Genomic DNA, 57671 nt, shown 5'->3' with positions numbered 1-57671 from the left:
CAGTGTGTTCGGCTGCTGCAACAGCTCCGGCTTGATGGTGCGGTGCAGCGTGGTGAGCTTCATCAGCGACCACGCCATCGCGGTGAATTGCTCGGCCAGTTCGTCATCGGACAGCGCGGTCACCGGATCGGGGTTGAGCGCCTCGATCCGGATGGTCGCCAGCCGTTCGGAGTTGCGATCACCGATGTACTCCCGGACGACCACCGACGACGCGTCATCCGGGATCTGTATCCACTGCGCGTCACCGAGGTCGGCGGGCTCGTCGGCCGAGAGCAGCAGCGCGAACTCACCGGAATTCAGGTCCAGGTTCGTGTCGCCGAGGTAGTTGGACATCCGCCGCGGAGTCAAGCTGGTGCCGGCCAGGATCTGGAACCCCAGGTAAGCGGTCGTGCCGCGGGTACCGGTGATCCGGTAGCGCCGGTCGCCGCGGATCATCGCCAGGAAGTAGTTGCCGTCGGGATTGGGTCCGCCGATCATCCGGGTGTCCGAACACATATCGAAGAAGGCCGGGCGGGCAGTGTCGGCCTCGACTGCCATCTGTGAGCACAGCGACGACACCCGGGCGATGACCCGCAGTCCTTCGAGCAGCTCGCGTTCGGATTCGGCGTCCTCGGTCACGATCTTGGTGACGTCGGTGATCATTTGCTGGAAGAACTGCCACCCGGCTCGCGCTTGCGGGGCTACCTGATCGGCCGACTCCGACACCAATGCATGAGACATAGTCTCATGTTAAGCCAATGGGCGGCGTTCTGAACAGTGATTCGCCGGAATAGCACCCCCGTAGGCGGATCACTTGAAGTGCGACTTGTCGATCTGCGCGTGCACCCTGACAGTGCGGTCGACCACCTGAGAGACCGAGAAGTCGGCGGCGGCGGACAGGTATGCATAGGCCGTCGCCCGATCCATGCCCCTGTCGATCTCGAGGAAGTCCAAGGCGTTGACCACCGCCCGGCGCATGGCCACATTCAGGTCATTGATCTGTCCGTTGACACTGCCATCGGGATCCGACAGCCCGATCGGCACCCAGAGATCGGCAGTCTCGGCGAACGGGTAGCGGAAGGCCACCGACGGCGCATCACCCGATTTCGGTTTGCACACCGTTAGCCGAAAAGTTCCCCGCAACGACCCTTCCATCGCGGTTAGCGCGACTTCGCCACTTCCCATCGCATGGTGCGGGTCACCGGCATAAAAGAGCGCGCCTTCGGCGAACACCGGTAGATAGAAAGCGGAACCCACGCCCAGCAACCGAATATCGATGTTGCCCCCGCCCAGCGTGGGCGGAATCGAATTGGCACTCGCCGCCGTGAGATCGGAATCCTGGGAGAAGGCGACCCCCATCATGCCCATGAATGGGTTGAGTCCGAATCGCACCGACGCCTTGCGGTAGCGCATCACGCCATAGCCGTCCTCGATAGTGGTGAACGTGAAGGAGGCGCCGAATTTCGTCGGGTCGGGATTGGGTCGGTGGTCTTGGCTTACTGGCGGCATGACCTCCTCGAGATTGATTCCCGCGGGCGCCTTCCCGTCCGGGGTCCTCGCCAATGCGCCCTTGCCATGCCGGCTCGAGACGACTCCGTAGGGGACCCGCGGCGTCGCATCCAGCGTCTCGATCTTGAGCACATCTCCTGGCTGCGCACCCTCAACGAACACCGGCCCGGTAACCACGTGGGGTCCATCCTTGTCGAAATCGCGTGGTGTGCGCTGATACTCCGCTGCGATCGCGATGGCGTCGGTGAGTACGTCGGAGTGGGGTACGCCGTTGGACCCGAAGTACGCGACGGGATCACGTCCCTGATCCTCGAGGATGCCCTCGTGTGAGACGGTGTCAATGGTGATTGTTTCGCCCGACTTCATTTGCAGCAGCGGTTTGGCGTGCACGTTGGGGACATAACCCCAGAGCACCTGATCGGGGGTGGACTGTAGGTAGTGGTTGGCCGCGATATTGCCCTCGCCGGGCTGCAGAATCCTGCCAGTACCCAAAACTGAAGCGGCCGAACCGGTTCTGCTGCAACCGGCCGCGATGCCGACTACGCCCACACCGGCACCGATTGCCGCGACAGCCCTGACGAAATCGCGTCGGCCAACACCTTCGACAAGGGTGTCGCGTGCGCTTTGCCCAAAACTTTGATCCATTGGTCGTCTCCAGGAATGTCGAGTTGGTCGACGTGTTCAACGGATCTTCGCAGCCACGAATAATCGCGGTCCAATAGGAATTCGTGATGAGCGCGATTCGTGTTGATGATAATGCTGCACAACGACTTTCGATTTCACCGCGCATGTCATGATCATGTTCTGGACGAATTAATTCGGGATAACGATAGCTTGGATCGATTAGGATGCGGCGTGTGATCTCGGCCCGGTCGGCGGGCTGGGCCGGATATGGTGGGCAAATGTCTGTGACATCTACATCGATGTCCCTCGCGGAGCAAAAGCGCACGGCGACACGTCAGCGTATCGCCAGGGCTGCCGCGCAGCTGGTGATCAGCCGCGGCCTGGCCGGGGCGACGGTCGACCACATAGCCGACACGGCCGAGATCGGCCGGGCAACGTTCTTCCGCTATTTCAACTCCAAGGAAGACGCCGTCGCAGAGGGTATGAACACCCACTGGCTGGATCGGATCACCACCGCGCTGGCTGCGCAGCCCGCGGGACTGAACGCCATCGAGGCCGTCGCCGGCGCGTTTGGCGACCTCGGGCGGGGGTTCGACGAGATCGAGGACCAGGTGCGCGAGCTGGCCACCCTCACCCGTTCGTCGGAAACCCTCGACGCGTGGACGTTGCGTATCTATGTGCGGTACGAAGCGGCGATCGCCGCACTCGTCGCGCCCCGGTTGCCCCAGTTGGCGTCCCAGGACCCCAGGCCCCGACTGATCGGCGCGCTGGCGATGGCGGCGGTCCGTATCGCCCTGGACGACTGGCTCATCCACGGAGGATCACTGCCCGACCGGGTGCGTCAGGGCCTGGCCGCGATCACGATCGCCTGAGGCGACGAATTCTTATTGCGGTGCCGGCCATTTCAGAATTTGGCGGGCCGTTACGCCCAGGATCCAGGTCTTCTCGTCCTCCGAGAGCGACGGGGAGTCGCGGATGCTGAACAGCGACTCGGCCCAGGTGGCGCGATGCCGAGTCATCGTGTAGTCGCTGGCCCACATGACGCGCTGCGGCCCGAAGGCGTCAACGGCGCGGCGCAGCGTCGGCTCGATGTCGGGGAACGGGTAAGGATCGGTCGACAGAAACGACGTGGCGTGTGCCCATTTCAAGGCGACGTTGGGAAAGCGGGCCATCGCAATGGTGTCGTCGACGCTGGCTTTTCCGGGCGGTGCGTCGAACGCGACGCCGCAATGATCGATGATGAACTGCACGTCGGGAAAGCGCTCCGCGTACTGTGCCAGGTGCGACACCCTGCCAGGACAGCTGACGAAAACCGGGAAGCCCTGGGCCCGTGCGGCTTTCAACATCCGATCGTGGCCGCCCTGCTCGAATACCGCGCCTTCGGCGGGGGTGAAGGCAAGGGTGCGCAGCGCTTTGCAACCGGGTGCGGCGCTCAGCGTTTCAACCCAGCATTCGATGCCGGGATCCGTCGGATCGACCCGCATCAAAAAGGCGAAGCGCTCCGGATGGCGTATCGACGCCGCCTCGGCGTTTGGCCCGACGGTGCGAAAGGCGCCGCCTGGCAGGCGATAACCGGGCAGCAACCTCCCGTCGTCGGCCATCCCGTCGAACTCGTCGAACAGCACGGCCGCAATACCCAGCGCATCCATGATCGCCAGCGTCACCTCGGTGCCGAGCATGTTGGCGTGAACCTGGGCGTCGACGATGTCCATCGAATTGCTCCTCTGTGGCGATGCGCTCAGACCGGAGTATGCCAGTGCGGTTGCCGCTAGGTCGACGAGCGCACGATCAGATGGGCGATGTCGGATGGCTCGCTCGAGGGTGGGGCGGGGTACCCCAACCGTTCTAGGAGCGCAGCCAGGGCGATGTCGGCGACTGCGCGGGAGACGAATTGCACGGTGGTCAGCGGCGGGCTGCTCACCACACCCATTGGGGTGGCGTCGACACCCATGACGGCAAGGTCGCTCGGGCAGCGCAGCCCGGCTTCGTGAATGCCGTGCAAGACGAGGCAGGCGATCTCGTCGCTTTGCGCACACACGGCCGTCACGCCGTCGTGCACCCACCCGCGCACCACCTCCGCGGCATTGTCGCCGGTCACCTCGGCGACGGCCAGCTGTGGCAGGTCACGTGACCTCGTGGCGCGCACGACGCCCTCATACCAGTAGTCGCCCAGCGTGCGCCATCGCTGAATTCCTGTGTAAGCGAATGCAATCTGTCGGTGACCACGCGAGACGAGGTGTTCGACCCGCATCTCGCCAATGGACAGGTGCGGGTCTCCGAGTGCGGGGAGCGTCCCGATCTCGATGTTCGGTATGCCCGCCGCCCGCACCGAGCTCGCGGCGGCCGCGCTGAGCGGGAACAGGCTGGTGACCGCGATCGGGTCGAGGTTTTCGATCGCATCGACGACGTGCTGATCGTCGTCGGTCTCGAAGATCTGTACCTGGAGCAGACCCAGGCGGGTCAGTTCGGTGGTCATTCGGCTGCCGGCGATCATCGGCATCTCGCCCACCGCCACATGCGGCACCACGTACAGGACCACGCCACTGCCGCCCCGGGCGAGGTTTCGGGCGGCGAGGTTGGGCCGATAGCCCAGTAGATCCGCGGCGCGGCGCACCGCCTCGCGGGTTTTCGCGGAGATTCTGCGGCCCTCGGCGTTGTTCAGGACATAACTGACCGTCGCGGTCGACACGCTGGCCAAACGGGCCACGTCAGCATTGGTCGGCCGCGCCGTCCTCGGCGCATTCAACTCGTGCCCAACCATGACCAATGGTCGCATGAGACGACGACCGGCAGCCAAAGATCCGCAATCCGGTGGGGAAGGCTCGCGGTCAATATGGACTAATAGTCACTAGATGCGAAGGTGGCGTGCCAATGGCTACCTGCACCCGAAGGAACGATCTACTTTGTCTATAACGGCACTTCGACTGCCCAGAAGCGCCGCTGCCAGGCGTTGACTATGTGACTGAAATCATTGTCTACTAGTCGCTGTGGGCGAGGAGTGCGGCATGAATAAAGACGACCTAATTCTGATCAGCGTGGACGATCACATCGCCGAGCCGGAGGACATGTTCGACGCGCATGTTCCGGCGAAGTACAAAGAGCTCGCCCCACGGGTGGTGCTAGAGCCCGACGGCGTCCAGCAGTGGTACTACGGCGAGGTTCGCGGGCGGAACATGGGTCTGAACGCCGTCGCGGGCAAGCCCCGCGAGATGTACAACATCGATGCCTCGCGCTACGACGAGATGCGGCCGGGCTGCTTCAACGTCGACGAGCGGGTCCGCGACATGAACGCCGGCGGCCAGCTGGCGGGTTTGAACTTCCCGAACTTCACCGGCTTCTCCGGCCAGGTTCTCAACCAGGGTCCAGACCGCGACGTCAACTTGGTGATGATCAAGGCCTACAACGACTGGCACGTGGACGAGTGGTGCGCGGCCTACCCGGGCCGGTTCATCCCGTGCGGAATTTTGCCACTCTACGACGTGAATGAAGCCGCCAAGGAAGTCAAGCGCTTGGCGGACAAGGGATGTCACGCGGTGACGTTCTCGGAGAATCCAGAGGCGTTGCAAATGCCCAGCATTCACACCAAGTACTGGTATCCGCTGTTCGAGGCGGTCTGCGAGAACACAACGGTGCTGTGCACGCATGTCGGGTCCGCGTCGCGATCTCCGCAGGTCTCGACGGACGCCCCGCCCAGTGTTCAGATGACCGCGTCGTCGATGATGAGCATGTTCACCTTCACCGAACTGATCTGGGCCGAATTCTGGGCAGATTTCCCGCAACTGAAGTTCTCCCTCACCGAGGGCGACGTCGGCTGGATACCGTATTTCCTGTGGCGGGCCGAGCACGTCTACAACCGCCACTCGGGCTGGACCCTTGCGGAATTCCCACCCGGCTACCACGGGCCCAGCGATGTGTTCAAGCGGCACTTCTACACCTGTTTCATCAGTGACAAAGTCGGCGTGCACAACATGGACTGGTTCAACGAGGACATGCTGTGCTGGGAATCCGACTTCCCGCACTCCGACAGCAATTGGCCGTTCGCACCCGAGGACATCGTCGCGACGATGGGCCACCTCGATGATGCGGTCATCAACAAAATCACTCACGAAAATGCAATGGCCGCATACTCTTTCGATCCTTTCCGGTACATACCGAAGGAGCACTCCCGGGCCGGCCAGCTGCGCGCACAGGCCACCGACGTCGACGTGGTCACTCATGTCGGTCGCCACGCCAGCCAGCGCGACCGTGACGCGTGGACCCGGATGACGCAGTTCGCCCTGCAGGCACAGGCCTGCGCGCAGGTACCGGTGACGGCCGAGGTCACCAGCATCGCCGGCCGCGCTACCACGCTGGGCAACTGAGCGTGGCGCCTCAGGCACCGTTCGCGGACTGGCGTGTGCTGGAGTTGTCCAACGGGATCGCGGTGTCGTACTGCGCGAAGATGTTCGCCGATGCCGGCGCCGAGGTGGTGAAGATCGAATCCCCGCAAGGCGATTCGCTGCGCGGTTGTTCAGCCGGAGGCCCGCCCGGGGCATTGTTCGGCTACCTCGCGGCGGGCAAGAGATCGGTGCTGCGTCGCGACGAAGCCGAGATCACCGCGCTGCTGGCCGGCACCGACATCGTGCTCACCGATCTGACCGACGGCTGGACGCTCGACGACATTACCGCGCACACCGGCCCATCGGCGGTGGTCGTCACCGTGACGCCGTTCGGCACGACGGGGCCCTACGTCGACGACCAGGTGGTCGCCAACGAGTTCATCCTGCAAGCATTGTGCGGCTCGATCTCCGGCCGGGGCTGGCCGGGCGACGAGCCGGTGCAGGCCGGTGGGCGGCTGGGGGAGTGGCTGGCGGCGTCGTTCGCCGCCCCGGTCGCCGCCGCCGCGGCCCGGCACGCCGCCCGGGGTGGTCGCGGCGAAATCATCGACGTCTCGACGTATGAGGCGATGGCGATTGCGATGGGTGGGCTTTCCGCCATGTCCGCCAGCGTTCTCGGCGCGGATTCCCTGCTCTACCAACGCAGTCTGGAGCTGCCGTCGATCGTCCCCACGGCCGACGGCCTGGTCGGCTTCTGCACCATCACCGCACAGCAGTTCCAGGATTTCCTGATCATGATCGATCGCGCCGACATGGTCGACGATGCCGAGCTGGCATCGTTCGTCGGTCGAGTCGAACGCCGCGACGAATTCCTCGGCATGGTCACGCAGTGGACCCAAACCCGGACCACGCAAGAGATCCTCGAACTTGCAGTGGCATTCCGTATTCCGGTGGCCCCCATCGGCGCACCCGCCACGCTGCCGACCGTCGACCACTTTGTGCAACGGGGCGTGTTCGTTGAGTCCGAGTCCGGGGTGCTGCAGCCGCGGGTGCCGTATCGCAGCGATGCCATCACGACGCGGCCGCCCGGCCGTGCCCCGGTGTTGGGCGCCGACAACCGCGGAGTGCACTGGCCACCACGGCTCGAACGACCGAGACTTGCCGACGTCGGCGCACTTCCGCTGTCCGACATCCGGATAACCGACTTCACCGCGTTTTGGGCGGGGCCGGTAGCCACCCAATTCCTCGGTGCGCTGGGCGCCGACGTGATCAAGCTCGAGGGCGTTCGCCGTCCCGATGGTATGCGGTTTTCCGCGGGTCGCCCGACTGACTGGGACCAGTGGTGGGAGTGGGGACCAGTCTTCCTGTGCAGCAACAACAACAAGCGCGGCGTCAGTATTGAACTCAGTTCCGAAGCCGGCCGGGAGCTCGCGCTGCAGCTCATCGCCGCGAGTGACCTGGTCATCGAGAACTTCTCCCCCCGGGTGATGGAGAACTTCGGTCTGCAGTGGGATGCCGTGCGCGCGGCCAATCCCCGTGCCGTCATGGTCCGGATGCCGGCATTCGGTCTCGACGGTCCGTGGCGCGACCGCGTCGGCTTCGCGCAGACGATGGAGCAGGCGACCGGAATGGCATGGATGACCGGACATGCCGACGGGCCGCCGGTGATCCCGCGCGGTGTGTGCGATCCGATCGCAGGGTTGCATTCCGCGTTCGCGGCCATTGCGGCGCTGGTCATCCGCGACCGGGATCAGACTGGCATACACGTCGAATCCACGATGGTGGAGTCGGCGCTGAACGTGGCCGCGGAAATGCTGCTCGATTACTCGCGCAACGGAATTCAGATGCGGCGTGTTGGAAACCGGGGTCCTGGCGCGACTCCGCAGGGTATCTATCGTTGCCAGGGCGATGACGAATGGGTCGCACTGGCTGCGCTGACCGACGCCGCTCGCGAAAACTTGGTGGGCCTCCTCGACAGGCCGGAACTCGGCGACGACGAGGCCGGCTGGCGTGAACGAGCCGACGAAATCGACAAGCTGATCGCGGATTGGACCGCGCGGCGACCGGTGGCCGATGTGGTCCGTATGTTGCGCGCCGCGCAGGTATCCGCCGCTCGCGTGACGGAGGCGGCCGCGCTGCTGACCGATCCGCAGTTGCTCGCGCGGGGATTCTGGGAAACCGTCGACCATCCCGTCGCCGGCTCCTTCCTTTGCACCGGAATGCCGTTTACCTTTGTCGGAAAGCCGAGGCGCTGGATTCGCCGCATATCTCCGCTGTACGGACAGCACACCAGCGAGGTGTTGACCGGTGTACTGGGGTACGGCGAAGAAGATCTAGCGGAGCTGCGTGGGGCGGGCGTAACCAGCGTCCGGCCGGCGGGCTTGTGACATGGCCGTCACGCTGTGTGTGCCACCGCGAGCCGGGGAACTTTGCGCGCCGGTGCGGTTCCTGGTGCGCCAGGACTCAGTCGTGATGGAACTGACGGCGCGACACCGAATTACCAGCGTGGAGTGGGACGAGCGAGAGCATGCGGTGGCGATGGTCGTGGAGATCACCGACCCACAAACCGCACGTCCCGTCGACGTACGCATCGATGTCGTCGAAGCGGGCACGCCGGCAGTCGATGCACGCAGCAGAACAATCGGTACCGTTGCGCGCGACGGACGCCAATTCGAGGTCCTGGGAACCTATCTCGGGGTGGTAGCAGATGAGAATTGAAGGGCCGCAGCGGATGAAAATGACGCAAGGGTGAGCGCCTCGCGGCGCACCGCGGCGATCGTCGGGGTGCACAACACCCGGCAGGGACGGCGCCTGGACGGCGAAACGTCACGCGGCCTGGCGATCAAGGCGATTCTGGGCGCGCTAGACGATGCCGGCCTGACCCTCGACGATGTCGATGGCATCAGTGCGAGCCCGAACTCGACCTCGTTGATCTACGACCTGCGGCCCGGCCCGGCCCGGCCTGGCAGGGCTTGGCCTTCGGGGTCGGCATGATCACCGAGGCTGTCGCCGCCATCGAGCACGGCATGGCCGACGTGGTCGTGCTGGTTGCCGCCCAGGCCGGCGAATACCGCGACCACGAGGCCACGGCGCCTTGGACCAGGCCCGAGAACGAGTTCGTCGCGCCGTGGGGAATGTTCACCACCGCTGAGTTCGCGCTGATTGCCCGGCGGCACATGCACGTCTACGGCACCACGCGCGAGCAGCTCTCGATTGTGGCCGCGACCATCCGCAACAACGGGTCGCGGAATCCGGAAGCTGTTTACTACCAACGCGGTCCGTTCACCGCGGACGACATCACCGCGTCCCGGCCGATCGCCGACCCGTTTCACCTGCTTGACTGCGCCACTACCTCCGAAGGTGGTTGCGCACTGGTCGTGGCGAACGTCGACAAAATCGACGCGGCATGCCGGCCGATCTATGTGCTCGGCAGCGGCGCGGACTTTCACGGCCCGTCATATCAGCACCCACCGGCCTGGGATCTTGCCGGCCGCCGCGGCGATCACGTGAACGGCGTTGTCGGACGACGCGCGGCGCAATGCGCGTTCCGCCAGGCTGGAATTCGGCCCGACGACGTCGACGTGCTGGAACTCTACGACCCGTTCTCGTTCGAAATCATCCGTCAGCTCGAGGCTTTCGGCTTCTGTGGCGACGGTCAAGGCGGTCCGTTCGTCGCCGACGGCCACATCGCCATCGAAGGCAGTCATCCGATCACCACCGATGGGGGAACCATGTCCTTCAGCCACGCCGGTGCCAATCCGCAAATGATGCAGCGTGCCGTGCGCGCCGTCCAGCAATTGCGTGGTGAGGCGGGCGCGCTCCAGGTACCGGGCGCGCACATCGCGTTCTGCAGCAACGGAGGAGCGGGCGCATTGTTCACCACGGTGCTGATCGTCGGAGATGAGCCACGATGACTTCCCAAGCGTTGCAGCCACAGCCCGGTCCGTTGCCGCACGCGAGCAGTCCCCTCAGCGTGCCGTTCTGGCAGGGATGCCAATCCGACGAGCTGCGCTATCAGCGCTGCGATACCTGCGGGCTGGCCAACTTTCCGCCGACCGAGCACTGTCGGCAATGTCTTTCGGCTGAATTGCAGTGGGAGAATAGCGGCGGTGTCGGCGAGATCTACAGCTGGACAGTGGTTTACCGCCCTGTCACACCGGAGTTCGAACCGCCCTATGCGCCGGCGATCATCACGCTGGATGAGGGTTACCAGATGCTCACCAACATCGTGGGTGTGGCGCCGCAAGATCTGGCGATCGGCATGCGGGTGCGTGTGCACTTCCATGTCGTTGGTCCTGACCTGACGCTGCCCTACTTCACCGGCCAGAAATAGCCCGGTTGTGAGTCCGCGGCGTACCACCAACGGTCTACCGGTAACGGCCTACCTGGTGCTGGGTGTGCTGGCAGCCAATGACGAGCAACTGACCGCCGGCGAGATCAAGATGCGCGCCGAGCTAACGGTGGGCCACTTCTACTGGTCGCCGTCGGTCAGTCACGTGCGACGCGAACTGAACAGGCTGCTGGCCCGCGGGATGGTCGGTGAGATCGGCGCTCAATCCGGCAAGCGCGCGATCACGCTGTACGAAACCACCGATTCTGGGCTCGATGCACTTCGCCGTTGGGTGCAACACTTTCCCGGCGACGATCAGGTCGTCATCAAGCACCCCGTCATCCTGCGAACCTGGCTCGCGCGGGGCGAGGATCCCGAACGCATCGCCGAATCGTTGGACCGCCATCTCGAGGCGACGCGGGCCCGGCTGGACGAGGCGCTATGGTCGCGGCAGCGCTCCCGTGAGCTTGGCATCACCGATGATCCCGACCAGCGTTTCTCGTTCGCCGTCCTGGACTACTCCATCCGCGGGTTGTACGCGGAGATCTCGAACATCGCCCAGCTGCGCGACGAGATCGCCAGCGGCACAAGCCGAGATCCCGCCAAGCGGGTGCCCCGGGCGAAGGGACAGATCCGCCGTCGGACGCCGAAGAACTAGCCGCACGCCAGCGTCGTGACGCCGAAATTCGACGCGGCCGCGACCTAGGCCAGCGGATCTACCGGAGATAATATTGCGCCTGACTAGACTGACACGAGTTGGTCGAACTAACCCAATAGATCCGTCCCTGCGCTGCTCGTCAGCGAATCGGGTTCGGGGCGGATGTCGGTCAACAAGCTCGGCTTCTCAAGGGGGCGCTTACTTAATGTCAGCGGACTTGACGAATCCTCACGAAAAGCCGCTGTCTTGGTGGGTCGGTAGCGACATACCCACCGAGGCGCTGCCTGGGCTGCCGCCGCTGCCTCCGGAGCTGCACGCACGGCTGCAGCGAGCGCTGGCACTGCCGGCGGCACAACAGCCCGAATGGCCAAACGAGGCCCATGTCAGGAAAATTCGGGCACTGCTGGAAAGCGTGCCGCCGGTGACTTTGCCCACCGAGATCGTCATCTTGCAACAGCGACTTGCCCAAGTAGCGCGCGGCGAGGCATTTCTGCTGCAGGGGGGTGACTCGGTGGAGACTTTCGCGGCCAATTTCGAACCGCACATCCGCAGCAACATTCGCACCCTGCTGCAGATGGCGGTCGTGTTGACTTACGCCGCCGCCACGCCGGTGGTCAAGGTCGCGACCATCGCCGGGCAATATGCGCGGTCATCAAAACCGGCCGGGGCGCTCGAAATGCCGCCCCTTCTTGGTGATTTGGTGCATTCAGCGGATTCCGGCGAGGCGGCGCGACGACCCGATCCCTCGAGACTTGTCCGGGCCTATGCCAATTCGACGGCGACGATGAACCTGGTGCGTGCGCTAACCATCGACGGGACAGCCGATTTACATCGAGTCCACGACTGGAACAAAGACTTCCTGCGCAGCTCCGCTGCGAGTGCACGCTATGAATCGGTGGCCACTGAAATCGATCGCGCCCTACGATTCATGTCCGCATGCGACGTCAACGACCCATCATTGCAGAGCACGGAGATCTTCGTCAGCCACGAGGCGCTGCTGCTGGAATACGAGCGGGGGCTGCTGCGCATGGACACCTCTGAAACCGGCGAGATCAAACTCTACGATCTTTCCTCGCACTTTCTCTTTATCGGCGAACACACCGGCGACCTTGCTGGCGCTCACATCGCGTTGGCGGAGATTCTGGCCAACCCCGTCGCAGTAAAAATCGGCCCGACGATCACGCCAGCCAAAGTCGTCGAATACGCGGATCGACTTGACCCCGATCGTGTCCCGGGCCGGTTGACATTCGTCACGCACATGGGCAACACCGCGATCCGCTCCGTGTTGCCGCCGCTGGTCGACGCCGTTCGGGCCTCCGGCCACCCGATTATCTGGCAGTGCGACCCGATGCAGGAAAACACGGTCACGCTGTCCAGCGGCTATCAGACGCGCGATTTCGATCGCATCCTCGACGAAGTGGAAGGATTCTTCGAGGTTCACCGATCGCTGGGCACCCACCCTGGTGGGATCCACATCGAATGCACCGGTGAGGAGATCACCGAGTGTCTCGGTGGTGCCCAGGATATTTCGGAAGCCGACCTTGAACTGGGACGCTACGAAACCGCGATGGGACCACGCCTGAATACCCAGCAATCGCTAGAGCTTGCGTTCCTCATCGCGGAAATGCTGCGTCCCTGAAATGAGCCGCCCGTTGGCGCGCTAGCGGGACGGCGGACCTGCAGGATTGTCGGGAGAGCTAGCCGCATTCCGGTAGGCGGTGCCACGTGGTTCGCGTACCCACAGGGTTTCGTTCTCGCCGATTGCCGTTGCCTGGGCGATCAACTGACGTTTGAGCACCTTGTGTGTCGCGGTGCTGGGCAGGTCGGTAGCGATACGTAGATAGCGCGGTCGGGCCTTGGGGGACAGGTCGGGCTGCGTTGCGAGGAAGGCTTCGAACTCATCGGGGTCGAGGGTCTTCCCCTCATTCAGCACGACAGCGGCCATTACCTGGTCGCCGACCTGGCCATCCGGGACGGCGTACACCGCGACCCGATTGATCACGCTGTGGCGCAGCAGGATTCGCTTGATGGGTGCGGCGGCCATGTTCTCGCCGTCCACCCGCATCCAGTCCGCGGTGCGGCCCGCGAGGTAGATCCATCCGTCGGCGTCGCGGTAGGCGAGGTCACCGGACCAGTACATGCCGTGACGCATGCGTTCGGCGTTGGCCGCCGGGTCGTTGTAGTAGCCGGTGAAGAAGCCGGATCCGGCGGTGTTGACCAGCTCGCCCACGGCCTCGTCGGCGTTGGCGAGCGCGCCGGTGGCGTCGAAACGCGCCTCGGCGCACTCGGTGATGGTGTCGCTGTTGTAAATCGCGATCCCGTCGATGCCCCTGCCGATCGAACCCTTCGGGGTGCCTTCTTCGCGGATCACGATAACCGCGTTCTCCGTTGAGCCGAAGCCGTCCTCGACCTGGACGCCGAAACGGCGCCCGAACTCTTCGATGTCCTTGTCGTTGGCCTCGTTGCCGAATGCCACCCGCAGCGGGTTGTCGGCGTCGTCGCCACGTTCGGGGGTGGCCAGGATGTAGGCAAGCGGCTTGCCGACGTAGTTCATGTAGGTCGCGCCGTAGCGGCGGACATCATCGAGGAATTTGGTCGCCGAGAATTTGGCCGGGACGATCGCCGCGCCGGACACCACCGCGGGCGCCCACCCGGCGACGACGGCGTTGGAATGAAATAGCGGCATGGACACGTAGCAGGTGTCCTGTTCGGAGAGGACGAAGCGCTGGACCAGGTTGGTGCCGGCGAACATCGCCATCAGGTGCGAGACCTGAACGGCCTTGGGATTTCCACTCGTCCCCGAGGTGAAGATCATCATGAACGCGTCGGTCGCGCTGACTTCCCGGTGCGGAACCAATTCGCCGGCAGCACCAATGAATTCGGCCCATTGCGGTGTCGAGGTATCGAAGATCTGTGTTCCCTCGACATCCAACCCGTCCAACAACGGCCGGTGTTCGGCATCGGTCACCACGAACTGGCAGTCGGCTCGCCGGACGTCGGCGGCCAGCGCATCACCACGCCGGGTGTTGTTCAGGCCGCACAGCACATAGCCGCCCAGGCCGGCCGCCGCCATCTGGTTGAGCATCTCGGGGGTGTTGCCCAGCAGAGCGCCGACGTGCAGCGGTCGTTGCGGATCGGCAGCGCCGATCAGCGCCGCGGCTCGCGCGGTTGCCTGCGCCAGGTGCTGGCTCCAACTCCATTGCAGGTCAGGGTGTTTCACGGCGATATTCGGATCCGACACGCGCCGCCGCAGGAACGCCTGCATCGTGTCGTCAGTCATCGACATTCACCTTCACTGTGTCCAACCCTACGAGACGAGACGCTCCGTCTTATCCTAGCGGGTCGGATGGTGCGGCAATTCAGCTGATGCATGCGCCCCAGGGCGCATGCATCAGAACGTCCGGGGCCGGCTACCCGCCCACCATCATCAGTCCGCCGTCCACGGCCAGCAGCTGCCCGGTAATGAAGCCCGACCCCGGGCCGGCCAGGAAAACCAACATCGGGCCGACATCGCGCACCGGATCGCCCAGTGTCCCGCCGAGCGGAATCATCATCTGCATCTACTGGTCGATGAGCGCGGCGGCGTCCGGCCCGAGGAAATCCCGCAGCCGGTCGGCCCCCGGCGTCTGCACCGCGGGTGCCAGGGCGTTGACGGTGACATTGTCGGAGGCCCAGGCTTTGGCGGCCGATCGCGTCCAGGCCTGCACCGCTCCTTTGGTCGCGGCGTAGACAGCCGAAATCGGGCTTCCCATAACGGCTTCGGAGGATCCGAAGTTGATGATCCTGCCGCCCTTAGGATCTTGACCCTTCATGACGGCGTACACGGCCTGATTGGTCAGGATGGTCGCCTTGATGTTGGTGTCCAACAGGAACGAGATGTCGTCGGCGCCGATATACCCTGGTATCCCGGCCTGCCACAGCCCCGCGGCGTTCACCAGGACATCGAGCCCGCCAAGATGCTCGGCGGATTGTCCGACCATCGCCGAAACGGCGTCGGCGTCACGCACATCGCACTGGATCCAGGTGGCCGCGAGGCCATCCGGCGGCGGAGTCCGGTGATAGGTCGCGGCGATGTCGGCTCCCGCCGCGGTGAGCACTCCGACCGCGGCGGCACCGATACCGGTTGCTCCGCCGGTCACCAGGATTCGTCGATCTTTGAGTGCCGGCGCTACGTCTGACATGGCCGAAACGCTATACGGCCACTACACCGCGTTGTCAGGGGAGCCTGCTATGCGCGCACCGCGATCGTCGACATCAGTTCGGCGAGCCGGTCAGGCTGGTCCACCATCGAGTACGTCCGCGCGTCATCGATGACTTCGAGGCGTGCGTTGGGAATGGTCGCGGCCATACGCCGGCCGTCCTCCTGCGGAAAGAACACGTCGTCGGCCGACCAGGCGACGAGGGTGGGCATGTCGATCTCGTGCAGCCGGGCCGCGACGCCGCTGGCGACTTCCGAGCGCAGCGACAGGGTGAACTGGCGCAAGTCTTCTGCGATCGCCGCGTCATTCTGCGCCGGCCGGACCCAGAGCTTGGTCAGGTGGTCAATGTTGCTGTGCGCCAGTCCATCGAAGGCACGCTTGCGCACCAGCGATGACCGCATCGCCTGGGTCACGGCGCGGAACGTCGTCGTCGTTTTCGCGGCGAGGATGACCGGCTTAAGGATGGGGGGCGGAAAGTGTTCGAACGCATCGCAACTCGTGAACACAAGCCCGCCGAGCCGTTCGGGATAGTGCACGGCGACCAGTTGGGTGACCAAACCGCCGGTGTCGTTGCCGACCAGCACCACGTCCTCGAGATCCAGCGCGGCAATCACGTCCGCCACGATGCGCGCCACACCGTAGATGGTCTGATCGGCACCGGGGCGCAGCGGTTGGGCGTGTGCGCCGAAGGGAAAGGTGGGGGCGATGCACCGCAGGCCCAGACCAGCAAGCCGTTCGCTGACCTGGCGCCAGAGTTCTCTGCCCATCATGTATCCGTGCACAAACACGACTGGCCTGCCGTTTTCTGGTCCGGTTGCTTCGTAATGAATGGTTCCGGCACTAATGTCGATCGTCGACATGGATAACTCCTACTCACGAATGTGCATTTACAAACAGGCTGTCTGTTCGTAAGTTACCAACAGGTTGTATGGAAAGCAAGAGACGGACTCAAGAGGAGCGCTCCGCGGCCACTCGCGACGCGCTGATCTCGGCTGCCCGCCGGCTCTGGGGCGAACGGAGCTACGCGGAGGTGGGCACGCCGGAGATCGCCGCTACCGCGGGTGTCACCCGAGGGGCGATGTATCACCAATTCGCTGACAAGGCAGCACTATTCAGCGAGGTAGTCGAGGTGGTGGAGCGGGATCTGATGGCCCGGATCGCCACTCTGGTGGCCACCTCGGGAGGAACTACACCGGCGGACATCCTTCGCGCCGCCGTCGATGCTTGGCTCGAGATTTCCGGTGATCCTGAGGTCCGTCAACTGATCCTGCTGGACGCACCCAGCGTGCTGGGCTGGGCGGGATTCCGCGATGTCGCCCAGCGGTACAGCCTGGGTATGACCGAGCAAATGCTGACCGAGGCGATCAAGGCGGGTCAGTTGGCTCGTCAACCCACTCGACCGCTTGCCCATGTGCTGATCGGCGCGCTCGATGAGGCGGCAATGCTGATCGCCACCTCCGAAGATCCGAAACGCGTCCGCCGGGATACCCGCCAAGTTCTGCATCGGCTGATCGACGGGATGCTGCACGACCCGACACGCTGACGGCCACCAGCCGCGTCAGGCTCGTCATGACCCCGCGTCGCCCCAATACCTTTGCACCAGAACGACTGCGGCCAGCGCGACTTTCGAGCCATGTGGCAGCCGGGGCAGTCACCGAGAAAGTTCCCTTTTCGTCAGTGCAACTCCGGTGATGACGCCCTGGATGAGTCGGTCGAGGTGGTCGGCGCTCTCGACGACCGGTTGGCCGGCGACGAACGTCATCATCACCCCGTTGATGAATGTCAGAGCGGCGAGTGCCTGATCTTCGATCAACGCCGAATCGGGCGGGTTTTCCGCCGGATGCCATTGCGTGACAACCTCGCGGGCCAGCGCATAGAGCCGGTCCGACGATTCGCTGAGCTTCGCGGCCAATTCGGGATCGCGGCTGGCGAGCAACATGAGCTCGCAGCGTGCCCTGGCGCGGGTCAACCAGGGCTCGGTGTTGACGTACATGACAATCCGGGCCAGGCCCGCGGTGCCGGTGAACTGCGTCGACTGCGAGCCGGCGAGTTCGGTCATCAGCGCGAAGTCGGCGACATCGAGGGAGGTCAGCCGGGTGGCGACCGCATGCAGCAACGCTTTGCGGGTCCGGAAGTAGAACGACGTGCTGCCCGCGGGCACCTGGGCGCGTTCGTCGACCTTCGGATGGCTCACGCCGTGGACACCGTCGCTGCCCAGCAGTTCGATCGCGGCGTCGGTGAGCTGTCGACGCCGCTCGGGTGCGTTGTGCTTCCTGCGGGCACCGGTCGGCATGGCGACTTCAATTTTATGAGCGAGTTAGAACTGACCACAGTTTGGTGTGCTTGGCTCGCCGTTGAAGCGGGCAGCGATCCACTGCATGGCCGGTTCACCGTCAACGAGCATCGGCAGGGCGTGGTTGATGATCAGCTTGTTGAGGAACGGTGGTTCCTCGTTGGTCCGGAATTCCACATCGGCGCCCTGGGCACACCAGTCGCGACCAAGCTGATTGGCTGCGGTCCACGGCACCAGCGAGTCGTAGCGATTGCTGTCGATCAGCACCGGCGTCGTGGGTTTGTAGCGACCGAGCTTCTGTTCTTCGAACATGGTGTTGAACGGTTCTTCGTTGATCAATTGATAGATGTCTTCAGTGAAGTAGGGCTGCAGATGTCGAAACATGAAATCCAGCAGGGTCTGTCCTACGCACTGACGCGACGCTGATTCGAGCATCGCCAGCCCGCGGGGTGTCATCTTGGAGCGGATGAAGTCGGCAAACTCCGGGTACTCGGCCATCACACCGTTGAGGGCGTAGCCGACGACGCCGACCAAGACGCTGCCGTCCGCGTAGGGCAACAGTTCCTTGAGGTTGGCCGGAGGTGCGCCCGCGTAGGTTCCCACGATGTGCAGCTCCGGGGCATACGACGGGGCGAGCTCGGCTGCCGACGCTGTCGCTCCACCTCCTTGTGAATAGCCCCAAAATGCCACGGGCCCTTGTGGATCCAGTGATGTTCCGGGCAGGCGCATTGCCGCGCGAGCCGCATCGAGCACGGCTTGCCCCTCCGCTACCCGGCCCACGTAGGTGTGCATCGATGCGGTGCCCAAGCCCTCGTAGTCGGTCATCACGATGGCGAAGCCGCGAGCAACCATGGTGGCGACGAACAGCGCCGTACCGAACACAAACAGGACTGCGAAGATTCCCCCACATCGGCGCATCACGAAAAGGTAACAATGGATATACCGGCAGCGGAAGACTAATCTCTAAAATTTTAGAGATTGCGCGTTGACGCGCGGCCTGAGTTGCCGGTCACGAGCCGCTGAAGGCGATATTCATTCGTCGTTTGAATACATCGTCGAAACGGCGGTAGGTGCTGCGCAGTGTGCGGCCCGGCCAGCCTTTGGGAGTGAGCTCTACCGGGAGTTGCGGGTCGAGCTGGAGGTGTCGGACAACGGCGATCGACAAGGCGAAGTCATGGGTGAAGCCTTCGGTCGAGTCATCGCGCTGGCTCGTCTTGAGCGCGACATCCATCGCTTCGATGAGCACCCTTGCATCGTCTGTCCACTCGTCAAGAGAAAACAGCGGCCGAAGCCTGTCCGGGGTTATGTCTGTGGCGGCGCCATGAAAGTGGGTGCACTGCTGATCCAGCACCTCGCGCGATGGCGGAAGCCGTTGCGGGTCAAGGTTGTCCGGGCGGATCCAAACGCCGTCCCGGAGCTCGGCAAGGTGCAGTGCTATTGCTGCCTTCCGCAGCTCAAGCCGGTCGGCCGCCGACCGGCGATCCAGCGAGACGATCGCCAATTCCCAGGTGCCGTCCCAGCCAGGAGCGGCCGCGTCATCGCTGCGGGACGCTTCGTCTACGCGCTGGCGCCGCTCGAGCAGGTGCCCGGCCAGCGCGTAACTGCCGTCATCCCCGGTAAGTTCGCCGTTGGACACCATCCGCCACAGGCAGGTGCGGGCCGCCCCGGCGCTGATGCCAAACAGGGCAGCCATGGCAACCAACTCCGCGACCGTGAGACGAGCATGGGTGGACCCCAATAGCGCCGACGCGAGCACTGAGCGCGCGCTGAGCGGCCGGTTGTCGAGCAGATCGCTGATGCGGGACTGGAACGCGGCGGGCACGCGGGCAACGCTATCACCAATTCATTGACGCGTGACATGCAGAGTGTGATACTGACACGCATGAGCTCCGCCACCAAGTTGCTGGTCGCAGATGATGTGGAAATCGCCCGCCGCATCCTGGCACATATCGATGCCGGCACCACCGACGAGGGCGCGAGTTGGCGTGAGCCCGTCGAAAACTACCTGATTCCAAGGAGATTCACGGCCGAACTCCGGATGCTGCGCGCGATGCCGAGTGTGTTGGTGCCCTCCGTGACGATCCCGCACCCGGGCGACTACGTCGAACGAACGGTCTTCGGGGTGCCCTTATTCGCGGTCCGGGAGCGCGATCAACGCGCCCGGGTGTTCCGCAATGCATGCCGGCATCGCGGGTTTGCCCTTGTCGAAGGGGCCGGCTGCACCCGCGCGCTGGTGTGTCGCTATCACGGCTGGACGTATCGATTGGATGGCTCGCTGTCGCACGTGCCGCACGCCAACGCATTCACTGATCTGGACATGTCCAACCGCGGACTGGTCGAGGTCGCCAGCCATGAGTCCGACGGCCTCATCGTCATCGGTCCGCTCGACTCCGGAGATGCGCAGCGGCAAGAGTGCGCTGACGAGGCGATGGCGTGGCTGACCGAGGGGAGTCCGTGGCGCGACAAACTGGTGCCAGCCGAGCAACTCCTGCTGGTGGAATCGATACTGCGGGCGATGAACTGGAAGGTGCTGGCAGAGCAGTTCCTGGAGGGCTATCACATCCGTTCGACGCACAAGGACACTTTTTTCCCGGTGCAGTACGACGATCTCAATGTGGTTGAGAAGTTCGGTCCGAACAGCCGAATCACGTTTCCATACCAAAACATCGAGCGGCTTCGCGGCCGCGCGGAGAGCACCTGGACGACAGATGCCCGGGTCACCTATCTGTACCAGCTGTTCCCCAATGTCATGCTGGCTACCTTTCCGGACGTGATAGCCGTGGTCGTGATCGACCCGGTGGACGTCGGCCACAGCACAGTCACCACCTACTCGATGGCCCGGCCCGACATCGCCGCGCGTGCCTCGCTGCGCCCGCAGGACAAGCTGGTAGGTGTGGGTAGCGTCATCGAACGGGGTCTGGTGGAAGACAACGAGATGTCGATGGGTGTGCAACGCGGGTTGAATTCCGGCGCAAACGAATTCGTGGAGTTCGGGCGCCATGAGAGCGCAATCGGACATTTCCACGCAACCCTCGACGACCGCCTGGCTCGATTAGCCACCTAGCGGACAGGAGTGAGTAATCACGTTGACGTTCAATAGATGTGGACAAGCAGCGTTGGCGTCAGGCGTCGAATGGGCCCAATCGCACGGCCAACGGCATTCCGCAGCGCACGAGCAGGCTCATGCGTCCCCCCGGTACCGCTGCCGCCTCCGCGCGAATCATGCTGACCAGTTCGCGTTTGAAATCGCCTCGCGGGTAACGGCGCACGGCCTCGGCGACGTTTCCGGGAGCGACGTCCCAGATGCGTAGTCCGGCAGCGTCGACCATTGCGCCCCACTGTAAATAGCAGCCCATCGCGCCGTCGGACTCGACGGTGATCCCGGGTGTCGTGTGCACACAGATGCCGTCTGCGAGCAGATTCGCACGCTGGTCATCGGCAGCCGCGGCCTGCGCGCAGGCGAACACCCGCTCGGCACTGCCAAGCGTGAAATCCCGATTGGCCGTGGGCTTGATGATGCCGTAGTCGTGCAGCAGCGCCCCACAATAGAACAGCTCGCCGTCCAGCTCGCACCCGTCGACCGCCGCGAGCGCATGTCCGAACAGCCAGGTGCGGTAGGAGTGGCCCAGCAGGGTTGGCGGCAATTCCGCGCACGCCTCTTCGGCCTCCCGCGCGAACTTCGAATCAGGTACCCGCAGGGTGCTCAGATCCACCTTTGCGGCGTCGGCCGGAATCCGGCCCAGTGCGAGCTTGATCCGTCCCACGGCGTTCGTCCATTGCCCGACCGCTGTCGCGAGTACGAGACGGCGCCGCTGTGCGCGCGAGAGCCGGCCACCGGTGTGACGTGCCCAACCGAGGCCGCCAAGCCGCTGCGGGTCCGGTGTGGTCGCGGCCAATGAGGTTGTCGCTAAGGCGCTCTCAGGAACACATCGTTGAGCGTGACGGTGCGAAGATTGCGCTCGCGGATAGTGTCGATGAGTTGCGGATAGACGTGCGTGACGGGCAGGTGATTGAGGTGCCCGATCACGATGTTTTGTGGCGTGAAGTACTCGTCGATCATCTTGAGGATGTATTCCTCGGTGATCAGCGTCGAGTCCGACAACGAACCCGACCACAGGGTCGGGACGGTGTAGCCGAGCTCGTCGGCCACTGCGTCGACGGCGCCGTTGTGCTTGCCATAGGGCGGGCGGTAGTAGGGCTTCGCGCCGACGCCGTAGGTCTTCTTCAGGAAGTCGTCGTTGCGCTTGAGCTCTTCTTCGACCTTGCCCTGCGGCACCGACGTCAAATCCGGGTGCGACCAGGTGTGGTTGCCAAGCTGGATCTGCCCGGACTCCACCAGCGGCCGCAGCAAGTCCAGATTCTCGGTCCACGAGTTGTAGATGCCGTTGACGAAGAATGTCATCCGCGCGCCGGTGTCCTTGGCGAGCTGTGTGTAGGCGCGCACCACGTCGCTGTTGACCCCGTCGTCGAGGGTCAATGCGAGCAGGTCACCATCGCCGGGGATCTTCATCAGTGCCCCACCACCCGGTAGCGGGATGCGAGCGCTCAGCGGTGGGGGCGGCAACAAACCGGCCGGCGAAGGCGCGGCCGGGCCCGGCGTCGCGGGCGAATCCAGGGGCGCCTGGGCAAATGTTCGCGGTTGCGGGTCGACGATCAGCCGTGCTGCGCCCACGGCGGCAACAGTGGCCGCGGCAAGCGAGCCGAGGAATCGCCGGCGCTTCATCTCCTCCACGGCACGGCCTCGTTTGCGGTGTGGTGGCCGGCAGGCGGGCCCGCGTACGGGTTGCCTACCTCGCCAAACTTCGCATCCACAGCAGCGAACCGTACCACTGCCAACCCCAATATGTCGGTTTCGTTACAGGAGGGTCAGCTGTGAATTCTCGACGAAAACGGGCTTGGAGCTGCGCAGGTCACGACGCGGTCACGACGCGCTATCGGATCAGTGCGGTTCCCCGCTGTCCCGCTTCGGTAACTGCACCCGCTCGACTTCTGGGGTGCCCAGCGTCGAAGCGAGCCACGGTAATGCTGCGTCGAACGCCTGGGCGCCGAACGGCCAGTCGTGTTTGCCGGGCTGGGTCACCACCGTGCAGCCGATCCCGTTCGCGCCGGCGATGGCACACAGGGCGTTGGCGGCGGCGTCCTGTCCCTCCGGGTTGGCCGCGGTGGTGCTGTCGAGGGTGGGATTGGCCGCTTGTGCGACGTTGTGTGCACCGGGCGGCCCGGGGACGTCGAACCATCCCGACAAGCCGGTGTAACGGCCGTGCCGAGTTATCACGGTAAGCGGGTCGAACTCCGCCCACGCCGCGGTATTGCCGCCGAACAACTGGGCGATCGTCTGATCCTTGCCGCCGATGTTGGGCCGGAAATCGCCGGCGATGTCCACGAACGCACTGAACAGCTCCGGATGCATGACGCTCAGGGTGACGGCGCAGGTGCCGCCCATCGACCACCCGGCGACACCCCAATTCGCGCGGTCGGCGCTGACCCCGAAGTTCGAGACCATGAACGGCACCACGTCTTTGGTCAGGTGATCGGCGGCGTTGCCGCGGCTCCCGTTGACGCACTCCGTGTCGTTGTCGAACGCGCCGGTCGGATCGACGAACACGAAGACCGGGGCGAAACCGTGATGGCGGGCGGCGAAGCCGTCGATGGCGGTGAAGGCGCCGCCGGGTCCTAGCCAATCCGATGGGAGGTTGAACGCCGAGCCGATCATCATGACCGTCGGCAGCCGGGGCGGCGGGTTGGTATTGAACCACGCGGGGGGCAGGTAGACGAGTTCCTGGCGGTGCGGAAAGTGGGATGCGCCGGAGTCGATGTTCACCGGCACGACGACACCTTTGTCCGGCTTGGTCCCGGCGATCTGCATTGCGGTGACCTGCAGGCGGTCGATCTGATCGGGCAGCGGCGCGGAGGTCAGCTGATTCCATGCGGCGAGCACGGTAGGGAAATAGCCGACCCACAGGTTCAGCGACATGCTCGCGCACAGCGCACACAGCGGGACCGAAACAAGCGCCAGCACGCGACGCCACCAGCGGGCGCCTCTCCAACCCAGCACCAGCACCGCGGCGGTCAATCCGCTCATCGCGATCCACAGCCACAACGACGTCGGCGCCGGGTCCCCGGCAACTCCGAGCGAGGCAATGTACCAATACGCCAGCGTCGCCAGTGCGGCCGCGGCGACCAGCGCTACCGGCAGCGCGCGCTTGAACCAGCTCGGCCTGCGCCAGTCGATCACGATCAGCGCGACGAGCAGTGCTAGTGCCTGCGTCGCGAGTGGCAACCAGCCATGCAGCAGGGACAGTTGTCCGAGGAATTGGGGCAAACGTTAAGACCTTAAGCGCTATGGAACCCGGTGGGCCAGACCAACTATCCCATACCGCCCGAACCGGTCGTGCTCGTGAAGGAGCGCAGTCGCAGGCTGTTGCCTACGACAAAGACGCTGGAAAAGGCCATTGCGGCGCCCGCGAGCATCGGGTTGAGCAGGCCCAGCGCGGCGAGCGGGATTGCGGCCACGTTGTAGCCGAAGGCCCAGAAAAGGTTCATCTTGATCGTGGCCAGCGTTGCGCGGGAGAGCCGGATCGCGTCGACGGCGGCGCGCAGGTCGCCGCGGACCAGCGTCAGGTCGGCGGCTTCGATCGCCACGTCCGTGCCGGTGCCCATCGCGAGGCCCAGATCGGCGGTGGCCAGAGCGGCGGCATCGTTAACCCCGTCGCCGACCATCGCGACGACCTTGCCGTCGGACTGCAGGCGCTGCACGACCGCGACCTTGTCGGCGGGCATGACCTCGGCGATGACGTGCGCGATTCTCAGCTCGCCGGCGATGCGGTCCGCCACGGTCTCGTTATCGCCCGTCAGCAGGACCGGTGTCAGCCCAAGCCGCTTGAGCTGCCCGATGGCCTCGGCGCTGGTGGGCTTCACGGTGTCGGCGACCACCAGGATGCCGCGGGCGCTGCCGTCCCAGCCCACGGCGACGGCCGTTTTGCCTTCGCTTTCGGCGCGGAGTTTGGCCGCAGAAAGCGCGGGGTCCAGGTACTGGGACCAATCGGCCAGCAGGCTCTCGCGGCCGACGACAACGGCATGGCCGTCGACAACGCCCTGCACGCCTTTGCCTTCCACTCCCCTGAAGTCCTCGGGCGCGGGCAAGGCGCCGAGTTCCGTGCTGGCGGCCTTGGCGATCGCCTGGGCGACGGGGTGTTCGGAGGCACCCTCCAGCGCCCCGGCGTAGCGCAGCAGCGTTGCGCGGTCCGCATGGGGCGCAGTGATGACGTCGGCGAGTGCCATCTTGCCGGTGGTTACGGTGCCGGTCTTGTCGAGCACGATCGTGTCGACCTTGCGGGTGGACTCCAGCACCTCGGGCCCTTTGATCAGCACACCGAGCTGGGCCGCCCGGCCCGTGCCGACCAACAATGCGGTCGGAGTGGCCAGCCCGAGTGCGCACGGGCAGGCGATGATCAGCACCGCGACCGCGGCCGTGAACGCCGCAGCGACCGGGAAGCCGGCGGCCAGCCATGCCACCAGAGTGGCTACGGCGATGACGATCACGACCGGAACGAAGACTCCGGAGACGCGGTCCGCGAGTCGCTGCACGTTTGCCTTGCCCGATTGGGCCGCCGCCACCAGCTTGGCCATCTGCGCCAGCGCAGTGTCGCCGCCGACCCGGGTGGCACGCACCACGAGACGACCGCCGGCGTTGACCGTGGCACCGGTGACGTTCTCGCCCTCGCCGACCTCGATCGGGACGGACTCGCCGGTCAGCATCGAGGCGTCCACGGCCGACGAGCCAGAGATGACGATCCCGTCGGCCGCGATCTTCTCGCCGGGGCGTACGACGAACTCGTCGCCGACTCTGAGCCGCTCGATCGGGATGCGGGTCTCGGTGCCTTCGCGCAGCACCGCGACGTCTTTGGCGCCCAGCTCCAGCAGGGCGCGCAGCGCGGCGCCGGCACGTCGCTTGGCGCGCGTCTCGAAGTAGCGGCCGGCCAAGACGAACAGGGTCACGCCGGCGGCCACTTCGAGGTAGATGTTGCCGGCGCCGTCGCTGGGCGCGACGGTCAGCGTGAAGCCGTGGTGCAGGTGTGGGTGGCCGGCCGTCCCGAAGAACAGGGCGTACAGCGACCACAGGAATGCCGACAGGGTCCCGATCGACACGAGCGTGTCCATCGTCGCGGCGCCGTGCTTGAGGTTGGCCCATGCGGCGGCATGGAACGGCTGGCCCGCCCACACGACCACCGGTGCGGCCAGGGCCAGTGATGCCCACTGCCAGTTGCGGAACTGCAGCGCGGGGATCATCGCCATCGCGATTACCGGACTGGCGAGCACGATCGCGGTAATCAGGCGACTGCGCAGCGAGGCGAGTTCGACGTCGTCCGCCGCGGCGGGTCCCTGCGCAGGTTGCGGCAGCACGGCGGTATAGCCGGCCTTTTCGACCTCGGCGACCAGCGCCTGCGGGTCGAATCCCGACGGGACGGTGACCGAAGCTCGCTCCAAGGCGTAATTCACGGTCGCCGTCACACCGTCGAGTTTGTTCAGCGCCTTTTCCAGCCGGGCCGCACAGGATGCACACGTCATCCCGGCGATGTCCAGCTCCAGGTTGTTGACCGCACTCGTGGTCATGACGCTCCTTCCCGATACCCCCCCAGGGGTACACAAGCCTTGATTCACTTATACACCCCTAGGGGGTATTGCCGTCAAGGCCGTGTCATCGCCGGGTATCGCTCGGATTCTGCCTGGTCGGCTGCGTGATGCCGTGGCCGGGCACCCGATCGTCACGGCTGCGACAACAACAGCATCACCCGGCCCTGCGACGGCGCCTCGGGAAAGGCGCTCGGATCGAGGCCGTAGTACTTCCGCTGGTCGGCGGTGATGGAGTCGATCACTTTGCCGGTGGCCGTGAGCCGGCCATCGTGGACGCGGGCCATCATGCCCTTGAAATCGGGCACCGACAGCGATTCGGCGAGTAGCAACGCGTCGCCACCGGAGGGCAGCAGGACCAGCACCCCGGCTCCCGCGTAGTTGTTGCCGCCGCGGCCGGTGCCACGCGGCGCCCAGTAGACGGCCTCGGATGCGACGGTGCCTATCACCCGCCGGTAGTGGCCCGGGTGGTCGGTGTCGGCGACGGTGACGACGGGCAGCGCGGCGATCGTGCGTTGTTCCTTAAACCACATTGCGCCCAATGGGATGCAGACGATCGCGTACATCAGCACCAGCAGGACGAGCACCGGTTTCCACGCGATCTCCCAGCCCAGCCGTCGCTGCGAGATCGGCAATCCCTCCAGTCGCGCATCCAGCTGCCGGCGCCCGAGGCGAAAGACATACCAAGCCAAGACGCGGGCCAGCGCCATGCAGGCCAGGATGATCAGGCCGACGATGCCCGATACTCGCCAATAGAAGGTGCTGTCGCCCTGATTGGTGGTCGCGGCAAACATCACCGCCGGGATCGGCGCAGTGATCAGCAGCAGCAGCGCGTACGAGGGATGGCTGGTCAGATACGGGTACGTCACGCTCCACGCACGGTTGCCGCCGTAGACGGTCACCGGCCCAATGTCGGCGTGCACCACTGGAGTCCACGAACCCTCCACCACCTGGGGCCTGACCAGAGAGCGCACGAAGAAGAAGCCGAAGACCAACGAGACGACCAGCGCTCCCCAGAACACCCCGTCGAGCCGTTCGCCGGTGCCGGGTACACCGAACGCCCCACGAATATCGATGACTTTGCCGATGAAGAACGTCAACGGCATCACGAAGAAAAGCTCGGTCAGCCATATCTGGACGAGCTGGGGGATGCGCGATCCGATCCGGTCGAACGCCAACACGCGTTGCCAGACGAACGCCAGGACGCCCATGGCGGGTGACGTTACCTGGGAAATATCCAGTCCACGGCTAGTTGCACATCATTGCCGGAGATGCGAACCGCCGCCGATGTACCACACCTGGCCGGTGATCCACTCGGCCTCCTCGGAGAGCAGGAACGTGGTGATCGCTGCGAGGTCGTCGGGTTTGCCCAGCCGGCTGGTCTTGCCGAACATCAGGAAGGCCTGCTGCAACTGCTGGTCGTTCTGCCGTTCCTGGGTCTCACCCATCACCAGACCGGGCATGACGCCGTTGCTCCTGATGTTGTGCTTGCCCCAGTTGACCGCGACATGACGGGTGAGGTGGTTGACGGCGGCTTTGGAGGCGCCGTAGGCGACGTGTTGCGGGTCGCTGCCCAGCGCGGCACCCGAGGAGGTGTTCACGATGCTGCCGCCACCACCCTCCAGCAAGCCGGGGAGCACCGCTTGGATCGTTCGGACGTAGCCCAACAGGTTGACGTCGAGGGTGCGCTGCCAGACGTCCATTCCGGTATCCAGGATCGTGGTGTCGCGGCCGAGGTTGTCCTCCGAGAGATCGGCACCGACGTTGTGCAGCCCGTGAATGCCACCAAACTCGCCGATGGTCCGATCGACGAGATGCTGCACGGACTTTGCATCGGCAAGGTCGAATTCGATCGCGATGGCGCTGCCGCCGGAATCGGTGATTTGCTCGGCGGTTGCGGTCGCGCCGTCGATGTTGATGTCGCCGATCGCCACCCGGGCGCCTTCGGCGGCCAGGCGTTTGGCGGTGGCCGCGCCGATCCCGGTGGCGCCGCCGGCCACCAGGAACGTCTTGTCTCTCAGCCCGCGCATCAGATGTATCCAACGCCGAGGTCGACCGAAAACTGGCTTGCGGTAACGAATTTGGATTGATCGGAGGCCAGCCACGCGACGGCGTCGGAGATGTCTTCGGGCTGCGCGATGCCCTCGGGTAGCAGGGGTTTATGCATGCCGCGCAGGTGGGGGTAGTCGTCGGCGGCCGCTTCTAACGCTTCCCGCATCCGGCCGGTGCCCATCGGGGTGGCCACCGCCCCAGGGTTGAGGCTGTTGACCCGGACGTTGTACCGGCCGAGTTCGGCGGCGAAGGCGCGGGCCATGCCGACGATGGCGTGCTTGCTGGCCGTGTAATGGATCATGAACGACTGCATCTTGATGCCGGCCGCGGATCCGACCAGGATGATCGAGCCGCCGCGGCCGCCGTCGACGATGTGATGTGCGCCGGCCATCACGGTGTTCCAGGTGCCGATCACGTTGGTGTCGATGGTGTCTCGGAATGCCTGCGGGGTGATCTGATCCCAGGGGGCGGGGCAGCAGATTCCGGCATTGGCGACGATGATGTCCAGGCGGCCCAGCTCGCCGACTGCGGTGTCGACCGCCCCTTTGAGTGCGTCGATGTCGCGGATGTCGACCGCCGCGGCGACGACCTTTCGCCCGCTGGCGCTGACCAGCCGCGCCGTCTCCGCCAGGTCGTCGGGTGTCGGCGAATCGTAGGGAACGCTGGACGGCAACGGGCCCGCGATATCCACCGCGACGATGTCGGCGCCCTCGGCGGCAAGCCGCACCGCGTGGGCTCGGCCCTGGCCGCGTGCGGCACCGGTGATCAGCGCCGCCCGTCCCGAAAGTGGTTGATTCACTTCGTCCTTCCTAATCACGGGCGAGCTTGTCGAGCGGGTTGGAGCGTTCGAGCATGCCGTAGGTCTGTTCGCCGTCCCACCTGTAGCGCACGCCGGCCTGCTGCAGTGCCGGGAAGCTCGGCATCTCCTGCTTCATCGCGCGCATGGAGTACATGTCGTCGTCGTGATGGATGTCGTGCGTGGAAAACACCGTCTGCCCGGCGATCTCGACGATGCCGACCCGGCTGTCCCTGGTCTCGAGAACCAGCGAGACATCCTCGCCCGGCGGTTGCAGCCGGGTCAGCCACGGGGCCTGCACCACCCGCGCTGCGATCAGTGCGCCGTCGCCGGTGAACACAAACCCCTCATTGAAAGTCGGTTCGCCGTCGGGTCGGGGCGGGTAGGCGATATAGCCGAACGCCCGCCCACTGCCGAACACCGCCGACTGCCAGCAGTGGCCCCAGAATCCGGCCAGCTTGCGCACCCCGGTGCGACGGATACGCAGCCCGCTGCCAGTGAACGTTTGCTGGTTCTCGCCGGTGACGTGGAATTCGGCTGTGGCGGTGAACAATTGCTCGTAGCGCGGGCCGCCCATCATGTCACCGACATTGGAGGTGCGCAGCTGAGCGTCGGCGTCGGCCTGTAGCGCTCCTTGTACCCAGGGAGGTGCGGCCATCTTCGCTTCGACGTGGAAGCTGATGTCGACCGACGGGCCGCCCTTCTTGCCGCCGACCAAGTCGGACGAAGACGTCTGCACCGCCGGTCCGTCGTACGACATCGTCCAGGTGTGGAAGGGCTCGATGCAGCGGAACACCAGGCCGCCGGCGCCCAGCACGCTGGCCAGCCCGTCGGGACCCGCGGCCGGCAGCGATGGCCCGTTGCTGCGCAGCCGGTAGACCCGGCCGTCTGGGAACGCGACGTTGACCTGAATGTCGTGCCAATCCCAATTCGCGCCGACCGCTTCGATTCCGATGCGCGGCAGGCCGATCTCGCCGCGGTCGTCCACAACCCAGAAGCTCACCGAGTCGCGCATCTCGGGGTCCTGTGGTCGTTGCGCCAGCATGTACTCGCGCGCCGGATCGATACCCCCGGTCAGATCAACAGCCATCGAATTTCCTTTGTTCGTAGGCATTTCAGTGCGCGGTCCAGCGGCGCGCGCTGTCCACGTAGCGGGCGAACCGGGGACGCACCTCGTCGAAGTCGATGCCGAACTCCGCCGGATCGGCATGCGAGCTCGGCTCACGCTCGGCCGCGGCGTGCTCCCACCAGCTCCGCATCTGCGTTTCGAACTGCGTGCCCACCGGGGCGCCCAGCCACGCGTACAGACCGGTGACCTCGCCGATCGGATCGTCCTGCATCGCGCGAAAGTCGATGTCGTAGAACCGATCCTCGGCCCCGTCGGCGCGGAACTGCAGCGCCCGCTGCATGCCCAGCGACCAATGCTCGACATTGAGACTCCCGATGTACCGGCGGTCGATCTCGGAGCTGAATGTCCCGATGATGTCCGCATACAGATCGGCGACGGACAAGATGACATCGGTCGGATCACGATGCGTCATCACGAACCGCGCGTCCGGGAACACCGCATCCAGGGCGTCGAGCCACAACACGTGCGACGGGCATTTCAGCCGCCACGGACGATGTGGCTCACCCCACGCCAGCAGCTTCATCACTCTGCGCTGATACCGCAAAGTGCGAGTGAGGTCGGCATGCTGGACCAACCACGCTGAATACGAAGGTATTTCGGCGAAGGACTGGAAGATGTGTGACTTGAAATCCAATGCCATCAGTTCATGGCATTCCATCGGCCCATGAGTGTCGCCGGGGACGTGGCGGCGGGTGCCGACCATTTCACCGTGATCGGACGGGACCCGGGGATCCGCACCCTGCACCGTCGACGGCGGCGGACATGGCTGCGACGATTCCCATCGCCGCAGATAGCGCACGTCGGGATCCTGCGCCAGCAGCATCGACAGCGCGGTGGACCCCGTTCGCGGTAAGCCCAAGCCGATCAGCGGCGCGGTGATCGGCACGTCGTCGATCTCCGGATGCCGGCGATACCAATCCTCGACCTGCAGGCGCTGCGACAGGTAGCCCACGATGCGCTGATGCAGGAACGCCGCACCGCGCTCGTTCAGCCGTGCCTCGTCGCGCAGCGCGGCGAGCAGGATGTCGAGGCCTTCGGCGTAGGAGTCCTCGCCGAAGTCGGCCAGCCCGGTCTGCGCACTTGCCTCGTCCAAAACCGCAGGGCTAGTTAGCATCTCAGCCCATCCACTGGCCACCGGCAACATCGATCGTCTGGCCGCAGAGGTAGTCGGCGGCCTCCGAGGCCAGGAACGCGACCATGTTGGCGGCCTCCTCGGGCAGCGAGGCCCGCCCCAGCTGGACCTGGTTGGTGATCGCCTCGTGGATGGCGCCGCGCCCGGCGCGTTGTTCGTCATCCTGCGGGTCGAGCAAGTATTGGCGCATCTCGGGTTTGATCATGATGCCCGGGGCCACACCCAAGACATTGACGCCGCGCAGTGCGACCTCGTGGGCGAGGTTGCGGGTGAACCCGATGACGCCGGCCTTACACGAGTTGTAGACGACCAAGCCGCGTTGCTGAATGCGGCCGCCGACCGATCCGATGTTGATGATCTTTCCCGAGCCCTGCGGCAGCAGGTACTGCAGCGCGGCGTGCGCGCCGTACATCATCATTGTGAGGCTGCCTAGGACGGTGTAGTCGATTTCCTCTTTGGTCTGGGTCTCAAAGGGACCGGCGGCAACCATCACGGGATTGTTCACCATGATGTCGAGGCCGCCGAGTTCGTCGCGAGCCTGGGTTACCGCGCCGTGCACCTCGTCCCAATCGGACATGTCGGCTCTGACGGGGATCGCCCGCACACCCCAGCGGTGCTCGACTTCTTGGGCGCGGCGCTCCACCTTCTCGAAGGTGCGGCCGATCAGCGCCACGTCGGCGCCGCAACCGGCCAGCCGGTTCGCGATCGCTTGGCCCAGGCCGTCGCCGCCGGCGCCGGTCACGAATGCCTTCTTGCCGGACAGGTCCATCAGCTCGGTCACCCGCTTGCCGATAATGTGCTCGGGCAGCCGGTCCAATCCCAGCAATTGCACCCAGTCCTGATCCTCGCGCACCGTCATCGCCGTTCCTTTCCGCCGCTCGCCTCGATTCGCCAGCCAGACCCACACGGCATCGCACCGGGGGCACCATGCCCACATCGCCGACCATATGGCCGGATCGGGGCGGCCAGGTAATACCAATTCGGGAAACCAGTCATGCCGGTTTTGTATGGCTGGTAGATCTGGAAGCGATGGATACCCACCGGCTCAAGTACTTCCTGCAGATCGCCGAGGAAGGCTCGATCTCGCGGGCGGCCACCGTGCTGGGCATCGCCCAGCCCGCGCTGAGCCGTCAGATCCGGCTGCTCGAGGAAGACCTGGGCATCACGCTGTTTCAGCGGACCCACCGCGGCGTGCATCTCACCGAAGAGGGCGAACGGCTGCGCTCGTCGACGGCCGCGCCGCTGCGCCAGCTGGAGCTCGCGGTCCGGTACGCGGGATCGCCGCTGGCGCGCATCGAGCGCGGACTGCTGTTCGGCATGGTGCCCACCGCCGCCGATGTGCTGGCCACGCCGCTGTTGGCCAGCCTCGGCGCGGCATTCCCCAACGTGCACTTTCACCTCGCCGTCGCCGAAACCGACGATCTGGTGCAGCGCATGCTCAAGGGTGCGATCGACCTCGCGGTGATCAACCCGGTCTCCGACGACCGGCTCTTCTACCGCCACCTGGTCGTCGAGGACCTTGTTCTGGTCGGCGGGCCCGCATCGGATCTCGCTCCCGCGAGCCCCATTCGCTTCACCGACTTGGCCGCCTTGCCGCTCGTCATGCCCAGCGCGCAGACCGGGATTCGTAATACTCTGCAGAACACCGCGCTGCGCCTGAAAGTCGCTATCACGGCTCGCTTTTCGACGGATTCGCTAGAGGTCTGCAAGCATCTGGTCACCGCGGGACTTGGATACGCGGTGCTGCCACTGGCGGCATGTGGCGCCGACGTCGAGGCCGGGCGGTTGCGCTACACGTCCATCTGTGAACCCGAAATCAACCATCAGCTCGGGGTGGGTGCGACCGCGGCCCTGGAACTGCCGCGCGAGTTCGCGACGAAAATCGGGATCGTGCTGCGTGAAGAGGTCGCGCGGCTGACCAAATCCGGTTTTTGGCCCGCCCGCTTCGTGCCCTCACCCGTGTGGGATCCGAATATCCCGGAGCCGCAGGAGTAGGCGGGTCTCCTTCCGGCAAGGCCGAAAGGAGACATCATGACCGTCGTCGTTGTCGAAGCGGGGCCACATCAGGTGAGCCGGTCGGTTGACGTGGCCGCACCGGCCGCGGAGCTCTACGAGCTGGCCGCCGATCCCCGGCGCCACCATGAACTGGATGGATCGGGCACCGTCCAGGGCAACATCAAATGTCCCGAGGCATTGGTTGTGGGTTCGAAGTTTTCGACGAGCATGAAAATGCTGGGCCTGCCGTACCGCCTCACCAGCACGGTGACTGAGTTGAAGCCGCACGAATTGATCGAATGGCGCCATCCGCTGGGCCACCGCTGGCGCTGGAAGTTCGAGTCGCTCTCGCCCGACCTGACCAGGGTCACCGAGACTTTCGACTACCGCGACGCGGGCGCATTGAAGAAGAAACTGAAGTACTACGAGCGGATGGGTTTCGCGAAAGCCAATGCAAAGGGCATTGAGGCGACGCTGGCCAGACTCCGCGATCGCTACGCCGCGACTTAGTGAACGCGATCGCGACCGGAATCGTGGTTCCTTCGGAATAACAGCCCCGCCCACCGAAGGACTTCGTCGATGACCGCTAGCGGCAACACCACGCCAACACATTCCCTGTCGGGGTCACTGATCCGATCGGGACAGTTGATCAGTCGTTACGGTCTGGTCGTCGTCTTGGGTTGGATCGGGTTCGGCAAGTACGTCAAAATGGAATCCCGGGTGCTGATCGAGCACAACCCGCTGATGAGCTGGGTCTACGACGTATTCAGCGTCACGACCGTTGCCCGCGGACTAGGGACGATGGAAATCGTTGCGGCACTTCTCATTGCGTTGTACCCGGTCTGGCCCCGCGTGTCGGCGATCGGAAGTGCGTTAGCGGTCGTGCTGTTTTTGGGGACGTTGAGCTTTTTGTTCACCACGCCCGGCGTGGTCTCGACCCACGCCGCCGGACTGCCCGTGCTGTCGGGGATGCCGGGCCAGTTCCTGCTCAAGGACCTGGTGTTGATCGGGGTGGCGTTATGGACCCTCGGCGACGCGCTGCGTGAACAGCGTTCCGCGGATGAGGCTTTTGGCTGAACTCAGCGCAGCTTGGTAGGTCGCCGGTGCCAAACTGTCCGCCTGCTCGGACAGCCCCCGGGTCAGCGCGCAGATCGCTTCGACCGTCGACCGGCTGTCGGTTTCGGCGGACAGCGTCCCGCGTTGCCGGGCATCCTCGACGATCTCAAAGACGACGTCGTGCAACGCCTTGGATCCGGGGGACTTCGCCGTGCTCGCCGCGCGCAGCGCCCGCAAGAAGCCGGTCAGATACGGATGGTCGCGGACTAGTCGGGTCGACTCATCAAGCACCGCGTCGACCCGGTCGTTGACATCGTCGTGCTGCGCCGCGGCCGCGCGCAGTCGTGGCGCGACGATCTCCTCGATCTCCTCGCCGGTCGCATTGAGGAGTTCGGATTTGTTCGGAAAGTAGTGGTACAGGCTGGCGCTGGTCATGTCGGCGGCCCGAGCGATCTGGCGGATGGTGGCCTGCGAGTAGCCGACTTCGGCCACGCAGCGCATCGCGGCGGTGATGATCCTTCGGCGAGTCTGCTCGCTGTCCGCTCCCACCGGGCGGCCCAATTGCGTCACGGTTCCTCGCGGCGGCGTACTCGCGTGCCGATCCGGATGCGCCACGCCCGCTTTCGCCGCACCAGGTAGTAGTCCGCGGTCAGGCTCTCGCCAAGCCGCCAGCCGCGCCATCTGGCCAGCAGGCACAGACATGCGCCGACGGCAATTCCCGCCAGTTCGCCCTGCGGGGCCAAGTCATAGCGGGAGAGCAGCACCACGGTGCTGCTGGCCGCGACCGCGGGTGTCGCGTAAAGAGTATTGCCGCCGAAGATCGCCGGGGTGCGGTTCACCGCCAGGTCACGCAGCGCTCCGCCGCCAACGGCGCTGATCGTGCCGAGCAAAATCGCCGGGAGCCAAGACAATCCGGATGCCAAGGTCTTCTCCGCGCCGACCACCGCCCAGGTGCCCAATGCCAGCGCATCGACGATCGGGTAGGTCAGGGACCAGAGCCGGGCGCGTAGCGGTATCAAGAACCCGACCGCCGCTGCGGCCACGGCGACCACCACGTAGAGCGAGTCAGTCAACGCCACCGGCGGCCCGTGCTGCAGCAGTGTGTCGCGGATCAGGCCGCCGCCGAGTCCCGACAGGATTGCCAGCGCAACGAATCCCACAGGGTCCATACGGAATTCGCGGGCAACGACGCCACCTAGCACGGCATTGACGAATACGCCGGCCAAGTCGATTGCGCGCGAGAATTCCCCCAACTCGAGGTTCACGGCCGCACACCTCCGGGATTACATGGTTGGTCAAATATATTCGAAGATGTACTGCGCCCGCGGTCGAAGGGTGGGCAACATATGCGCGCGAGGACACAGCTGGGCCGCCCCGTCGGCGCCAGCGGTGAAGAGACCCGCCGCCGCATCATCGTCGCGACGATGAAATGTGTGGCGGAGGTCGGCTATGCAAAGGCGACGATCCGTGAGATCGCGCGCATGGCCGACATGACCAGCGCCAGCCTGTACAACTACTTTCCGAACAAATCCGAGCTGATCACGGCGGCCATCGCGGCCAGGACCGACACGGCCATGCCGCGCCTGCGACAGGCGGCCCAACGCCCCGGCAACATCGTGGACCGAATTGAAGCGGTGCTCGACGAATCCGGGCAATTGATGCATGAGTACCCGGACCTGGCCGCCTTCGAGTTTGCGATCCGGGCGGAAACCATGGCGGTCCCAGACCGGCGAAAAGCCCGCGGTAAACCGATGAATCCCGGGTTCGAGGCCTTCCGCGAAATCATCGAGGGTGTCGTTGAGGACGCCCGCCAGCGTGGCGAGCTGGGTGACCACCCCGATTCGGCGGCCGTCGTCGCGGCGATCTACGCGCTCGTCTACGGACTGACCGAGGTGGCAGCCACGCTGCCGCCGGAGGACTACCACGCCGCACTGGGTTCAGCGAAGGTACTGGTCAGAGGAGCCATATTCGATCAGCAGGGAGCAATTCCTTGATGCGATCAAGCGATTAATTATAGAGTCGGCTCACGAAGAGCGGAGTCGGGACTTGACCGAGACTGTTGGGTGCGCGTTCGATGTCGATGCGCTGCGGCGCAAGTATGCCGAGGAGCGCGCGCGGCGGTTGCGTCCTGACGGGATCGACCAGTATGTGGAAACCGCCGGGGACTTCGCCCACTTCGCCGAAGATCCCTGGGTCGACGAGGAACCAGCCCGCGAGCCCCGCACCGACGAGGTCGAGGTGGCGATCGTGGGTGCCGGCTTCGGCGGGCTATTGACAGGGGCTCGGCTGCGCGAGCTCGGAGTGAAGAGTGTGCGGTTGATCGACCGCGCCGCGGACGTCGGCGGTACCTGGTACTGGAACCGGTATCCAGGGATCGCGTGCGACGTCGAATCCTATGTGTACATCCCGCTGCTGGAAGAACTCGGCTACATCCCGGCGGAGAAATACGCCAAGGGCGCGGAAATCTTTGCGCACTGCCAGCGCATCGCGCACCAGTACGATCTGTATCGCGACGCGTGTCTGGGCACTAATGTAGAGGAAATCCGTTGGAATGCAGCGGAATCCCGCTGGATCATCCGCACCAATCGGGGCGACGTGATGCGGGCCAAGTTCGTCTCGATGGCCAACGGATATCAGGCCAAACCCAAACTGCCCGGCATTGGCGGGCTCGGGTCGTTTCGCGGTCACACGTTCCACACCAGCCGCTGGGATTACGGTTACACCGGGGAGCACCTGGAGAACCTGTCCGGTCTGCGTGTCGGGATCATCGGCACCGGCGCGACCGCGGTCCAGTGTGTGCCGCACCTTGGTGCTGCCGCCCGGCAGCTTTACGTCTTCCAGCGCACGCCCTCGTCTGTCGACGTGCGCGCCAATGCGGACACGGATCCCCAGTGGGCCAACACATTACAGCCAGGTTGGCAACGCCAGCGCATCCAGAACTTTCAGATCCTGACCGCCGGCGGACAGGCGCCCGAGGATCTCGTCGCCGATGCCTGGACGAGCATCACCCGCAAGTTGCCGGTGATGCGTCATGACAGCGACGAGTCGGTGGACCCCGAGCAGCGCGGCCGCGACATCGAGCTCGCAGACTTCGCCAAAATGGAGGAGATCCGCGCCCGCGTTGACGAGATCGTGGCCAACCCCGACACGGCCGAGGCGCTCAAACCCTGGTACGGCTACTTCTGCAAACGTCCCTGCTTCCACGACGATTATCTGCAAACCTTCAACCGCGACAACGTGACCCTGGTCGACACCCGCGGTCGCGGCGTGGAGCGCATCGTCGAGTCCGGCGTCGTCGTCGACTCAGTGACCTATGAGCTCGACTGCCTGATCTTCGCGACAGGCTTCGAGGTGGGCACCGACTACAGCCGTCGCACCGGATTCGAGTTGATCGGCCGCGACGGCGTGACCCTGACCGAGCGCTGGAACGACGGTGTCCGCACCTTCCAGGGCTTGTGCGCCAACGGTTTCCCTAACTGCTTCATCGAAAGCATCTCTCAAGCCGGATTGACGGTGAACTTCCCCTACCTGCTTGACGTGCAAGCCAGCCATGCCGCCTGGATCATCGCCTGGGCTCTCGAGCACGGTGTCAGCGAGGTTGAGGCGTCGCCGGCCGCCGAAGCCGCCTGGGTCGACACGGTGGTCGCCCGGTCGGTCGCGACCGCCGACCGCGCCAAGACCTGCACGCCCGGTTACTACAACCGCGAGGGCAAGGCGGACGCCAAGACGCGACAGGGCAGGTTCTTCTTCGGTGCGCCCACCGAATACGCCGACATTTTGGCGGCCTGGCGCGCGCAAGGAGATATGGCTGGCCTCGACATTCGTGGCACCGAGGCCGGGCCGTGAAGTATCCGCTGGGCCGGGTCCGGGCGGCCGCCCGACGCCGCCGCTCACCCAAGGTGGCGATCATCGGCGCGGGATTCGGTGGGTTGGGCGCGGCGGTGGCGCTGCGCCGGGCCGGCATCGACGACCTGGTGATCCTCGAAGCGGATGACGGAGTCGGCGGAACCTGGCGGCGCAACACCTACCCCGGTGCCGCGTGCGATATCCAAAGCCATCTGTACTCCTTCTCGTTCGCGCCCAACAAATCCTGGAGCCGGACCTACGCCCGGCAGCCCGAGATCCTTGCCTACCTGGAATCGGTGGCCGACGACTTCGACCTGCGCCGTCACCTGCAACTCGGGACGCGTGTGCGTTCCGCCCAATGGAATTCGGCTACCTGGCGCTGGGACTGCACGATTGAGCGTGCCGGTCGCACCAGCACACTGACCGTCGACGTGGTGGTGTGCGCCGTCGGCCTGTTCGGGTCGTTGAAGGTTCCCGATATCACGGGCTTGAGCGATTTCCGCGGCTTCGTCATGCACACCGCCCAGTGGGATCACGACATCGCACTGGCGGGCAAGAAGATGGCGGTGATCGGCACGGGCGCCAGTGGGATACAGCTTGTTCCCGAATTGGCGAAGGCCGCCGCCCAGGTGACGGTTTTCCAGCGCACCCCGCCGTGGATGGTTCCCAAAGACGATCGCCCCTACAGCGCAACAGAATTGGCGGAATTCCGGCGCAATCCGCTGGCGGTGCCGCGCACCCGCTGGAAGATCTGGAAGTTCCAGCACGACAACACCGCGACCTTCGCGGACGACCCGGTGGTCGCGGCTCGCACTCAGGTTGCCACCTCGTTCTTAGAGCGCACCGTGGCCGACGCGGAGCTTCGCCGCGCCCTGACACCGGATTATCCGTTCCGATGCAAGCGGGTGCTGCTCGGCGACGACTACTACCGGGCGTTGCAGCAAGACAACGTCGCGCTCGTTGCCGATCCGATCGAGCGGATCACCGAGACATCCGTCGTCACCGCAGCGGGCGATGTCGTCGATGTCGACGCGATCGTGCTGGCCACCGGATTCGAGACATCGCGGTACCTGTCGGGAATCGACGTCGTCGGGTACGGCGGGCAGCGTCTGCACGAGCAGTGGGGCGACGATCCCAGCGCGTATTTGGGTGTGGCTGTCGGTGGATTCCCGAACTTCTTCATGTTGTACGGCCCCAACACCAACCAGGGCGGTAACTCAATCGTCTACATCCTGGAGGCCGGCGCGCGCCTGGTAGCCAGCGCGGTGAAACGGCTGGCGCGTCGAGGCGGCTATCTCGATGTGCGTCCCGAGGCGGAAAAGCGATACAACGAAGGGCTTTCCGCGGACTTGGAGCGCACCATCTGGACCCAGTGTGACAGCTATTTCCGTTCGCCCACGGGTCGCATCGTCACGCAATGGCCCTACACCGAGCTGGAATACGCGCGCCGGACCTGGCGGCTGCGACCCCGGGATTGGCTGCACCGCACCGGGGTGGCTTCGGGCCCTGGCCGACGGCTAGCCGATGCCGAAGTCGATTACGCCGCGGATCAATTCACCGGCGGCTAGGTCGGCGTAGGCGGCATTGATCTCGTCGAGCCGGTAACGCCTGGTGATCATCTGGTCGAGGAGTAGTTGGCCCGACCGGTACATTGTGGCCAGCAACGGGATGTCGCTGCGAGGATTGCACGAGCCGAACACGGTGCCGCACAACTTCTTGTTCATCAGGATGAAGTCTTGCAGCGCGACGTCGATCGAGTGGGTGGCCGGTGACGGGAGTCCGGTGAGCACACACGTTCCGCCCTTACGGGTCAACGTCAGTGCGGCAGCGACATCGGCGGCGCCGATCATCGAGGGGGAGACGACGACCGCATCGGCCATCACGCCCCGGGTCAGCTCACGCACCTGATCGATCGCCTCGGATGCCGTCGCCGCGTGCTGCGTCGCGCCGAAGGTCAGTGCGGACTCGCGCTTGAACGCGACAGGGTCGACCGCAACGATGCGGGCCGCGCCGTTGATCCGGGCGCCCTGAATGGCCGCGGTGCCGATCCCGCCCACCCCGATCACCACCACCGTGTCACCGCCGCGGACGTTAGCGCGCCGTGCCGCCGAGCCGTAGCCGGTGGGGACCGCGCACGCCAGCAACGCCGCGGGTACCAATGGGAAGTCCCGATCGATCTTGACCAGTGAATTCGCCGAGACGACAGTGTGTTCGGCGAACGCCCCGATCTTGGATACGTGCCCGAGGTTGCGTCCGTCGGCGGTGTGGTGGCGAAAGGTGCCGTCGGTCGGCATGCCGGGCGCCAACGTTCCCGATCCGGTGTCGCACAGGTACTCCATTCCTGTGGCGCACCAACGACATTGGCCGCAGACCGCGACGAAGGACGTCACCACGTGATCGCCCGGCGCGAAGCCGGTGACCCCGGCGCCCACCTCGACCACTGTGCCGGAGCCTTCGTGGCCGCCGATCGTCGGTGACATGGCCGGGAGCCCCAGTGCGCGCAGGACATCGGGCGGTGCGGCCAGCTTGCCCTGCCGGATGTGTTCGTCGGAGTGGCACAACCCGGTGGCGGCCAGCCGCACCAGGACCTCGCCGGCCCGGGGCGGATCCAGCTCGAATTCCTCAACAGACCACGGACTGCCGTACTCGTGCAGGACGGCAGCGCGGCTTTTCATCGACGCCCGCCTCTCCATCGTGGTCGCCGGCAGATTAAACGATCAACCGTTTGATTATAGGGTCTTGTTATTTGCGTCAGGCGGATTCTCACCGCTGTGGAAAAGTAGCCCGTTAACGTTCTCGGTGTGGTCGCCGTCGTGCTCGCGGGGAAGGCGAACGCGCGAACTGTATGCGGCAATCGACAAGGCGTTCGTCCCGCAATACCGCGACTGGTCTAGCTGCCGGCGGCCACCCGGGCGCGCTCGGTCATCGAGGCGAGCACCCCGCCGTCGTTGAGGATGTCGGTGCCGGTGAGATAACCCGCCTTGTCGCTGGCGCAGAAGGCGAGTAGCTCGGCCATTTCCTCCGGCTTGCCCCACCGCGGTACCGCGGCGTTGGCCACCATCGCGCCGGCCCCGGCCTGCTCCTCGAGCCGGCCCATCTCGGTGTCGATGGACCCCGGAGACACCGAGACGATGCGCAATCCGCGAGCGTTGAAACGCTCGGCTTGCGCCTGGCTGTACCACTTCACGAAGCTCTTGCTCAAGGCGTAGGCGATACCGGACCGCGCGTCCTCCGGGGCGATTTCGCATGCCGTCATCATGGTGTCCATGAACGCGTCGCCGTCGGTCAGTGCCAGCGGGAATTGTTCTGCTGGAATCATTTCCGTCGGCACCATGTGGGCAGCCATCGATGCCACGTTGACAATCACGGAGCCCTCGCCCGCCGACGCGTAAAACACCTCGTTGACGTTGACGGTCCCGATTGCGTTGGTCCGCATCACATAGTCGGCCGCGCCCATGCTCGGGCTTACCCCCGCGGTGTGGATGACCGAGGCGATCGTCCCGAGGGTTTTCGCCGTCTCCAGCAGGTCGGTGACCGCGCGCCGGTCGGTGACGTCGCAGTTGACGGCGGTGGCAGTCACTCCGAGGTCTTTGAGGGTCTCGGCTGCGCTGTCCAATCGGTCCTGCCTGACGTCGCACAGCACTATTGCGTGGCCGCTGCCGACGATCTTGGCCGTGGCCAGGCCCATGCCACCCGCACCGCCGGTGATTATCGAGACTCGATTCATACCTGGACGGTATTACGCAGGCCGATTTCGGGCGGAGCCGGGGCTAATCCATTGCCTGGGACCGGGCGATATGTCCTTCGAAGCCAAGGGAATTCGCCATTGCGCGATAGCGGTCGCGATAGTTGCGATACGCGACGTCGTCGCCGTGAGCCTGGGCCATCGCCGCCCGCATCGATAGCAGCCATAGGTCATACATGACGAATCCTGGTTCGGTCGGAACAGCCGCGAGTCGGTCGATAGCCGCCTGTGCTTGCGGGCGGTCCGCCGGGCGGCTTCTGCGCAGTAGCGCCGTCACCAGCGCCTCGGTGGTAGCTCCGAGAGTCACCAGGTCTGTCCTGGAGTATTGCTCCTCGACGCTGGTGCGTAATAGTTCGATCGCGCTGTCGGCATCGCCGGTACGCAACTTCTCGTTGCCGATAAAGAAGTTCACCAGCGTGGCCGCTCCCAGCGTGAAACGCTCCTGCAGGGCGGCTTCGCGGGCCGCGGCAAGCAGGGTGAAAGCGTACTCGCGCTGGGCCCCGTTGCTGGTCACGACGGCGACACCATGTACGTACTGGGCGCAAGCGAGCGTGAGATCGTCGCCGGATCGTTCCGCGATCTCCAGCATCTCGACCGTCTCCTGTACGGAGGCCGCGTCCGGCAACCAAACCCCGAGAGGAACCAGGTTGTACTTGAACAGCAGCATGATCGCACGCAGGGAGGGTTCGAACGCGCGGACCATTCGCACGGCTTGATCGACGTCAGCCTTCCAGCCGGGGTCGCCGAGAAGGCAACGCGCACAACCCCGGAGCATGATTGCCCCCGTCAACGGGGAACCGATTATCAGATTGCCCTTGATGGCATCACCATCGGCCAGCTCGATCGCCCGTTGCGCGATGCGGATAGTTTCCGACATTTCGGCGCGCTGCAACTTCGTGGGCATCGCCGCGTACAGCAGCCCAAGAATCAACGTCGGGTCGCCGATCGAGTCGAGCAGGCTTTCGAGCTCGGAAGCCAACCGCGAGGCTTCGTCGAATCGGGCGTGAACGATGAGTGCAGGCAACCAGCCGGCCATAGCCATCGCCAGCGAAACTTTGTCGCCGGCGGCGGTGGCAAGGTCGCGCAGTTCGTCAAACCCGGTGTCGGCCATAGTGCCACCGGTCAGCCACGCGCTGGCGCAGAGCAGCGTCCGCGGGTTGATGCGCATTGCGTCGCGCTCGGCGTCGGCGTCTGGCAGACGGTCCGCGACATCGCGCGCGTGCCGCCAACTCGCCCTTGCTGCGGCGAGGTCGCGGTGGGTGAACCACGTCCCCGCGCGCATGTACCAGTCGAACGCTGCGTGGAGATTGCCCGCGGCTTTAAGGTGTTCGGCGATCAGCGCGGCGTTCTCATCGGTCGATTCCGGTTCGCGCTGCTCGATCAAACTAGCCAGTCGCCCGTGCAGCTCGTCGCGATCCGATTTCAGTTGCGACTCATAGGCAACGAACCGAATCAGCGGATGCCGAAACGCGTACTCGATCTTCGGGGTGAAGCCGACTTGGTCGATCAGCTCGCCCTTGACGAGCTCGTCGAGGATCGGGTCGACGCCCAGGGCGGTCACCAGGTCCGGGCTGAACCGTGATCCGATGACGGCGGCGGCGCACAGCGTGCGTTTGGCCGCGAAGCTGAGCCGGTCGATGCGGGCGGCGATGACGGCGTGCAATGTGGGCGGGGCGGTGATGTCGGCGATCTCGCCTTGCAGCAGATAGGAACCGCGTTCGCCGCGAATGGAGCCCCGTTCGGCGAGGTCGCGCACGATCTCCTCGGCGAAAAACGGATTTCCGCCCGCACGTTCGGAGATGACTTCGGCGAGCCCCTGCACCGAAGCGTCGGTGCCGAGCAATTCGCCAATCAGCGCCACCGTTTGTCCGGTGTTCAGCGGGCGCAGGGCGATGGTCTGCGCGCCGGGGATGGCAGCCAGGGCGCCCTGATACTCGGGGCGGTACGTGATCAGCATCATCGAGCGGGTTTGCCGGATCACGGTCAGAAAGTCGGCCAGCATCGACTCGCTGACCTGGTCGATCCAGTGGGCATCCTCGATCACATACAAGGCCGACCCACGGCGATTGACCCATGCGGCATTGACCAGCGCCGTGAGGCGCCGCCGCCGGGCGTCACCCTCGATGCCCGGCGCCGCAACGGCCGGATCCGCAATGCCGAGCAGGTCGTCGACGAGCCAGAGATCCTCGGCATCTGCATCTGGAAATTGGGATTTCAGCTCTGTGCGCGCGGCCTCGCCGCTAAGCCCGTCAAGCGCGAGTGCGGCACGCAGGAGTCCCGTCACCGCGTGGAAAGGGATGTCGCTGGTATGCGACTCGCAGTATGTGGTGAAGAGCTCCATGCCGCGACTTTTCGCCAATGCCGCCGATTCGCGGACGGTCCGGCTTTTGCCGATACCGGGTGGTCCAACGACACCGATGACGCATCCCGCCCCGCCGATTGCCTCGTCGAGAATGCCCGCGATGGTGTTGAGTTCCCAGGTGCGCCCGACCAACTGCGGGTCTTTCCTGCGGCGGTGGTCGCTTGTGGCGGCGAGCAAGCGGCGAGCGGGCACCGGGTCCTTGGCTCCCTTGATGTACACAATTTCCGGCTCTGCAAGGGTCGTAGCTTCGTCGACCAACCGCGCCGTTGACTCGCTTAGCATCACTCCGCCGGGAGCCGCAGCCGACTCCATCCGCTGGGCCATTCCCACCTGCTCGCCTATAGCTGTGTAACCCAAAGCGCCAGAGCCGATCTCGCCGGCAATCACCTGGCCGGAGTTCAGTCCGACCCGCAGCTGCAGCTCGACCTGGTCTCGGTGTGCGACTTCGTCTGCAACATGCCCCGCCTCGTCCTGGATCCCCAGGGCTGCTAGACAGGCGCGAAAGGCATGATCTTCCAACGCAACTGGCGCGCCGAAGACTGCCATGATGCCGTCGCCGGTGAACTTGTCCACGGTTCCGCCGAATCGCTGTACCACCGCCGCCGCACGCTCGACAAGTTCACCCATGATCTCGCGTAGTCGCTCGGCACCCACCGCGGCGGCGATGTCCATCGAGTGCACGACATCGGCAAACAGCACCGTCACCTGTTTGTACTCGGCTGCCGCGGCTGAAGCCTGGATAGATGAACCGCACTCATCACAGAACTTGGCGGTGGACCGCAATTCAGCGCCGCATGACGGGCACGCCACCGTCGACGTCGTCACGTGAGCACCACCCATCCAGGCCGGGCCACCCCAGTTGTTAAGAATAGGCGGCTTACCGGCGGGAAGCGCGGATATTGATGCTTTGCCAGGCGTTCCGCGTGCTACCTCGAGAGCGCCGTGCTCCGAAGTTCGTGGTGCAGGTGACCGCCGTGCCAGACGGCCGTGCCGATGAATGGCGCCTGCAGGGTGGTGCCCAACTGACGACGGTTGATGATCAGCCCACCGACGGCGATGGCGGCGTAGACGCCGCAGAGGACGAGCCGGTCCGGGGTCGAGCTGAGGGGGAACTGAACGACGAACAACACCAACAGCGCCCAGGCGGACATCCGGCTGAAGCGCAGCGCCAGGACCACGGCGACACCCATCAGTGTCTGGCTGGCCGTCAGCAAAACTTCCTCGATCTGGCGAGAGTCGAGCACCAGCGAGGAGCTGCCGCCGCCCAGCAGATGGGCCACCGGCAGCGAGCCGATCAACAGCGTCCACTGGTTGACCTTGGACGAAATCAGCGTGGCGATGGCCGCGGTGCCCTTGCCGCGGGCAGCGAAGATGATCGCGATGATGAACTCGGGTGCCTCAGAGGCTAACGGCGCGAGCCATTGCACCAGCAGGAATCGGTCGATGCCCAACTGGGTGCCGGCCGCGACGAGATTGTCGGCAAACGGTTTGGCGCACAACAGGATCACTGCCCCGGACATCGCGAACAGTCCGCCGACGACAACCCGGCGGCTCCGGTCGGACAGCTCGCCCAGCGCCGCGGCAGTACCGACCAGGTCGGGTTCTTCGACGTCGCCGTGGCTGACCTTGTACAGGTAGAAGCCGAACCAGGCCAGCAGCGCCAACCCCAGCGCCAGGTGGATCTCGCCGCTGGCCGGTATCGCGAATGCGGCCACTCCGGCGATCAGCAGAAATCCGAGTTCGACGCGATTGGCGGGCTCGAGCGTCAGGCCGCGGATTTTGCCCGCACCGACCCGGCGCGCCGCCATCATGCTGACCAGAACCACGACCGGCCACCCCAGACCCATCAACAGCCGATTGGATCCGGTCATGTTGGCCGCCGCGTACTGCGTGTAATCCGGGTTATGGCCCGACACGTACGCGTAGTAGAGGTCGACGGCGTATTCGGGAAGCACCGCGACCAATGCGAGCACCGCGATTGCCAAGCCGCCGGAGACGTCGATCTGCGCGACCTCGGCGGCCCACGCCAGCAGGAAGCTGGCTGACACGACGGCAGCTCCGAAGATCAGCAGGGCAGAGACCGGGTCTGGATGCAAGCCGATAAGCCGGACCACGACCGCGGGCGCGATGAATAGCGCGGTGGTCACCGCCGAGCGGGAGAGAATTCGCCGCGACGAGCGGGGTGCCGTCGAAACGGAGGCGGCGGCGCTGTAAGTGGCGAGCATCGTCATCTTTCACATCGGGTGTCGATCATGAATGGCTACTTGGCTCGCGGCCGTGACTTGACCTGCCTGCCAAAGATACCCGCTCTACCCCCGCCCAGCAACGTTGTGAGCACGCCAACCAAGTCCGTCAGTTCTGCTATATTTGCTGGCCAGAGCACCCAATCTCAAAAGTTAGGCGCAGCTAACTTCAGATTTTGGCAAAACGATCTAGCGTTCTTGCGGGGACTCTGTGAGCTTTGGGATAGGTTCGGGGGAGTGTTCGGTGATACCTCTATGAAGCAACCGTGGAACATCAACATCCACTACGACGCATTGCTGGAGTCCGCGGTTCCGCGCGAGGCGCGGCGAGTCCTCGACGTCGGATGTGGCGACGGCTTCCTCGCTGCGCGCCTGTCTCGCCGAATTCCGGACGTCGTCGCACTGGATCTCGACGGACCCGTGCTGCAACGCGCACAGCACCGGTTCGGGTCGGCGCCGGTCCGCTGGACGCACGGCGACGTCATGACCGCCGAGCTGCCCTGCTTCGATGCCGTGGTCTCGAACGCCGCGCTGCATCACTTGTCCGACACCGGCGCAGCGCTGCGGCGACTGGCCGCCCTGGTGCGCCCCGGCGGCGCGCTCGGCGTGGTCACCTTTGTCCGGCCGTCGCTTCGAAACGGCCCGTGGCACGTGACGTCGTGGGTGGCGTGCACCGTCGCCAATCGTGTCAACGGCAAGTGGGAGCACACTGCGCCGATCAAATGGCCGCCGGTGGCAACGTTGCACCAGCTGCGCTCCGACGTCCGCACGGCGCTTCCCGGCGCCAGTGTTCGCCGGCTGCTCTACGGTCGAGTGCTAATCAGGTGGGACAAGCCACGCAGCGGCTAGCGGTCCGGTCCCATTGCCACAACCGCGGCCTGTGTGAACAGTTCGACCGCCTGCTTACGCGTCAGCGACGCGATCATTTGTGCACCGGCGCGCATCATTTCGCCCGCCATCCAGGTCGGCCCATTGGTCAGATTCTCGAACGCCTCGGCAATGACCTCTTCCACCGAGCATGCGCCGGCCGGAACCTCGTCGGGTGAGCTGATGTTGCCGCGACTGTATTCGAGTTCCCGCAGTGCGGGTGTGTTCGTCTTGCCGAGCATCAGACCGAGCACGTCGACGCCTTTGTCGTGCAGCTCGGCCCAGAGCGCCTCGGTGAAGACCATGTCGAATGCCTTGGATGCGCCGTACGCGACCATGTTTGGGCCGCCGGCCAATGCGGCGCCGGAGGAAAAGATGACGATCCCACCGCTGCCCCGCTTGACCATTGCGGGGGCGTAGTGGTGGCACAGCTGCATCGGCACCATGCAGTTGCGATGCACCATCGCCTCGGCCGCTTCAATCGAGTTATCAAGGAAATGCTGGTAAGTCGGGTCTGCGCCGGCGCAGTACACCAGGAAGCCAATCTCCAGATCCCCGGTGGCTTCGGCGATGGCGTTTGCCGCGTTCGGCTTGGCGAGATCGATGCCGAGCGTCCGGGTCTGGGCGCTCGTTTGGGATTCGATCTGAGCCGCAACCTGATCGAGTACCGCCTGGCGCCGCGCCAGTAACACGACATTGACGCCGCGTTCGGCGAGTCCGGCGGCGAAGGCGGCACCCAAGCCATCGGAGGCGCCGGCCACGACTGCCCACGGGCCGTATTTGGCTGCGAATGTCACTTGAAAACTCCTGCTCGATTATGGGCCGAATGTCGCGATGCGAACCTGGGTGAACCTGCGTCGCGCGATGCGCCAGCCATCTGCGGTCCGGACGATCTCGTCATCGTAAAAGCCCCATGCGTTGACGCCGGATTGATTGTCGCCAAACATGATTACCGCGTCGATGTAGGTACGAGCCGATGCTATGTCGCCGTCGAGCGTGATGACCTGGTTGGTCAAGCGGTGCAGGGTATGGCCCGCCATCGCGTGCGTTTTGTCCATGAAGTCGGTGACCGCGTCCACACCTTGCCAGGTTCCGATCTCGCCGTAGTCGAGTTCGCAGTCGTCGGTGAACGAGGTGCGGAACAAGCGCCAATCGCGACGATCGATCCCAGTCGCGTAGCGCACCAGCAGCTCGGAGATGTCCTGATGGTCGTCTCGTTCGGTCACGCGATGTCTCCGTTCGGATGGACCACGATGCGCGGCGGTCCGTCGGACCGGCGGGCTTGATCGAGTGCACCGGGAACCTCGTCGAGGCCGATGACCATGCCGACGCTGGGAAGCGGATCCAGTTGCCCCGACGCGATGGCATCGAGCGTTCCGTACCAGTCCTGTGGATGCGGCCCGCCGCCGAATTGGATTGTGACGCCATGGCGAGTCGCGGTGGTGATGTCCAGCGTGTCGCCGGTGTACCAGCCGCCGGCGCAGTAGATGCGAGTGGACATCTCGGCGGATTCGACGAGATTCTGGATCAGGCCGGCGGCACCGACGCACTCGAATACGATTGCTGGGCCGGGCAATCCGCGTTCGGCGCGCACCTCCCGGAATGCGTCGAACGGCGAGCGCTCAGCGGGATCGACGACAACGTGCGCGCCGAAGCGGTCCTGGGCGAGTGCGCGACGGTCGGCCTTGTAGTCCGCCACGATGATCGGTTCGATGCCGCGAGATGCCAAGGCGGCGACGGCCGAGAGGCCGATCGCCCCCGCGCCGATGACGATGGCGATCTCGCCTTCTTGGAGATCTGCCGATCGCACGTAGAACTCGCCGACCGCGAAGGCATCGACCAGCGCGACGGCGTCGATGGCAACGTCACTCGAAACGGCTTTGGCTGCCGCCTCCGAAATCACCAGCAGCTCACTGAAACTCCCTTGCGCCTCAGGGTGCTGGCCGATGATCCGTACACCGCCGGCGCCGCCGTCCACTAGGCGTATTGGGATCGACGTCACCCGGGTGCCCACGGTGAACTGATCCGAGCAGCCGGGCCCGTGCGCTATCACCTCGCCAACGAATTCGTGACCGAGCACGATGTCGCGGTCCGTGTCGTACAACGAGCGTCCGGTCGGATCGTCGATCGCGAGTTCCGGGTGGTCCATGAAATGCACATCAGAGGCACAGATCGCGGTGCTCAGGGTGCGCAGCAACAGCTCACCGGGTCCGGGCTCCGGGTCGGCCGTCTCGCGGACCGTCAGCCGACCGTCTCTCAAAACCACCGCGCGCAACGCGTCTGCCTCATTTTCTCGAATAATCGACTTAATCTGTCGAATGTTCGCTATAACTGTAGGAACCCGATCACAAAGGAGTCAAGCCATTCGCGGATCCACCTCGGCCCCGACCGCGCGGGTGCTCGACGTTGTCGAGCTGCTGGCGCGGTCCGGAAACACGCGGATGCGCTTCTCCGACATCGTGCGTGAGCTCGACCTGACACAGGGGACGGTGCACGCGATCCTGAAGACGCTGTGCGATCGGGGCTGGGCGAGCCGGGATCCCGTCGCGAAGACCTTCTCACTGGGACCGGCGCTCGCCGTGGTTTCGGCTCAGATGGACAATGCCCGGCCGCTGACACACGCGGCGCGCTCGGCGGCACTGCGACTGTCAGGTGAGGTCGGCTACGCCGGATCGGTGGTCGAGCGATTCGGTGATTCGTTGGTAGTCACGGCTTTTGAGGGCAATCCGGCCACCCAGCCCGCGGGGATACCCGGCGATCGCATCCCATATGCGCCGCCGTTCGGCGTCGTGCTGGCCGCGTGGGACACCGATGAAGAGCAGCGCGCCTGGATTCGACGCGGTGCCGGCAGTAACGCCGATCGCATCCAGCGCCTGGAACACATCTTGGCGCATACCCGAGAACGCGGGTTCGACGTCGACTGGACAACGCCGGCGCTGGCTCAGGCCGTCCAGGTGGTCGGCACGTTGGACAGTGACCAGATGCCGACTCCAGTGCGCCACATTTTGGACCAGCTGCTTGTCGAATTCACCACCATCGGTTTCCTGTCCGACGACAACCCCGGGCGCCGGAAGCAACCCGTGGTGACTATCGCCGCACCGGTTTTCGACCACCGCGGCCATGTCGCCCTGATGGTTGCGGTGCATCCGCTGTCTCCGCTCAGTGCCCGGCAGATCCAGGTCATCGGGGTCAAGCTCACCAAGGAAACCACGGCGATCAGTGAAGCGCAGCAGCATCCGGAGGTAGTGGACCTCGAGGAGCGCAGCGGCGGGCGTCGTCGCCGGGCCTAAGCTCGCGGGTGGCGGCGGAGGGCGAAAAGCGATGGCAGAACGCTATGTTGTGGACGATCTTGCCGGCTTCGTCGTCGGAGCCGAGCAGTCAGATCTGAGTGAACATCCACGCGCGTTGCTCAAACGCAACGTGCTCGACAGCATCGCCTGCGCCGTCGGTTCGCTTGACGGCGAGCTCATCGCGACGATCAGGGAGCACACCGCAGAGTTCAGCGGCGTCGCCTCGGCGACACTCGTCGGTGGTGGCCGCGCCCCGGTGGATCAGGCGGCATTTTTCAATGCGGTGCTGGTGCGCTATCCCGACCTGCTCGACACGTACCTGACGGTGGGAGGCCTCTGCCACCCGGCCGACAACTTCGGTGCGATCCTGGCGGTGGCCGAGCACGTTGACGCTACGGGGGCCGATTTCCTGCTTGCCCTCGCCGTCGCCTACGAGGTCCAATGCCGGTTCAGCGCACAGGTTCCCGTGATGGCGCGCGGCCTCAACCATGCGCTGCAGCTGGCGATGTCCGTCGCGGCGGGATCGGCGAAGCTGCTCGGGCTGGACACCGAACGCACCGCTAATGCCATCGCCGCCGCCGCGGCCGACAACGTATCCCTGGCCGCTGTCCACGCGGAACCGGTGTCGAACTGGAAAGGCATCTCGCCCGCCATTACCGGCATGCGCGCGGTGTACACGACAATCTTGGCTGCCCGCGGCATCACCGGACCCAAGTCGCTGTTCGAAGGCCCGCATGGACTGGTGCAACTCTTCGATCGGCCAATCGATTTCAACACCGCCGACCGCAGACTCACGTCGGTCGAGCAAACCTACCTCAAGCAGTACTGCGCATTGATTCACGGGCAGGCCATCATTGACGCGCTGTTGGCGATCCGAACCGATCAGAATCTGCGCGGCGACGACATCGCAGGGGTGTCCATCGAGGTCTTCCAGAACGCGTATGACATCGCCGGCGGGGGAGCGTACGGCGACAAGGATCATCCCCGGACCAAGGAACAGGCCGACTACAACCTCAAGTACCTCGGCGCGGTCGCATTGCTCGACGGTGGGGTGGGGCCCGAACAGCTTGAGACCGAACGTGTTCTGCGCAGCGATGTCCAGCAGCTGCTGGCGCGGGTCGACGTGATCGTGGCGGCCGACCTGACCGCGGACTATCCGCAACGCACCGCGACGCGGGTGCATATTCTCACCCGCGACGGGCGGGAATTCAGTCGTGAGGAAAGCGATTACGAGGGTTCACCGACCCGGCCGATGTCGTGGGAGCGCGTCGTGGACAAGTTTGGCTGGCTCGCCGAGCCCTGCTGCGACGAGGCGCTGCGGGCCGACATCATCGCTGCCGTCGGACACATCGATGACATCTCCGTTGCCGAGTTGGCAGGTCTGTTGGGCGCGGTGAGCCCGGTGCCACAGCGACCACGCAGCGCCCAGCGGTTCTGAACCAGACCCGCAGGGCCTAGTGCGCCCTCTTGCGTCGTTTGCTGCCGGCGTTGAATGATCGGCCATGCGCAAAGATCGCGGCATCAACCGCTGGGAGCTGGTCACCTGCGCGCTGGCATGCCATGTCACCTACGCGCCCGATGAGCAGGCGCTCGCCGACCGGCTCACCGGCACGACCGGATTGGGCGAAGTGTGGCGGTGTCTGCGCTGCGGGGAATTCGTCGTCGGGGCACCACATGGCAAGGGCCATGCCGAAGATGCTCCGATGATTATGCGCGGCAAGGCTTTACGACAAGCCACCATCATTCGCGCGCTAGCGGTCGAACGCCTGTTCCGGGCGGTGGTGATCGTGCTCGCGGCGTATGCGGTGTGGACGTTCCGCGGCGCGCGGGGATCCATTCAAGCCACCCTCGATCGTGACCTGCCGATCTTTCGGGCCGCCGGATTCAAGGTCGACCAGATGACGGTCGTGCACGAGCTGGAAAAGGCGTTGGCCGCCAAACCTTCGACGTTGGCGCTGCTGACCCTGATGCTGACCGCTTATGCGCTGATCGAAGTGCTCGAGGCCGTCGGCTTGTGGTTACTCAAGCGCTGGGGCGAATACTTCGCGGTGATCGCCACCGCGGTCTTTTTGCCGTTGGAGATCCATGACCTGGCCAAGGGCATCACGATGACCCGCGTGGTGACTTTCAGCATCAACATCCTCGCGGTGATCTACCTGCTGGTCTCCAAGCGGCTGTTCGGCCTGCGGGGCGGCCGCAAGGCCTACGACGAGGAGCGCCGCGGCGAGCAGCTGCTCGACGTCGAGCGGGCCGCCATGGTGACATGACGTTCACTGCTTGGGGCTGATGAACACGCCCTCGGCCGCCACGGTGACTCCGTCCTCGTCGGCGATGTGGCCGACGGAATACGTCTTGACCCCTTCGATTCGCTCGATGTGCGCTTCCGCCCGCAGGGGACGGCCGAGCGCGGTGCGGCGCCGATAGCGCAGTGTCAGGGTGCCGGTGTAGGCGGGCCGGCCCAGCTTGTGTGCGGTCGCACCCAGCACGTGGTCGAGGATCAGTGCAGACACCCCGCCGTGAACGTGCTCCGGGGGGCCCTCGTATGCCGCACCGAGGGTGAATTCCGACCACACCAGCCCATCCGGTTCGTGATGGAGCACCAACGGCGGGGCGACGGCGTTGCGCAGACCGACCACCGCATTGCCCCAGGCGACCGTCTCACCGTCCGGCGTGACGTGCACGCCGAAGGTTCCCGGCCGCGCCGAGGCACTCAATTCGTCTGCGGCACTGTCGATTTTGGCCTTTGCCGCAGCCACTGTGGCGGGGTCAGCTTCGGTGCGGATGCTGAGGTCGACGAGTCGGCGAATCGACTCGGCCAGCGGCCCGTAGACCGATTCGAGCCGGCGGTAGTCAGTGCAGAGCAACCCGTCAGACATATAGGTAACCTAACAGTTCACTGGTCACGGTTCGGTTTCGGTAACGACGGAGACCGCGGACCTGTGGCACACTGGAAGTGATTCCCGCCAATGTTGGTGGATTTCCATTGTGGCAGAGCCATTTTGGTCAGCGCGAAGCTAATCATGGGAGTGTGCGCTACGCCACAAACGGCATTAGCTCGGTGTTCACCTTCTTGCTGCACACTTGTAAAACAGCTGGGGTGAAATTACAAGTCGGCTGACTAGGCCGATTGGAGGAGAGGTCGACACTGTGACAACACTGCAGACCTTGATGAACCAGGGCACTAGCAACCTCGACCTAGTGGGCCCGATCAAAGCGCGCGCCTGTGACGCGCTGAACGCCGTGCGCAGAACCAGGTCACGTGGCCAGGCGGCCGAACTACGCGTGATGCGCAGGGGCGCGGAGCGCTGCTGACCCGCTGATCGGGTCGATACAATTTGGCGTGCGCTGCGGGTGTCCTGCCCCGGCGTGTCGCCGCCCTGGATGCACACTCGACACCGTCGACGCACACCCAATCGTCGGCGATGCCAGGGCCAGTGGTCGGCGATGGGAGATCCAGTTGCGCGCGAGTGGGTCGCGGTGACGGTCGGCGTCATTTGCGCAATCCCGCAGGAGTGGGCGTACCTGCACAGCGCCCTGTCGGGAGCTGACCGCGAGCAGATTGCACAGGTCACCTTCGATACCGGCGAACTCGACGCACACCGGGTGGTGCTAGCGGCTGCCGGTATGGGCAAGGTCAACACCGGACTGGTGGCCACCCTAATGGCCGATCGATTTCGTTGCTGCACAATCATTTTCACTGGAGTGGCGGGCGGATTGGATCCGCGATTGCACATCGGCGACATCGTCATCGCCGACCGTGTCGTGCAGCACGACTTCGGGGTCATCGAAGACGAGCGGCTAGCGCCCTATCAGCCGGGGCATGTCCCGTTCATCAACCCGACCGAACGCTTCGGCTACCCGGTGGAGCCCGAACTCATCGACCGCGTCAAACGCCGCCTCGAGGGATTCACCGTTGCGCCACTGCCGGCCGCAGCCGGCGGCACGGGTACGCCGGTGCGGATCAGCTACGGCACGGTCTTGACCGGTGATCAGTACCTGCACTGCGAATCCACCCGCACCCGGTTGCACGACGATTTCGGTGGCCTGGCCATCGACATGGAGGGCGGTGCGCTGGCCCAGGTCTGCGAAGCCTTCGCCATTCCCTGGCTGGTGATCCGCGCACTTTCCGACCTTGCCGGTGCCGACTCCGGCGTCGACTTCAACCTCTTCGCTGACGAGGTCGCGATCAGCTCGGCGCGCATCCTGATGCAGCTGCTCCCGGTGCTCAGCTGAGCCGGCCGTCTTCCCCGGCGCGCTCACGTTCGCGCCGGCGCGCCCTTGACGCGCGCAGATTGGCGACGTTGCCGCACGTCTTCACGTCGTGCCACACCCCACTGTTGTTCTTCGAGCGGTCGTAGAAGGTCGACCCGCAATCGCGGTTGTGGCATCGCTTGACCCGCCGCCAGGTGCCGTCCTGTTGGCCGAGCATGATCTCGGCCCAGAGCGCCGAAGCCAGCCAGTGCCAGCCGCTGCCCCGGGGCTCGAGCCGCACGTCGCCAGTATCCGATAGCCCGAACGACGCGGAAATTGCGACCGCGCTCCGCCGATCCGGCAGTTCGCCGGCGACCATCTTCGCGATCGTGTCGCGTAAGGCCCGAAGTCTCGATAGATCCGCGGCGTTCAGTGCGGGCGGCTCAGCGTCCACGCCGCGTAGCTTCGACCAGGTTCGTACCGCACCGGCGACCCAGTCCCGCGCTAGCGCGGGTTCGGCCAGTAGATCCGGGCCGTGGTCCTGTATGCGGAACGTATTGAGGAAATCCTGCACCAGCCCCAGTCCGCCGGGCGCCAACGCGACTGGCAGCCGCTGTGACGCAGACCAGTTAGACATATGCAAATACTACTTGACTATGTCAAGGTCGGCAATTACGGTGACAGAGGCAAAGCTATTTTACTTACGTCAAGGAGAGCGATCATGGTCAACATCAAGGGGTCGACGGTCCTGGTCACCGGCGGACAGCGCGGGCTCGGTAAGGCCATCGTGGACGAGTTGCTGCGCAGGGACGCGGCGAAGGTCTATGCCACGGCACGAGCACCCAAGCCCAGTGAGGACCCCCGTGTCGTGAGCGTCGCGCTCGAGGTAACCAACGCGGATTCGGTTGCCGCGCTGGCTGTTATGGCAGCCGATACCAACATCGTCATCAACAACGCCGGCACTTCGGGTGCGCTCAACCTCCTCGACAGCGACATCGAGGAGATTCACGCAGTGTTCGAGACCAATTACTTCGGCGCGCTTCGAGTCGGCAAGGCGTTCGCACCGGTGCTGGCCCACAACGGCGGTGGAGCGCTGGTCAACATCCACTCGGTGGCGTCCTGGCTCGGCGGCATGGGTGGCTACGGCGACTCAAAGGCTGCCATTTGGGCGGCTTCCAATTCGTTGCGCATCGAGCTCGAGACGCAGAGCACGCTAGTCACCGGAGTACACGTGGGCTACCTAGACACCGAGATGTTCACCCATATCGACGCGCCGAAGAACGACCGGCGCCAGATTGCCCGCGAGATTGTCGACGGCATCGAGCGCGGAGACACCGAGGTGCTGGCCGACGAGGTCAGTCGTCATGTGAAATCAGTGCTGTCCGGGCCGGTCGAGGCGCTCCAAATGCGTTGAGATTCGGGGTTCGACACGTGGAAGTCGGGCCGCGGTCGGGTTGGTGGTCCGGCGAGCCCGATCGCGGGTCACGTGTTTGGATTGGCGCATGGCTGATACGGATCCCGAAGGCATTGTCAGTGCAACCCGCGTCGTCTCGGCCAGCGCCGAGCGCATCTTCGAACTGATCGCCGAGCCGTCCAGTCAGCCCAGCTGGGACGGCAACAACAACCTCGCGTCGGCTGCTCCCGGGCAGCGCGTCCACGGCGTGGGCGACGTATTCAAGACGACGTTGACCAACGGCGGCGTGCGGGAAAATCATGTCGTGGAATTCATCGAAGGCACCAAGATCGCCTGGCGTCCAGCAGAACCCGGCAAGCAGCCGCCTGGCCATCTGTGGCGCTGGGAGCTCAGCGAGATCAACTCCACCCTGACCACCGTCACGCACACCTATGACTTCACCACCCTGACCGATCCCAAGCGGCTGGAGAGGGCTCATTCGACGACGCCGGAGATGCTGCGCGAGTCGATGGACAAGCTCGCGATGCTGGCGCAGCGCTCCGCGTAGAGCGCTACGGTCACTGCATGGCTCTACCACCAGCAGGAAACGACCGCGCCGCCATCGTCACCGGCGCCTCATCGGGCATCGGCGAGCAGTTCGCCGAAATCCTGTCGCGGCGCGGCTACCCGGTCGTACTGGTCGCCCGCAGCGCCGGACGCCTTGAAGAGCTCGCCGGACGCCTGGGGCCCAACGCCCACCCGCTGCCCGCGGACCTGTCCGATCGCTCCGCGCGGGCAGCGCTGCCGGACCGGGTCGCCGCGCTCGGCCTGATTCCGGACATCCTGATCAACAACGCGGGGCTCTCCACACTCGGACGCGTCGCGAAATCGGTTCCCGAGCAAGAAATAAACCTCGTCGAGGTCGATGTGGCCGCGGTCGTCGATCTGGTTAGCAGATTCTTGCCCGGCATGGTCGACCGTCGTCGAGGCGCCATCCTGAACGTCTCGTCGGTGGCCGCATTCGGTCCGCTGCCG

The 57671-nt window shown here is 64.9% G+C and carries 52 protein-coding genes and 3 pseudogenes (2 of these 55 cut by a window edge); 24 read left to right on the top strand and 31 right to left on the bottom strand.

The genetic code is table 11. The features are described from left to right. Positions 1-720, bottom strand: partial view of a DUF1214 domain-containing protein gene (locus tag H7K34_RS23995; protein ID WP_264064480.1) — the 5' portion only. Its footprint begins 384 nt before the window's first position; 720 of the gene's 1104 nt are visible here — the first part of the coding sequence; the start codon lies at positions 718-720; its stop codon lies beyond the left edge, outside the window. 69 nt (positions 721-789) lie between these two features. After that, on the bottom strand, positions 790-2133 hold the full coding sequence (locus tag H7K34_RS23990) for an acetamidase/formamidase family protein (RefSeq protein ID WP_264064479.1): 1344 nt from the start codon (positions 2131-2133) through the stop codon (positions 790-792). A 257-nt stretch (positions 2134-2390) separates the two neighbouring features. Between H7K34_RS23990 and H7K34_RS23985 the strand changes: the two genes are divergently transcribed. Further along, complete coding sequence (locus tag H7K34_RS23985; RefSeq protein ID WP_264064478.1) at positions 2391-2984, top strand: TetR family transcriptional regulator; 594 nt, start codon at positions 2391-2393, stop codon at positions 2982-2984. A 12-nt stretch (positions 2985-2996) separates the two neighbouring features. On the opposite strand, the gene H7K34_RS23980 is transcribed toward H7K34_RS23985, so the two are convergent. Continuing rightward, positions 2997-3824, bottom strand: coding sequence for an amidohydrolase family protein (locus tag H7K34_RS23980; protein WP_264064477.1), 828 nt, complete (start codon positions 3822-3824; stop codon positions 2997-2999). Positions 3825-3880: 56 nt separating this feature from the next. After that, the gene (locus H7K34_RS23975) at positions 3881-4873 is read right to left on the bottom strand and encodes a LacI family DNA-binding transcriptional regulator (RefSeq protein ID WP_264064476.1); all 993 of its coding nucleotides are present in this window, start codon (positions 4871-4873) and stop codon (positions 3881-3883) included. Positions 4874-5117: 244 nt separating this feature from the next. Between H7K34_RS23975 and H7K34_RS23970 the strand changes: the two genes are divergently transcribed. The 7 genes and pseudogenes from H7K34_RS23970 to H7K34_RS23940 all read left to right on the top strand — a co-directional run bounded on the left by H7K34_RS23970 (position 5118) and on the right by H7K34_RS23940 (position 13055). Next, complete coding sequence (locus H7K34_RS23970; RefSeq protein WP_264064475.1) at positions 5118-6473, top strand: amidohydrolase family protein; 1356 nt, start codon at positions 5118-5120, stop codon at positions 6471-6473. A 2-nt stretch (positions 6474-6475) separates the two neighbouring features. Continuing rightward, complete coding sequence (locus H7K34_RS23965) at positions 6476-8815, top strand: CaiB/BaiF CoA-transferase family protein (RefSeq protein ID WP_264064474.1); 2340 nt, start codon at positions 6476-6478, stop codon at positions 8813-8815. Position 8816: 1 nt separating this feature from the next. Beyond that, entirely contained in the window at positions 8817-9146 is a 330-nt protein-coding gene (locus H7K34_RS23960) for a hypothetical protein (protein ID WP_108921882.1), read from the top strand. A gap of 30 nt (positions 9147-9176) precedes the next feature. Beyond that, positions 9177-10342 (top strand): annotated as a pseudogene (locus H7K34_RS23955) (thiolase family protein). Continuing rightward, positions 10339-10761: a Zn-ribbon domain-containing OB-fold protein gene (locus H7K34_RS23950; RefSeq protein WP_264064473.1), complete on the top strand. Its 423-nt coding sequence runs from the start codon at positions 10339-10341 to the stop codon at positions 10759-10761. The pseudogene H7K34_RS23955 and the gene H7K34_RS23950 overlap by 4 nt, the downstream one beginning before the upstream one ends. A gap of 7 nt (positions 10762-10768) precedes the next feature. Then, on the top strand, positions 10769-11416 hold the full coding sequence (locus tag H7K34_RS23945) for a PadR family transcriptional regulator (protein ID WP_264064472.1): 648 nt from the start codon (positions 10769-10771) through the stop codon (positions 11414-11416). A 241-nt stretch (positions 11417-11657) separates the two neighbouring features. Beyond that, positions 11658-13055: a 3-deoxy-7-phosphoheptulonate synthase gene (locus H7K34_RS23940; protein WP_264064855.1), complete on the top strand. Its 1398-nt coding sequence runs from the start codon at positions 11658-11660 to the stop codon at positions 13053-13055. Between the two features lie 21 nt (positions 13056-13076). Here the strand turns inward: H7K34_RS23940 and fadD1 are convergent, their stop codons facing one another. The 3 genes and pseudogenes from fadD1 to H7K34_RS23925 all read right to left on the bottom strand — a co-directional run bounded on the left by fadD1 (position 13077) and on the right by H7K34_RS23925 (position 16475). Then, a complete protein-coding gene (gene fadD1 / locus H7K34_RS23935; protein WP_264064471.1) occupies positions 13077-14696 on the bottom strand; it encodes a fatty-acid--CoA ligase FadD1 in 1620 nt (539 codons plus the stop codon). A 130-nt stretch (positions 14697-14826) separates the two neighbouring features. Continuing rightward, positions 14827-15597 (bottom strand): annotated as a pseudogene (locus H7K34_RS23930) (SDR family NAD(P)-dependent oxidoreductase). 47 nt (positions 15598-15644) lie between these two features. Continuing rightward, entirely contained in the window at positions 15645-16475 is an 831-nt protein-coding gene (locus H7K34_RS23925; protein ID WP_264064470.1) for an alpha/beta fold hydrolase, read from the bottom strand. A gap of 68 nt (positions 16476-16543) precedes the next feature. On the opposite strand from H7K34_RS23925, the gene H7K34_RS23920 reads away from it, so the two are divergent. Next, a complete protein-coding gene (locus H7K34_RS23920; protein WP_264064469.1) occupies positions 16544-17158 on the top strand; it encodes a TetR/AcrR family transcriptional regulator in 615 nt (204 codons plus the stop codon). Positions 17159-17266: 108 nt separating this feature from the next. Here H7K34_RS23920 and H7K34_RS23915 read toward each other — a convergent pair whose 3' ends face one another. The 3 genes and pseudogenes from H7K34_RS23915 to H7K34_RS23905 all read right to left on the bottom strand — a co-directional run bounded on the left by H7K34_RS23915 (position 17267) and on the right by H7K34_RS23905 (position 19730). Further along, entirely contained in the window at positions 17267-17908 is a 642-nt protein-coding gene (locus H7K34_RS23915) for a TetR/AcrR family transcriptional regulator (RefSeq protein ID WP_264064468.1), read from the bottom strand. 24 nt (positions 17909-17932) lie between these two features. Continuing rightward, positions 17933-18775 (bottom strand): annotated as a pseudogene (locus tag H7K34_RS23910) (lipase family protein); the annotation flags it as partial. 142 nt (positions 18776-18917) lie between these two features. Then, positions 18918-19730 carry a PaaX family transcriptional regulator C-terminal domain-containing protein gene (locus H7K34_RS23905; RefSeq protein WP_108921891.1) on the bottom strand — a complete coding sequence of 271 codons (813 nt, stop codon included), beginning with the start codon at positions 19728-19730 and terminating at the stop codon, positions 18918-18920. Positions 19731-19790: 60 nt separating this feature from the next. On the opposite strand from H7K34_RS23905, the gene H7K34_RS23900 reads away from it, so the two are divergent. After that, positions 19791-20972 carry an aromatic ring-hydroxylating oxygenase subunit alpha gene (locus H7K34_RS23900; protein ID WP_264064467.1) on the top strand — a complete coding sequence of 394 codons (1182 nt, stop codon included), beginning with the start codon at positions 19791-19793 and terminating at the stop codon, positions 20970-20972. Positions 20973-21030: 58 nt separating this feature from the next. Here the strand turns inward: H7K34_RS23900 and H7K34_RS23895 are convergent, their stop codons facing one another. From H7K34_RS23895 to H7K34_RS23850, 10 genes are all read right to left on the bottom strand, one after another. Then, the gene (locus H7K34_RS23895) at positions 21031-21804 is read right to left on the bottom strand and encodes an HD domain-containing protein (protein ID WP_264064466.1); all 774 of its coding nucleotides are present in this window, start codon (positions 21802-21804) and stop codon (positions 21031-21033) included. Between the two features lie 11 nt (positions 21805-21815). Then, complete coding sequence (locus tag H7K34_RS23890; protein WP_264064854.1) at positions 21816-22631, bottom strand: polysaccharide deacetylase family protein; 816 nt, start codon at positions 22629-22631, stop codon at positions 21816-21818. Between the two features lie 216 nt (positions 22632-22847). Beyond that, positions 22848-24230 (bottom strand): alpha/beta hydrolase, encoded by a 1383-nt coding sequence (locus tag H7K34_RS23885; RefSeq protein ID WP_264064465.1) that lies wholly within the window; start codon positions 24228-24230, stop codon positions 22848-22850. Positions 24231-24274: 44 nt separating this feature from the next. Further along, the gene (locus tag H7K34_RS23880) at positions 24275-26521 is read right to left on the bottom strand and encodes a heavy metal translocating P-type ATPase (RefSeq protein ID WP_264064464.1); all 2247 of its coding nucleotides are present in this window, start codon (positions 26519-26521) and stop codon (positions 24275-24277) included. 152 nt (positions 26522-26673) lie between these two features. Next, the gene (locus H7K34_RS23875; protein WP_264064463.1) at positions 26674-27750 is read right to left on the bottom strand and encodes a hypothetical protein; all 1077 of its coding nucleotides are present in this window, start codon (positions 27748-27750) and stop codon (positions 26674-26676) included. A gap of 48 nt (positions 27751-27798) precedes the next feature. Continuing rightward, entirely contained in the window at positions 27799-28569 is a 771-nt protein-coding gene (locus H7K34_RS23870; RefSeq protein WP_264064462.1) for an SDR family NAD(P)-dependent oxidoreductase, read from the bottom strand. Then, positions 28569-29390: a mycofactocin-coupled SDR family oxidoreductase gene (locus tag H7K34_RS23865; RefSeq protein ID WP_264064461.1), complete on the bottom strand. Its 822-nt coding sequence runs from the start codon at positions 29388-29390 to the stop codon at positions 28569-28571. The genes H7K34_RS23870 and H7K34_RS23865 overlap by 1 nt, the downstream gene beginning before the upstream one ends. Positions 29391-29400: 10 nt before the next feature. After that, positions 29401-30477, bottom strand: a complete 1077-nt coding sequence (locus tag H7K34_RS23860) for a hypothetical protein (protein WP_264064460.1) — start codon at positions 30475-30477, stop codon at positions 29401-29403. A gap of 25 nt (positions 30478-30502) precedes the next feature. Then, the gene (locus H7K34_RS23855; RefSeq protein ID WP_264064459.1) at positions 30503-31630 is read right to left on the bottom strand and encodes a sulfotransferase family protein; all 1128 of its coding nucleotides are present in this window, start codon (positions 31628-31630) and stop codon (positions 30503-30505) included. Between the two features lies 1 nt (position 31631). Beyond that, a complete protein-coding gene (locus H7K34_RS23850) occupies positions 31632-32507 on the bottom strand; it encodes an SDR family NAD(P)-dependent oxidoreductase (RefSeq protein WP_264064458.1) in 876 nt (291 codons plus the stop codon). Between the two features lie 170 nt (positions 32508-32677). On the opposite strand from H7K34_RS23850, the gene H7K34_RS23845 reads away from it, so the two are divergent. From H7K34_RS23845 to H7K34_RS23835, 3 genes are all read left to right on the top strand, one after another. Further along, the gene (locus H7K34_RS23845) at positions 32678-33643 is read left to right on the top strand and encodes a LysR family transcriptional regulator (protein ID WP_108921900.1); all 966 of its coding nucleotides are present in this window, start codon (positions 32678-32680) and stop codon (positions 33641-33643) included. Positions 33644-33679: 36 nt separating this feature from the next. After that, positions 33680-34153, top strand: coding sequence for an SRPBCC family protein (locus tag H7K34_RS23840; RefSeq protein ID WP_165839796.1), 474 nt, complete (start codon positions 33680-33682; stop codon positions 34151-34153). 69 nt (positions 34154-34222) lie between these two features. After that, positions 34223-34720: a YkgB family protein gene (locus H7K34_RS23835; protein ID WP_264064456.1), complete on the top strand. Its 498-nt coding sequence runs from the start codon at positions 34223-34225 to the stop codon at positions 34718-34720. Here the strand turns inward: H7K34_RS23835 and H7K34_RS23830 are convergent. Next, positions 34661-35269, bottom strand: coding sequence for a TetR/AcrR family transcriptional regulator (locus tag H7K34_RS23830; RefSeq protein WP_264064455.1), 609 nt, complete (start codon positions 35267-35269; stop codon positions 34661-34663). The genes H7K34_RS23835 and H7K34_RS23830 overlap by 60 nt on opposite strands. Next, the gene (locus tag H7K34_RS23825; protein ID WP_264064453.1) at positions 35266-35964 is read right to left on the bottom strand and encodes a trimeric intracellular cation channel family protein; all 699 of its coding nucleotides are present in this window, start codon (positions 35962-35964) and stop codon (positions 35266-35268) included. Before H7K34_RS23825 ends, H7K34_RS23830 begins: the two co-directional genes overlap by 4 nt. A gap of 81 nt (positions 35965-36045) precedes the next feature. On the opposite strand from H7K34_RS23825, the gene H7K34_RS23820 reads away from it, so the two are divergent. From H7K34_RS23820 to H7K34_RS23810, 3 genes are read left to right on the top strand one after another with little or no spacing between them, the layout of a single operon-like run. Next, complete coding sequence (locus H7K34_RS23820) at positions 36046-36693, top strand: TetR/AcrR family transcriptional regulator (protein WP_264064450.1); 648 nt, start codon at positions 36046-36048, stop codon at positions 36691-36693. 52 nt (positions 36694-36745) lie between these two features. Further along, the gene (locus H7K34_RS23815) at positions 36746-38545 is read left to right on the top strand and encodes a flavin-containing monooxygenase (protein ID WP_264064448.1); all 1800 of its coding nucleotides are present in this window, start codon (positions 36746-36748) and stop codon (positions 38543-38545) included. A gap of 53 nt (positions 38546-38598) precedes the next feature. Beyond that, complete coding sequence (locus tag H7K34_RS23810) at positions 38599-40113, top strand: flavin-containing monooxygenase (RefSeq protein ID WP_372510872.1); 1515 nt, start codon at positions 38599-38601, stop codon at positions 40111-40113. Here the strand turns inward: H7K34_RS23810 and H7K34_RS23805 are convergent. From H7K34_RS23805 to H7K34_RS23790, 4 genes are all read right to left on the bottom strand, one after another. Beyond that, positions 40063-41220 carry a Zn-dependent alcohol dehydrogenase gene (locus tag H7K34_RS23805; RefSeq protein WP_264064446.1) on the bottom strand — a complete coding sequence of 386 codons (1158 nt, stop codon included), beginning with the start codon at positions 41218-41220 and terminating at the stop codon, positions 40063-40065. The genes H7K34_RS23810 and H7K34_RS23805 overlap by 51 nt on opposite strands. Before the next feature lie 215 nt (positions 41221-41435). After that, positions 41436-42272 carry an SDR family oxidoreductase gene (locus tag H7K34_RS23800; RefSeq protein ID WP_264064444.1) on the bottom strand — a complete coding sequence of 279 codons (837 nt, stop codon included), beginning with the start codon at positions 42270-42272 and terminating at the stop codon, positions 41436-41438. A gap of 43 nt (positions 42273-42315) precedes the next feature. Beyond that, positions 42316-45477: an adenylate/guanylate cyclase domain-containing protein gene (locus H7K34_RS23795; RefSeq protein ID WP_264064443.1), complete on the bottom strand. Its 3162-nt coding sequence runs from the start codon at positions 45475-45477 to the stop codon at positions 42316-42318. Positions 45478-45578: 101 nt separating this feature from the next. Beyond that, the gene (locus H7K34_RS23790; protein WP_264064441.1) at positions 45579-46883 is read right to left on the bottom strand and encodes a sodium/calcium exchanger protein; all 1305 of its coding nucleotides are present in this window, start codon (positions 46881-46883) and stop codon (positions 45579-45581) included. Between the two features lie 267 nt (positions 46884-47150). Here H7K34_RS23790 and H7K34_RS23785 point away from each other — a divergent pair, with 267 nt between their 5' ends. Then, positions 47151-47744, top strand: a complete 594-nt coding sequence (locus H7K34_RS23785; RefSeq protein ID WP_264064440.1) for a class I SAM-dependent methyltransferase — start codon at positions 47151-47153, stop codon at positions 47742-47744. Here the strand turns inward: H7K34_RS23785 and H7K34_RS23780 are convergent. From H7K34_RS23780 to H7K34_RS23770, 3 genes are read right to left on the bottom strand one after another with little or no spacing between them, the layout of a single operon-like run. Then, positions 47741-48559 (bottom strand): SDR family NAD(P)-dependent oxidoreductase, encoded by an 819-nt coding sequence (locus tag H7K34_RS23780; RefSeq protein ID WP_264064439.1) that lies wholly within the window; start codon positions 48557-48559, stop codon positions 47741-47743. The two genes, H7K34_RS23785 and H7K34_RS23780, sit on opposite strands and share 4 nt — an antisense overlap. Positions 48560-48577: 18 nt before the next feature. Continuing rightward, positions 48578-48988, bottom strand: coding sequence for a nuclear transport factor 2 family protein (locus tag H7K34_RS23775; RefSeq protein ID WP_264064438.1), 411 nt, complete (start codon positions 48986-48988; stop codon positions 48578-48580). Continuing rightward, complete coding sequence (locus H7K34_RS23770) at positions 48985-50028, bottom strand: zinc-binding dehydrogenase (protein ID WP_264064437.1); 1044 nt, start codon at positions 50026-50028, stop codon at positions 48985-48987. The genes H7K34_RS23775 and H7K34_RS23770 overlap by 4 nt, the downstream gene beginning before the upstream one ends. Positions 50029-50158: 130 nt before the next feature. Here H7K34_RS23770 and H7K34_RS23765 point away from each other — a divergent pair, with 130 nt between their 5' ends. The 3 genes from H7K34_RS23765 (at position 50159) to H7K34_RS23755 (ending at position 53319) form a co-directional block, all read left to right on the top strand. Beyond that, positions 50159-51052: an IclR family transcriptional regulator gene (locus H7K34_RS23765; RefSeq protein ID WP_264064436.1), complete on the top strand. Its 894-nt coding sequence runs from the start codon at positions 50159-50161 to the stop codon at positions 51050-51052. A gap of 49 nt (positions 51053-51101) precedes the next feature. After that, complete coding sequence (locus H7K34_RS23760) at positions 51102-52490, top strand: MmgE/PrpD family protein (RefSeq protein WP_308205459.1); 1389 nt, start codon at positions 51102-51104, stop codon at positions 52488-52490. A 64-nt stretch (positions 52491-52554) separates the two neighbouring features. Next, positions 52555-53319, top strand: coding sequence for a DUF2127 domain-containing protein (locus tag H7K34_RS23755; RefSeq protein ID WP_264064434.1), 765 nt, complete (start codon positions 52555-52557; stop codon positions 53317-53319). 3 nt (positions 53320-53322) lie between these two features. On the opposite strand, the gene H7K34_RS23750 is transcribed toward H7K34_RS23755, so the two are convergent. Next, a complete protein-coding gene (locus tag H7K34_RS23750; protein WP_264064433.1) occupies positions 53323-53928 on the bottom strand; it encodes a PaaI family thioesterase in 606 nt (201 codons plus the stop codon). Positions 53929-54496: 568 nt separating this feature from the next. Between H7K34_RS23750 and H7K34_RS23745 the strand changes: the two genes are divergently transcribed. Further along, the gene (locus tag H7K34_RS23745) at positions 54497-55285 is read left to right on the top strand and encodes a 5'-methylthioadenosine/adenosylhomocysteine nucleosidase (protein ID WP_264064432.1); all 789 of its coding nucleotides are present in this window, start codon (positions 54497-54499) and stop codon (positions 55283-55285) included. On the opposite strand, the gene H7K34_RS23740 is transcribed toward H7K34_RS23745, so the two are convergent. Next, entirely contained in the window at positions 55278-55880 is a 603-nt protein-coding gene (locus H7K34_RS23740; protein ID WP_264064431.1) for a CGNR zinc finger domain-containing protein, read from the bottom strand. The two genes, H7K34_RS23745 and H7K34_RS23740, sit on opposite strands and share 8 nt — an antisense overlap. A gap of 84 nt (positions 55881-55964) precedes the next feature. Here H7K34_RS23740 and H7K34_RS23735 point away from each other — a divergent pair, with 84 nt between their 5' ends. The 3 genes from H7K34_RS23735 to H7K34_RS23725 form a co-directional block, all read left to right on the top strand. Further along, positions 55965-56657, top strand: coding sequence for an SDR family oxidoreductase (locus H7K34_RS23735; protein WP_264064430.1), 693 nt, complete (start codon positions 55965-55967; stop codon positions 56655-56657). Between the two features lie 88 nt (positions 56658-56745). Next, positions 56746-57204, top strand: a complete 459-nt coding sequence (locus tag H7K34_RS23730) for an SRPBCC family protein (RefSeq protein ID WP_264064429.1) — start codon at positions 56746-56748, stop codon at positions 57202-57204. A 17-nt stretch (positions 57205-57221) separates the two neighbouring features. After that, a protein-coding gene (locus tag H7K34_RS23725) for an SDR family NAD(P)-dependent oxidoreductase (protein ID WP_264064428.1) crosses the window boundary here: on the top strand, positions 57222-57671 show its 5' portion. It continues 357 nt past the right edge of the window; only the first 450 of its 807 coding nucleotides appear in the window; it begins with the start codon at positions 57222-57224; the stop codon falls past the right edge of the window.

Source organism: Mycobacterium montefiorense (assembly GCF_025823255.1).
In the GTDB taxonomy this organism is placed as follows: Bacteria; Actinomycetota; Actinomycetes; order Mycobacteriales; family Mycobacteriaceae; genus Mycobacterium; species Mycobacterium montefiorense.
Note: the sequence above shows the minus strand (reverse complement) of the source record. Positions and strands in the feature narration are given on the sequence as shown.

Coding starts and splice junctions, on each gene's coding strand:
- H7K34_RS23990 (WP_264064479.1), bottom strand. CDS start 2,133: ATGGATCAAAGTTTTGGGCAAAGCGCACGCGACACCCTTGTCGAAGGT.
- H7K34_RS23985 (WP_264064478.1), top strand. CDS start 2,391: ATGTCTGTGACATCTACATCGATGTCCCTCGCGGAGCAAAAGCGCACG.
- H7K34_RS23980 (WP_264064477.1), bottom strand. CDS start 3,824: ATGGACATCGTCGACGCCCAGGTTCACGCCAACATGCTCGGCACCGAG.
- H7K34_RS23975 (WP_264064476.1), bottom strand. CDS start 4,873: ATGGTTGGGCACGAGTTGAATGCGCCGAGGACGGCGCGGCCGACCAAT.
- H7K34_RS23970 (WP_264064475.1), top strand. CDS start 5,118: ATGAATAAAGACGACCTAATTCTGATCAGCGTGGACGATCACATCGCC.
- H7K34_RS23960 (WP_108921882.1), top strand. CDS start 8,817: ATGGCCGTCACGCTGTGTGTGCCACCGCGAGCCGGGGAACTTTGCGCG.
- H7K34_RS23950 (WP_264064473.1), top strand. CDS start 10,339: ATGACTTCCCAAGCGTTGCAGCCACAGCCCGGTCCGTTGCCGCACGCG.
- fadD1 (WP_264064471.1), bottom strand. CDS start 14,696: ATGACTGACGACACGATGCAGGCGTTCCTGCGGCGGCGCGTGTCGGAT.
- H7K34_RS23925 (WP_264064470.1), bottom strand. CDS start 16,475: ATGTCGACGATCGACATTAGTGCCGGAACCATTCATTACGAAGCAACC.
- H7K34_RS23920 (WP_264064469.1), top strand. CDS start 16,544: ATGGAAAGCAAGAGACGGACTCAAGAGGAGCGCTCCGCGGCCACTCGC.
- H7K34_RS23915 (WP_264064468.1), bottom strand. CDS start 17,908: ATGCCGACCGGTGCCCGCAGGAAGCACAACGCACCCGAGCGGCGTCGA.
- H7K34_RS23900 (WP_264064467.1), top strand. CDS start 19,791: ATGAGCTCCGCCACCAAGTTGCTGGTCGCAGATGATGTGGAAATCGCC.
- H7K34_RS23890 (WP_264064854.1), bottom strand. CDS start 22,631: ATGAAGCGCCGGCGATTCCTCGGCTCGCTTGCCGCGGCCACTGTTGCC.
- H7K34_RS23880 (WP_264064464.1), bottom strand. CDS start 26,521: ATGACCACGAGTGCGGTCAACAACCTGGAGCTGGACATCGCCGGGATG.
- H7K34_RS23875 (WP_264064463.1), bottom strand. CDS start 27,750: ATGGGCGTCCTGGCGTTCGTCTGGCAACGCGTGTTGGCGTTCGACCGG.
- H7K34_RS23870 (WP_264064462.1), bottom strand. CDS start 28,569: ATGCGCGGGCTGAGAGACAAGACGTTCCTGGTGGCCGGCGGCGCCACC.
- H7K34_RS23860 (WP_264064460.1), bottom strand. CDS start 30,477: ATGGCTGTTGATCTGACCGGGGGTATCGATCCGGCGCGCGAGTACATG.
- H7K34_RS23855 (WP_264064459.1), bottom strand. CDS start 31,630: ATGCTAACTAGCCCTGCGGTTTTGGACGAGGCAAGTGCGCAGACCGGG.
- H7K34_RS23850 (WP_264064458.1), bottom strand. CDS start 32,507: ATGACGGTGCGCGAGGATCAGGACTGGGTGCAATTGCTGGGATTGGAC.
- H7K34_RS23845 (WP_108921900.1), top strand. CDS start 32,678: ATGGATACCCACCGGCTCAAGTACTTCCTGCAGATCGCCGAGGAAGGC.
- H7K34_RS23840 (WP_165839796.1), top strand. CDS start 33,680: ATGACCGTCGTCGTTGTCGAAGCGGGGCCACATCAGGTGAGCCGGTCG.
- H7K34_RS23835 (WP_264064456.1), top strand. CDS start 34,223: ATGACCGCTAGCGGCAACACCACGCCAACACATTCCCTGTCGGGGTCA.
- H7K34_RS23820 (WP_264064450.1), top strand. CDS start 36,046: ATGCGCGCGAGGACACAGCTGGGCCGCCCCGTCGGCGCCAGCGGTGAA.
- H7K34_RS23805 (WP_264064446.1), bottom strand. CDS start 41,220: ATGAAAAGCCGCGCTGCCGTCCTGCACGAGTACGGCAGTCCGTGGTCT.
- H7K34_RS23800 (WP_264064444.1), bottom strand. CDS start 42,272: ATGAATCGAGTCTCGATAATCACCGGCGGTGCGGGTGGCATGGGCCTG.
- H7K34_RS23790 (WP_264064441.1), bottom strand. CDS start 46,883: ATGACGATGCTCGCCACTTACAGCGCCGCCGCCTCCGTTTCGACGGCA.
- H7K34_RS23785 (WP_264064440.1), top strand. CDS start 47,151: ATGAAGCAACCGTGGAACATCAACATCCACTACGACGCATTGCTGGAG.
- H7K34_RS23755 (WP_264064434.1), top strand. CDS start 52,555: ATGCGCAAAGATCGCGGCATCAACCGCTGGGAGCTGGTCACCTGCGCG.
- H7K34_RS23750 (WP_264064433.1), bottom strand. CDS start 53,928: ATGTCTGACGGGTTGCTCTGCACTGACTACCGCCGGCTCGAATCGGTC.
- H7K34_RS23745 (WP_264064432.1), top strand. CDS start 54,497: ATGGGAGATCCAGTTGCGCGCGAGTGGGTCGCGGTGACGGTCGGCGTC.
- H7K34_RS23740 (WP_264064431.1), bottom strand. CDS start 55,880: ATGTCTAACTGGTCTGCGTCACAGCGGCTGCCAGTCGCGTTGGCGCCC.
- H7K34_RS23735 (WP_264064430.1), top strand. CDS start 55,965: ATGGTCAACATCAAGGGGTCGACGGTCCTGGTCACCGGCGGACAGCGC.
- H7K34_RS23730 (WP_264064429.1), top strand. CDS start 56,746: ATGGCTGATACGGATCCCGAAGGCATTGTCAGTGCAACCCGCGTCGTC.